Below are 56,118 nucleotides of genomic sequence, written 5' to 3'. Positions count from 1 at the left end.
ATTATGATACACCTATGCTATACTTTAAGAAATTAAGGAATTCCTAACTGCAATATGTCTGGCTCCTGTGCATAAAATAAAAAAAATATAGTATATTTATATACTGTAAATTATGCTAATTCTATTTATCAATTCTTTTATAAACCTCATCAATACTTTTTTGAAGATCAATAGTTTTTTCAATAACGCTAATAACTTTCTGTATATGCATGATGTCGTTAAGAGTGAGGGTTTCGCGAGCCTTTATATATTTTTCTATAGGCTTGTAACCGCCGATTGAATAATTGTATACTTCTTCTTTTACATTGTCGAAATATTGGGAAGAGTTTATTTTTATTTTATTATCTTCAAACTTGCAGAAATCAATATTGTCATCGCCTGAAACAGGGTAGGAAGAAGAAGGAGCAGGCACTTTTTTAAGCAAATGCAAATCTATGAGAGCAGAGCCTAAAGAGGAAAGAGAAGAAAATAGAGAGCTGTCATCAGTGAAAGGAATACGCGGATAATCATATTTTAAATCTTCTTTGTAGCGAGAGCGGTATGAAGGAGCATAAAGCACAGCGTAGATGTAGGAGAGTATTTTGTAAGGATAATCTTCGCTTTTGATTATAGAGCCGCCCAAATATTTTTTGAGGAAATCCAAGAAGGTAGCTTTAAAATTAGGCTTGCATTCTTCATCAAAATTGAAATCGGCAGAAGAATCAACCTCCTCATAAATATAAAGCGGAGCGAAGTAAGTTTGATATTTAGTAAAATTTATATCTATAATCTTATCAGAAATAAATATATTTTCAAAATCTATATCTGATATAATACCTCTAGTAAAAACTAAACCTATATTTCCTCTGTTAATAAAATGTTTCATTATATCGTATCTAGGATATGTTATAAATAAATTATATGATGAATAATAAGTATATCTAAAATCAAATGTTCTGTAATGTATTTGAGTAATTAATGAATAATTAAATTCATCAATCATATTTTCTAAATATTTTTTGGTGTTTGATATTTTCCAATCTCTTGAATCTTTTATATCATATTTTTTCTGTATATTTTTTTCATCTAAACTGATGAAGTCATTAATAACAGTTTTTAACTTTTCAATATCTGTATGAATAGTTATTTTATATTTTTCTGTTTTTATTCCGCTTCCGAATACTTCAAAAATCTCATTCAAACCTTTAAAATCATTCAAATATTTTTCATTGCTTTTTACTTCTGTAAACCAATGCCATTTTTCATCATCTTGTAATTTTTTCCATTTTTTATTTTCTATGTCTGTGTTTACAGATTTATCAATCAAATATTCTTTTTTATAATTTTGCTTTCCGTAAATTTCCTGAAAATATACGCCTTTGTTTTTGTTATTTTTTATTCCAGTTTTTACAAATAATGCTATGCATACTCCCACATCTTTTATATTAAAAATATTAAAATCCTGACTGCCGTCTGGACATTTTTCTTCCTTATTCATATTACCATGCAAATCAAAAATATATATTTCATCAAAGGTTTTCATTAGCTGATTACGCATTTCCCTATGACTAACACCGTTTATAAAAGAGTTATTTACTATTACGCCTATTATACCCTGTTTGCTTTTCTCCATTTTCCAATGTGCAAATCTTAAAAATTTCATATAATCATCATCTATTATTCTTTTTTCAGATCCTGTTAAATCTTTTTTATAGTCCTTTAATAAATCTATTATCCATTCTTTGCAGTTTATTTCTTCTGATTTTGAATTATAGGGAGGGTTGCCCATTATAACGAGTATAGGCTCTTCATTTTTTATTTTATAAGCCATATCAGCTTCTGCTTTCATATTTGGAAACATTGCCACATAACCGCCTGCACTGTTATCTAAAGTATTAGTTAAATATAATTGCAGTCTTTCCCTGCTCTTATAATCATAATTCAAATCTTTCAAATATTCATGTATTCTAAAGTGTGCCAAAACATAAGGTACTATTAAAAACTCAAAGCCGTAAAGTCTTTTCAATATAAACTCTGAAACTATTTTCTCCCATACGCCGCCTATACCGCTTGATTTTGCATTATTATATGCAAGCTCTATAGCTCCAAGCATAAATGTTCCAGTGCCTGCAGCAAAGTCAAGTATATGCACATTCTCTCCGTAAAGTCCCTCGCTTATATTGAGTTTGTCTTTCAAAAGTTCATCTATAGATTTTATAATATATCTTACCGCCTCTATAGGAGTATAAAACACCCCTCTGGCATTTCTTGTCTTCTCGTCAAACTCTTTTAAAAAATATTCATACATATATATAAATGGGTCTTCTTTATCATGATTTTCTTTATATGAAAGCTCTCCATAAAATATGTTTTCATTATAAGAATTAACCGCATTAATTATTGAAACTATAGAATAAAATATACCGTTGTTATTAAAATCGTTTATATCTATTTTCAAAAGAAACTCTTTAAATATTGGTATATAATCAGGCATATCTTTAAAACTGTTTAAATCAACATTTTTTCTTTTGCTTAGTCTGTAAAAAAGTAATGAAAAAGTGATAATCTGTGAGAAGGCATCAGCAAAATCTTTATCGCTCAAATCTTTAAATAAAGTGTTTTCAAATAATCCTTTTACATCTCTGCTTAAATATGAATCTTTATTTAATAATTCTAAATTTATAAAGTCTCTCAAAATTTTTGTTCTTCTTGCAAGAAGTGAAAGAAAATAATCTTTTTTATCAATTTCTTTTGCTTTACTTATAAAAAACATATCAAATATATCTATAAGTTTTTTATAATTTTCTTCTTCCTTATCTTTTTTATTTTCATAAATACAAATCTCATCTTTTACAATAATATTGCCGTCATCTTCTTTTGAAAGTAAAATAAAATTAATATAATCAGTAAATATCAAATTATTATGAATATACAAATATTTTATTAACTGTTCTTTATATTGTTTATAATTTCCTTTGCCGTTAATAGCTTTATTCAAATCAAAACCTACATCTTTACACTCAATAAATCCTATAAGCTGTTCATCTTCATTAACTATAGTAAAATCAGGAAATATTTTTTTATCATCTTCATCATCAATGCTTGATTCCTGAATTATTTTTATACTTTTATTAGGGTATAAATTAACAGCAAAAAATTTAAGCATATTTTCTAAAGAAGTTCTATAACTATGTTCATTAGAAGAGCCTTTTTCTTTGATTGAGTTTATTTCTTCAATATAATTTTTTACGGCTTTTATATATTCTTTATTCATAAATAACAACCTACTATTTTTATGTTTTTATTATAATTCATAAATAATTATAGTAAACAACTTATAAAGAAAATATTATTGAAATTATATAATTAACTTATGTACTTGTTCATTACTATTTTTCGGCCGTAGTCTTCAAAGTGAAAACTGTCTGTGTAGAGTGATATTAAAAGTATACCTCGTCCGTTTTTGCTATATATATCATCGTTAGTTTTTATTGATTTGTAATTAAAGCCCATGCCTTCGTCTTCTATGGTAATTTCAAGCATATTCTGTTTTATACTAAATGATATATTTACATTTTTATTATAATCATTATTGTTGCCGTGAACTATAGCATTGGTTAAAGCCTCTTCAAAAGCTATTTGCATGGCATCGGCATCTTTTATATTATGTGAATGCAAATACTGAATAAAGATTTCAGATATATTTGGTATTAATCTTTTATTACTTGGTATTTTCATAGTCAGCATATTATCGCATGTAGTATTTTCTATAACTTATAAATAAAGTATAGTTAAATAATATGCATTGTCAAGATTTTTACATATAAATTATTAAATAGCGTAAAGATTTTTTAAGCCAAAGGCTGTTATGTTCTCATTACTATTAATAGTTTTTAATTTGTTTATAGCTTCTTCAGTATTTAAGCTCATTATATTGTAAACACCCTCTTCTAATGAGCTGTAATTAGATGCTATAGCCTCACACATAGAATTAGTAGCAATGAAATAGTTATGATTTTTGTTTCTTCTAGAGCCTTCTATTGTAATGTAGTGTCCCCCTCCTGCACAAGCACAGTTTTCAAGAGCATATCCATTAACATGGTCTCTTGTTATTTGAGCAGCTTTGTTTTTGTCTATGCAAAACACTTTAGCGTCCCCCGCATGAAACACAAATACACCAGCAAACTTATGATATAACACACCAGCAATAGAAGCACCTGCCATAGATTTTTGAACATCATCAGCAGATTCTCTTGCAGCATTAACCTCTAATTTGATGAAATTATGCATTATCCAGTTTATTACTTCCTGTTCGCCCACAAGTTCTACTAAGTCTAAAAAGTTTTCGTTGTAAACATCAGCAGCAAGTTTTGAAGCAAAAGTGTCCCCTAATCCATCAGCAACTAATGCTATACAAGTGCCTTCTATTGAGTTTATAAAATGGCTGTAATTACTTTGTTCGTTTATTATTAATGGTCTTCCAAGTATTGCTTCGCTGTTAAAGAGTATAGTGTCAGTATTTGTTTTGTTGTTGTTAGATTTATTTGTAAAAGAGAAAATGTCCATAATTGTTTTAAATTCCTTAGTTTTTTAATTTTTATGTTTTTTATATTTTACAGACAAAAATATTTTTTTCAAGTTTGTTAGATTATACTATATTTAAGAATTATGTATTTTTAAAATAGCTGCTTTATATGAAAATTTGATATTTTTAATATGATATTAGTCTTGATTTTAAGATTATAATTTTATATAATATTATTATAGAAATTATTATAGAAAAATAAAAAATATTTAAGGAATGTTTTATGTCAAAAGGCTATTTAGCTTTAGTGCTTCATGCTCATCTCCCTTATGTTAGACACCCAGAGCATGAGGATTTTTTAGAAGAAGAGTGGTTATACGAGGCTATTACAGAAACATATATACCCCTTCTTGATGCTTATGATAGAATGGTTAATGATGGAATAAATTTCAAAATTACTATGAGCGTAACGCCTCCTCTTATGAATATGCTTGCAAATGAGCTTCTTCAAAATAGATACGTTAATTATATAGAAAAATTAATTAGATTAGCAGAGATGGAGGTTGAAAGGACTTCATTAGACCCTAATTTTCATCATACTGCTGAGTTTTACAGAGATAAGTTTAGAAAGATAAGAGATATATTTGTTTATAAATATAATAAGAATATATTAAATGGATTTAGATATTTTTTAGAGAGAGGAAATTTAGAGATAATTACTTGCGGAGCTACGCATGGATTTTTCCCATTTATGCAGGAATATCCTAAAGCAATAGAAGCACAGTTAAAAATGGCTGTAAAAACTCATGAGAAGCATTTAGGAAGAAAACCCACAGGCATATGGCTTGGAGAATGCGGATTTTTCCCTGGACTTGAAAAACATCTTGCAAACAATGGAATTAAATATTTCTTTGTTGATACGCATGGTATAATGTATGCTGATAGAGTGCCAAAATATGGAGTTTATGCTCCTTTATATTGTTCTAGAGAGAGCAGAGTTGCAGCTTTCGGACGAGATATTGAAAGTTCAAGAAGTGTTTGGAGTGCTGAAGTTGGTTATCCGGGTGATTCAAGATACAGAGAGTTTTACAGAGATATTGGATATGATTTGCCTTTTGAATATATAAAAGACTTTATACAGAGCAATGGTCTTAGAAAAAATACAGGTATAAAATATTATAGAATTACTGGTAAAGATTGTGCTAAAGAGCCTTATAATCCAGAATGGGCTATGGAAGCTGCTGGAGAGCATTCTGGTAATTTTATGTTTAATAGAGAAAAGCAAATAGAATATTTAGCTTCAGTGATGGACGACAGACCTCCTATAGTAGTATCTCCTTATGATGCTGAATTATTCGGACACTGGTGGTATGAAGGTCCTATGTTTATAGAGTTTTTAATGAGAAAGATTCATCATGACCAAAACACTATAGAAACAATCACACCAAAAGAATATTTAGAAAGACACCCAGTAAACCAAATATCTATGCCTTCAATGTCAAGTTGGGGAGCTAATGGTTATGGTGAAGTTTGGCTTAACGGCACTAACGGCTGGATTTACAGACATTTACACAAGGCTGCAGAACGTATGATAGAGCTTGCTCATGATTATTATAATGAGACAGGTCTTTATGAGAGGGCATTAAATCAGGCTGCACGCGAATTGTTGTTGGCACAAAGCAGCGACTGGGCTTTCATTATGCATACAGGCACTATGGTTGATTATGCTGTTAATACTACAAAATTATATGTGAAGAGATTTACTGACCTTTATTATGCTATCAAAAACAGAGATTTAAATGAAGAGTGGCTCAGTAAATTAGAATGGCGTGATGATATATTCCCAGAGATGGACTTTAGAATATATAGTTAAGAAAATTAGTTATGGAAATAATGAAAGGGGGTGTTAATAAACATTCCCTTTCTTATTATATTCAATTATGCACTATATAAAAGTTAATAATAATATTGATAAATATTCCTAATATATTAGTTATAATACTTGCACTTTTTGCAACTTTTTGCGGCGGGAAAAAGTTGATATAAAATAATTATTTTAATATGTTCTTAAAATTTTTAAGTATCTAAAAATTCAGTTCTTATGTTTTATTATTTTCGGGGACTAGCCCCCGTACCCCACTTCTTTTATTGGTATAAAAGAAGCAAAAGAACTGCATTTAATTAAATACATCTTTTTATGCATATACTAAAATATAGATATTATTTTAGATTTATATATTCACAAACTATAAAGCTGAAACACTTGCACTTTTTGCAACTTTTTGCGGCGGGAAAAAGTTGATAATATATTTAAAAAATATAAAGAATTATTTATTTTATATAAATATAATTAGTAAAATTAAATTTGCACTTTCGCGAAGCGTATCCGAAAATGTCAAAAACTTTGACGAAGTCCGCAGAGCGTAAGGCGGGAAAAAGAACAATAAAAAAGTTAATAAAATATAATTATTTTAATATGTTCTTAAAATTTTTAAGTCTGTAAAAATTTAGTTCTTATGTTTTATTGTTTTCGGGGACTAACCCACTTGTGAAACGTACCCGTAGGGTAGCACCTCCACTTCTTTTGCCGACGCTCTGCGTGCCGTAGGCAAGGCACCTACTTGATACGACCGTAGGGAGTGCACATATAGGAGAGTATTGGTACAGTTCGTACAAAATATAATTGTTTAGATTTAAAAAAATACAAAAAATAAATTTGCATTTTTTTTAGTGCTATGTTATAATACTTAGCAACTAGCTCGGATGATGGAATTGGTAGACATAGCAGATTTAAAATCTGCTGGTCCTTGCGACCGTGCCGGTTCGATTCCGGCTCCGAGCAAAATACCAAATAACTCGAGAAGCTCATTAATAATTTTTATGGTAAATAATCAAGATAAACTTTCTAAAAAAAATATTATTATATTAGTGATAGGTCTTATAATTTTCGCTTTTAGTTTCCTTTTAATCGCATTAGTAGGCAAAAATCCTGAAGGTATATTGGGTTTCCTCGCTCCTTTTACTATGCTCATAGGCATCATCACAATAGTAACAGGTTTTCTATATAAAGCTAATTCTTAAATTATAATTTTTTAATATATTCTTATGAAAAATAATGAAATAGAAATAAAAGCTTATGTTAGAGATTTTGAAAGCACTTTAAGTTTTCTCTATAAGAATGCAAAATTTAAAAAGAAATATTTTAAAAAAGATATATATTACGCCAAAAATGATGATATTTTAAGCGGTAACATAATATTAAAAAACTGCATTAGACTTAGAATAGAACATGGCGGCTATACTTTTTGTACTAAAGATAGAAAAATAGTAGACGGCGTAGAAGTTAATGATGAGATAGAATTAAAAGTAAGCAAGAAGAAAGCAAGATTTATACTTAATTTTTTATCATCACTTCAAGGCTACAGAGAGTATGTGAGAAAAGAGAAGAAGGGTTATGCTTTTATATATAAAAACTCATTAACAGAAGTATCAAAAATAAAAGGTTTAGGCGATTTTATAGAGATAGAGTTTTTAAATAGTGCAGACAGTGTAGAAAATCAGGTTTCTCAATTAAAAACAATATTACAAGAAATAGGTATAGATGAGAAAGATATAGAAACAAGACCTTATGTTGAAATGCTCAAAAAAAACTAAATAATTAGATTTTATTTTCGATAATAAGACATAATTTTTTTAAGTTTATAAATTAGACTTTGTTTTTATCTTAAAAAGTATTTAATATATACTTGACTTTTTTTAGAGTATATGTTAATATATTTAAGTCTTAAAACATAAGGGCGATTAGCTCAGCTGGGAGAGCGGGTGCCTTACAAGCACTAGGTCGGCGGTTCGAACCCGTCATCGCCCAAAGTCTTCTGAAATTGTTTACATTATTTTTTAGTATATGGCAGGTTTTGAATATCTTTTAATTATAGTAGCTATTCTTTTTCTATTAATTTTACTTACTTTTCTTATTAAAAAAATTACTAAACATATTTCTATATTATTTGCTGTTATTATTATAATGGTGCTTTCTGTAGCTTCGCTTGTAGGAATATATTTTAATTATACAACCAATATATCTGCAAACATGGAAAATTTTTCTATGGAGAAACAAAGAGCAGAAGAGAAAAAAAGGCTTATTGAGAATGTCAGCATGAGAGATGGGGTATTGGAAATCTTATCTCTGCATTTAGCTTATTCAAATAGAATATCTAAACCTATAATAAGAAATGGTGAAATTGGTTTTTATTTAGATGAGATTTGGTTTAATTGGGCTGACGGTAAGCTTTTAACAGATGAAGATATATCTAATGCTGATAATTATATAAGTTTTGGTTTTTATTCTTATCCTGTTAATGGGCTACCTGTTATACAAAAGGCTACTCCTGAGAGAACTTTAGAGCTTCAGGAATATTATAAAAGAAGAATTAACAATAAAAAAATTATTAATAATACATTTTTAAATACACTTTATGATGGTTCTTCTCCTAAGACTATGATGACGCATATAAAAACAGTCAGCATATTAGGCTATAGAACCAGCATACATGATTATATAGTAGAGCCTCTTTCTAACGCGAGTGTAGAAATTAAATCTATGGCTCAAACTAATGTTCAAGTAAAAAATTATTTAGCATCATTAAAAACAGTTAGCGGCTATGTATGGAAAATAATATCAAAAAGTGCGAGCAGAAGCTATCATAGTTATGGTGTTGCCATTGATACGCTTCCTAAGAGAAGTAACGGCAAGCAAATATATTGGGCTTGGACGAGGGTTAATAATAAAGAGTGGTATGCTGTTCCTTTTAATGATAGATGGAATCCGCCTAAAGAAGTTGTAAAAGTTTTGGAGAAATATGGGTTTATTTGGGGCGGTAAATGGCATAATTATGATACTGTGCATTTTGAATATAGACCAGAGCTTATAATATACAACAGAATAAAAGAAGATGAAGAAGAGCTTTATAGGCTCATAAAAGAATACGGTTTATATTAATTAATAGCATTAAAAAGCATATTTCTTAAATTATCTTTATTTTATTTTCATAAAAACTAAATATTATAAAATTTATAAAAGATTAGTTTTTTTAATTATTTGTAATTGATATTGTTTGTTAATAAATATAATAAAAGTATAAAGCTATAGTATTTGCACTTTTTGGTTCTTTTTGCTGCGGGAAAAAGAACAATAAAAAAATTAATAAAATATAGTTACTTTAATATATATGAAAAAATTTAAAGCCTATCAAAATATTTTTTAGTTTTTTTATTTGTGGTGGCTTTGTCCCCACTCCTCCAGTTCTTTTACGACCTAAGGAAGTGCCTGTGGTATTGGTATAAAAGAACCAAAAGAACTGCATTTTTTAAACTAAAATACAAATATTATTTTGTACTAATACATATTCAAAGATATAAATTGAACTTTTTTCAACTTTGACGAAGTCCGCACCACGAAAGCGGGAAAAAGTTGAACAAAACAAGAACTTGGTATGATAAAAAAATCACAACATATTCATAAAAATTGACAAACTCAGTAATTTTTAGTATTATATAAAATATTCTCAATATAAAAAATAAATATGACAAAATTAGATGATAATATAAATAATACTCTAAATAGATGGCGTCTTATACTCGGAGATTTCGCTGATAATAATATTGAATTGCAAGAAGGTTTATCAGACATTAATGAAACTTTAAATTTCTTGTATGACAGAGAATACTCAAAAGAAGACGGATATTATAATGATAATGACAATACAAAATTAAAAGGCGATAAGAGTAAAAGCAATTTAACTGTTCCAATGTGGGTTTCAAAGATAAGAAAACTCTTTCCAAAAGAAACCGTTCAGATTATGCAGACTCATGCTCTAAATAAATATAATTTAACTGAGATGATTACAGATGAGAATATTTTAAAGGAAATGGAGCCTAATATGGAGCTTCTTAAAAATATTCTAACATTTAGAGATATGATGGGTTCTAATGTAAAAAAGCTTGCTTATAGTATAGTGAGAGATATTGTAGAAAAATTAAAAAGAAAAATGGAGCAAGATATTAAGAAAGTTTTTTACGGCAAGAAGCTTCCTAATTCTTATACAACGCATAAAAAAATATTTAAAAATCTTGATGTAAAAAAAACAATTAGGCATAATTTAAAAAACTACAATACTCAAAATAATACAATATTTGTAGATAAACTATATTTTAATAACAATATAAGAAACTATAATCCTTGGCATATTATAATACTTATAGATGAAAGCGGTTCTATGCTTGATAGTGTAATATATTCTTCTATAATGGCATCAATATTTGCTAATCTGCCATATTTATCTGTGAAGCTTATTATATTTGACACTTCTATAGTTGATCTTACTGATTATATTAAAGACCCAGTGGACACTCTTTTAAAGGTTCAATTAGGAGGGGGGACTGATATTGTTAATGCTTTGGAGTATGCTAAAAAAATTACAGCATTTCCAGAAAAGACAATATATTTACTTATAAGCGATTTGGAAGACAGCAATGATTATAAATATATGCATAACAGTGTAAAAGGTATTATTGAAGCAAGAAGTAAAATTTTTATATTAACGGCATTAGATTATGATTGCAATGAATCGTATAATAAAAACGCTGCTCAAAAACTCTCTAAGCTTGGTGCTAAAGTGGCCGCCATTACTCCAAATAAATTAGCAGAATATGTAAACGACATTATAACGAAATGATTATTTTTTGTTTAAGATTATTTTTATTTAATTTTTTATAAGCATACTTTTTTATCTTAATTGTTTTATCAAACATTTTTTATAGCTTTCATAATTGCATGTTTTTTTACAAAAATATATAGATAATTATTTTTTAAAGCCGAAAATTAGTAATGTAATATTATAATCTTTTTTATAAAATGGTAGAAAAATGAAAATATTTATTAATGACAAAGAATTATCATTTACTTTAGAAAATGAGCAAAATGCTTATGATGTATTAAAAGGCGTAGAAGAGTGGTGCAACTCTAATAATTTTCTTATTAATAAAATAATAATAGATAATAATGAGCTTCACCCATATATAGACGAAGAATATGAGAAGATTCTTATAGAAAATATTGATACTATATATGTAGAAGCTCTTAGCAATAGCGAATATTATTTATCTAGCCTCAATTCTATAATGGATTATATTAAAAAGATTGCTGTTACAGATTCTGCTATTTTAAGTGAAAAAGATATGGAAGATTTAAAAGATGGATTTGCTTGGATATTGGACTCTATCCCTAGGGTGATATTTCTTTGCAATATGAGTTTGGAAAGTCATAATTCAATGCATTTACTAAAGATGCTTGAAGTAAAATTAGAGAGATTAACATCTTTAACAGAAAAAAATGAAGATATAGAAAAAATAAGAGATTATTTTAATGACGATGTTAAACCTTTTATCAATGATAAATTAATGCCTGCTATGGAACTTATTATGGAAGATGCTAAAATTAATACTATAATAATGTTCTCTAATAATATTAATTCTGATAATGCTTTATATAAAATCGGCACGCTTCCTAAGTTTTATGATTTTATAATAGAACTATTAGATAAGATTGTAAGCAAACTTCAAACAGGAAATGATAAAGAAGCATTTTTGTATGCAGAAAAATTTTCAAGAGTGGTAAGTTTCTCTTTTACAATACTTTCAAAAGTGGCAGATATATGCTCTATAGATTATAACAATATAAAAATAAATAAAATAAGTCTTTATGATTCTATAGAAGATTTTAACAGTATGATGAATAATGTTTTAGAAGCATTCTCTAACGAAGACTATATATCTATAGCAGACATATTAGAATATGAAATAAAATATAAATTAAAAGACATTATTAATTATATACCTGTTGTAGAGGAATACATTGAAAAGCTCAATGTTTGATTTTACAGAAGAAGACAACTCTTTTCTTCCAATGGCAGAGCGTATGCGTCCTACTTCTATAGAGGAAGTTTATGGGCAAAAGCATATACTCTCAGAAAATAAAACTCTAAGAAAAATGATTGATAAAGATAAAATCACTTCTATGGTTTTTTTTGGTCCTCCGGGAGTTGGAAAATCAACCGTTGCTTCTATAATTGCGAAAAAAACTAAAAGAGAATATATAAAATTAAATGCTGTACTTTCTAATGTGTCTGAAATTAGAGAGGCCATTAAAAAGGCAGAAAAAAATCTATCCAACGAAAAAAAGACAATACTCTTTATTGATGAGATACATAGATTTAATAAATCTCAGCAAGATGCTTTACTTCCTGCTGTAGAAAATGGAACTATTATTCTTATTGGAAGTACAACGCAGAATCCTTATTTTTATTTAACTAATGCACTTCTTTCACGCATAATGCTTTTTGAGTTTAAGAACCTTGAAGATGAAGATATTAGAGAGGCAGTTGTTAATGCCATAAAAGATAAAAGAGGTCTCGGCGAAGAAGATATTGATGTGGAAGAGAAAGCGATAGATTTGATAGTAAAGTTTTCGCATGGTGATGTGAGAAAGGCTTTAACATATCTTGAAACATCATACTTAGCTACACAAATAGATGAAACAAAAGAAAAACTCACAATCACAGAAGAGATAGTAAAAGACGTTACAACAAAACAAGCATTAAACTTTGATGAAGATGAACATTACAATACCATTAGTGCTTTTATAAAAAGTGTGAGAGGAAGCGACCCTAATGCAGCTATTTATTATTTGGCAAGAATGCTTGAAGCAGGAGAAGACCCAAGATATATAGCAAGACGTCTTTGTATATTAGCTTCTGAAGATATAGGATTAGCAGACCCTAATGCACTTAATATGGCTTCATCACTTCTTAATGTAGTGGAGTTTATAGGAATGCCGGAAGGAAGAATACCGCTTGCAGAGGTTACTATATATTTAGCACTTTGTCCGAAATCTAATTCTGCATATAACGCAATTAACAAAGCATTAAAAGACGTAAGAAACGGAGAGCTTTATTCTATACCGAATTACTTGAAAGATAACAATTCAGCATCATTCGACAGAAAAAGCAACGAAGATTATAAATATCCTCATGATTATCCTTATCATATAATAAAGCAGGACTACTTAGAAAAAGGTATTAGAAAGAATTATTATGAAGCGGTGGAAATTGGAGAAGAGAGAGAGCTTAAAAAAAGATATGAATGGATAATTAAGCATATATATGATTAGTAGTATTCAGTAAAGTTATTCTTCTTTCAATCTGATATTTAAAATGTTTTATCTATTATTTTATATATTTTATAGATATTCCAAACGTATAAAGCTAAAACACTCGCACTTTTTGGTTCTTTTTGCTGCGGGAAAAAGAACAATAAAAAATTATATAAAATAATTATTCCAATATATTCTAAAGATTTTTACTTTTTTATTTTGGTTAGTTGCAGGGCTTTGCCCCTGCGAAGCGTGCCCGTAGGGTAGCACCCCACTTCTTTTGCGACCAAAGGAAGTGCCGGAGGCGTGACCCAAAGAAGCAAAAGGACTGTAATTTTTTAGCTAAAATATTTGTATTATCTTATTATATATTCCTAAAATATTAGCTATAGTATTTGCACTTTTTGCAACTTTTTGCGGCGGGAAAAAGTTGAATAAAAAAACTTATTATATATTTGAAAACTTTTAATTTTATCAAATATATTTTTTAAGTTTTTTGTTTGTGGTTGCTTTGCCCACGTATCCCCAGTTCTTTTGCCGATAGGCACCTACTCGGTATTGGTATAAAAGAACCAAAAGAACTGCATTTTTACACAAATATACATGTACTATTTTATACTTTATAGATATTCCAAACGTATAAAGCTAAAACACTCGCACTTTTTGGTTCTTTTTGCTGCGGGAAAAAGAACAATAAAAAATTATATAAAATAATTATTCCAATATATTCTAAAGATTTTTACTTTTTTATTTTGGTTAGTTGCAGGGCTTTGCCCCTGCGAAGCGTGCCCGTAGGGTAGCACCCCACTTCTTTTGCGACCAAAGGAAGTGCCGGAGGTGTGACCCAAAGAAGCAAAAGGACTGCATTTTTTATACAAAGATACATCTACTATTTTATACTTTATAATATATAATAATCTAAACAAAAATATTAAGAAAAATACAATATGACTATAAGAAAAACAACTGCTAATGATATAAATAAACTCTTAGAAATATTTGATTATGCCAGAGAATATATGAAAGCAAATAATAATCCAAATCAATGGGTTAATGGATATCCATCAAGAGAAGATGTAGAAGAAGACATTCAAAAAAATGAAAGTTATGTGTGCTTAGATGATGATAATAATATCATAGCAACATTTTGTTTTTTTATAGGTATTGAAGAAGATTATAATGAAATATACGAAGGCAAGTGGCTTAATAACAATAAATACGGAGTTATACACAGAATAGCAACTCTAAAAAATCAAAAAGGAGTAGGCTCTTTTTGCATGAAATACTGTTTTGATATATGCAAAAATATGAGAGTAGATACACATAAAGATAATATACCAATGCAAAGGCTTTTAGAGAAAGAAGGTTTTACAAAATGCGGCATAATAAAATTAAGAAGAAACGGAGCAGAGAGAATAGCTTTCCAGAAAAGTGAATTATAAATTATTTTTTATAAGAATTGGAGATGGCGGGACTCGAACCCGCGTCCTACGAAGCGCCCCATATTCGTCTACATAGCATATCTTATCTTTGAAGTTTCACTTTACAGGTAAAAGACAAGCAGAAAAACTATAAAGCTAGTTTGAGTATACGTAATATTAGGCTCAAACGGCACCCAATACAAGTTCTATGTGTTTCGACACCGATAAAGCAACCCATAGACAAATCACTAAACCAGTGACAGCTTCAATTAAGCTGCAAGTGCGTATTCGTCTGCACTTATATTTTTAGTATGATATTTACGTGCATATACCAAGCACGGCTATGCAAAATATGACTCAACCATCGCAGTCGAAGCCGGAGCATCCCCTTTCAAAGAACATATATATTATTATAATATTTTTTTTTATATAGTCAACTCTTTTGTATGCTTTACTTTTATATTAATTTAAGTATAATTAAATAATTATGAAATATGTATTAACATTATTTATTATAATAAGCTTTCAATTATACCCATATGAATTAAGACTTCATTTTTCAGGTGCAAATATCTATAATAATACTTTATATGCCAATGTTTATGTTGGAAATGATATGAATTTTTATAGTAATATAAAAAAATATTTAGACAACGGCATTATCACAGTATTCAATTTTAGAGTTAATTTGTTTAAAAACAATTTACTGTTAGATGACAGCATAAAAGATGCTCATTTCTTTAGAAGAATATATTATGATTTTTTTACTAAAGAATATGTTATGTATAATTCTCAAACTATGGCTGAAACAAGAAATACTAACTTTTATGAATTAATTAGAAATACAAGCCAAATAAATAGAATAGAAATTATTAATACTAATAACCTAAATATAGACACTGAATATTATTTTAAAACAAGACTGTCAATACAATTTGAAAATGCTTATCCATATTTAAACGCCTTTTTTAATATGATTACCCCGTTACAATATAGAATTAAATGGTTAAAGTCTGATAATTTTTATTTAAATAAATTGTAATAATAATTTTTATATTTTCTTATATTATTTATAGGTAAAAATCCGATTTTGTATTAAATAAAGTACCTTGACTTTTTGTAAATATTTTATAAAATTATTTTTTAATTAGAGGAATTATGCATTTTTTTATTAGTATATTAATTGCTTTAATGTTTTCAAGCTATTCATTTGCACAAAATTATGGTTATGATAAGAATTATCAATCATATTTAGATGAAAATGGCGTAGAAATAGATGATAAACAAAAAAATAAAGTTAGAGAAGATATAAAGAAGTGGGCTAACTTTTATTTGCAAAAACACTATAAATATAATGAAAGAGTTGAATTAACTCATCCAACTACAAAAGAGAAGAAAAAATTCAATTTTGATTGTTCTGGTTTTGTAACCGCAGTTTATTGGAGTTCTAATATAGCAGTTTTTGAAAAGCAGGCGATAATGGATTCAAGCGGTGTAAAAACAATATATTCAACACTTTCAAAATATAAGAAGATATACAATAACGGCATGCCAAACATTGGCGATATAGTGATGTTTGATAGAACAACATCAGATACAAAAAAACTTACGCATGCTGGAATAGTTGTTGCTGTAGATAAAGAAGAAGGAACTGTAACTTATGTACATGCTTCTACAAGCAGAGGTCTTGTTGAAGGCTATATAAATTTAAAATATCCTGATTTAGCTAGAAAAGACGGAAAAGTTATCAATAGCTATCTTAGAAGAGGAGGAGGCGTAGATTCACTTGCATCAAAATGTTTTAATAGTTATGGTACTATTTTAGATATACCTTTAGAATAAATATTATAGATAAAGAGATTTTTTTGGAGAATATATGGCTAACAATAAAAAAAAGAATTCAAATAGAAGAAACAACATTCCTCAAAGCGGGGGCGGAAATCAGATTATTATAATACTGCTTCTTACTATGGTAGTAGTAATGGCAATAATGTATTTTCAGAAGACTCCTCAAGTTAAGGCTCAGGAATGGGATTATTCTACTGTTGTACAAAAAGTAAAAGATGGCGTTGTTAAAGAAGTTACTATAGTTGATCAATATATAAAAAATGGTAAGGCAGTGGAAACGCTTAACGGCAAAATTACAGAGATAGATTTTTATTCTTATATACCTTTTACTGCAAGCGGTTTTGCAGATTTCCTTATAGAAAATAATGTAAAGGTTCGAGGAGAAGCTGAAAAACCTAGTTATTTCAGCATAATACTTGTAAACTTACTTCCTATACTTGCTATAGGATTTTTACTTTGGTTTTTTATGTTCAGACAGGTTCAAGGTTCAAATAACAGAGCTATGAACTTTGGAAAGAGCAGAGCAAGACTATTAACAAAAGAAGATGTAAAAGTAACTTTCAAAGATGTTGAGGGCTGTAAAGAGGCTAAAGAAGAGCTTCAAGAGGTTGTACAATTTTTGAAAGACGCCAGCAAATTTACGAGGCTTGGTGCTAAGATACCAAAGGGAGTATTATTGGTAGGCCCTCCGGGTACTGGTAAAACTTTGCTTGCTAAGGCTGTTGCAGGAGAGGCTAATGTACCTTTCTTTAGTATGTCTGGTTCTGAGTTTGTTGAGATGTTTGTAGGTGTGGGTGCTTCAAGGGTAAGAGATTTATTTGAACAAGGTAAGAGGTCTGCCCCTTGTATTATATTTATAGATGAGCTTGATGCTGTGGGTAGAACAAGAGGAGCTGGATACGGCGGCGGTCATGATGAAAGAGAGCAAACTCTAAACCAAATGCTTGTTGAAATGGACGGCTTTAATACTGACACAAGAATAATTATATTTGCTGCTACCAACAGACCTGATGTACTTGACCCTGCATTGCTTCGTCCGGGTAGATTTGACAGACAGGTTGTTGTTGATTTGCCTGATGTTAAAGGAAGAGAGGGAATATTTAAAGTGCATGTTGCTAAAATACAGCATGACCCTTCTATAGATTTGTATCATCTTGCAAGGGCTACTCCTGGTTTTTCTGGTGCTGATATTGCTAATATGGTTAATGAGGCTGCTTTGATTGCTGCTAGAAACGATAAAGAGAGAGTAGAGCTTAAAGATTTTGAAGAAGCTCGCGATAAGGTTATGATGGGTCCTGAAAGAAGAAGTATTCTTATAAGCGAGAAAGAAAAACTTAATACTGCTTACCACGAGGCAGGTCATACTTTAATGGCAGTTCTCCTTCAAAATACCGATGCTTTACATAAGGTAACAATTGTACCTCGCGGAAGAAGTTTGGGTGCTACTTGGACGCTTCCTTCAGATGGAAGATACACTCTTCAAAGGAAAAAAGCTATTGATGAAATGTCTTTGCTTCTTGGAGGACGTGTTGCAGAAGAGTTTAAGTTTGGGGAAGATTCTGTTACTACCGGTGCTTCCAATGATATAGAAAGAGTTACAGAACTTGCAAGAAGAATGGTTTGTGAGTGGGGTATGAGCAGGCTTGGTCCTATTGCTTTCGGTCAAAAAGAACAGCCTATATTCTTGGGTAAAGAAATTGCACGTCATAAAGACTATAGTGAAGAAACTGCTCAAAAAATTGATGAGGAAGTGCATAAGTTTGTTATTAAGGCTTATGAAAGAACTAAAAAATTAATAGCTGAAAATGCTGATAAGTTTGAAGCATTGTCTAGAGAATTATTTGAAAAAGAATCTCTTGACATAGAAGATATTGAAAGAATATGCGAAGTTAAACTTGACAGAGTAAAAGACAAATTAGTTTATGCAGGTAAAGACCCTAAAAGAGGCACTGATGAACTCGAAGACCCTTCAGCATATCAAGACGGAGAAGTAAAGAGTGTTAAAGATGAAGTATTTTCTACACCTATAAAACCTCTTAAAGACGAAAAATCTTCTAAAAAAACTTCTTCTATTAATAAAAAAATATCTTCTCCTAATAGAAAAAAGAAAAATGAAGATTAATAAATTATAAAATAGCTGAATAAAACTACGGTATAGTTTTTATATCGTAGTTTTTTATTACTATTCATAATATGTAAAAAATGTATTACACATATAATAATATAAAAGCATAAAAACCTAAAAAAAAAATTTTAGTAAAATAATTAATTGATTGCATAAAAAAAATTTTCTATACTGTAGTCATAACACTTACTTATGGAGTTTTACAATGAAAAAAATTGGTTTGCTGCCTAGAATTATAATTGGTATAATTTTAGGTATTTTGGTTGGCATGTATCTTCCTAGTCCTGTGGTAAGAATATTTGTAACTTTCAGTTCTATATTTAGTTTATTTTTAAACTTTATTATACCTCTCATGATAGTTGCTTTTATAGGATATGGTATTGCCAGTCTTACAGAGGGTGCTTCAAAGCTTATTGGAATTACTGTAGCTATATCTTATGGTTCTACATTATTAGCTGGAAGTATTGCTTTTTTAGTAGCTTCAAATCTTTTTCCTACTCTTTTGGGTGCTGCTGCTTTAAGCAATGTAAAAATAGAATCTGGCTTAGACAGTTATTTTTCTATACCTCTTAAACCTTTATTTGACGTTACATCTGCTGTAGTATTTGCATTTATACTTGGTATTGGTATTACAATGCTAAGACCTAAGAAACAAGGTGAGGAATTATTTTCTATAGTAAGAGATTCTGAAGAGGTTATACAAGCTGTTCTTAAAAATATAATAATACCTTTATTGCCTATACACATTTTAGGTACTTTTGCTAATTTAGCTTATGCTGGTAGTATACAGCACATACTCGTAATATTTGGTAAAGTATTTGCAGTTGTTATTACTTTACATATACTTTATATCACTGCTTTATTTATAATATCTGGAATTATAGGGCATAAATCTCCTCTAATGCTCATTAAAAACCAAATACCGCCTTATTTCACTGCTGTAGGTACTCAAAGCAGTGCTGCTACTATACCTGTTAGCTTAATAGCTGCTGAAAGAAATGGTGTCAGCGAGCAGATTAGAAATTTTGTTATACCGCTTTGTGCTACTATACACTTAGCCGGTTCTATGATTACTTTAACTTGCTGTTCTACTGCTGTAATACTTATACTTGGACAAAACCCTACTTATGGTTCAATACTTCCTTTCATACTCATGTTAGGTATAGCTATGGTTGCTGCTCCCGGAGCACCTGGCGGAGCTGTTATGAGTGCTTTACCTTTCTTCTATATGATTGGTATTACTGGAGAAGAATTGCAAGGTTTGATGATTGCTTTATACTTAACTCAAGACTCTTTTGGTACTGCTGCTAATGTTTCTGGAGATAATGCTATTGCTGTATTTGTTGATTGGTTCTACAAGACTAAGATTAAAAAAGAGTCAGTTGCTTAAACAAAATTAATTATAATCAAATTAATTAATACGAAGGGTGGTTTCTAATGGAGCTGCCCTTTTTTATTTATATAATATTTAATATGTATTTAAGTCTATATTAACGCACGGTGAACAATCACTTGTATATTGTAAAAATTATATTGTTAATTTAATTATATTTGAAATTTTACTTACCGTGCGGTGTGTCAATTATAAATTTAAAAAACACTTGGGCGGGAGTGCTTTTTTAAATCAGTAACAAGATTAATAAAAACTAAATATTCTAAACAAAGCATATGAATATAGAGGGCGGGGTTTTATATAAAATTTTTAATACATAAAAAAGAGGCTCAAATATTCATTGTAATTTAAGCCTCTTTTTTGTGTTATAAATTAATAATTTAGCTATTCTTTCTAAATATTCCTTGAAGTATTAAAGCCAAAGCACCGTCTCCTGTAACATTACAAGCAGTACCAAAACTATCTTGTAAAGCAAATATAGCAAGTATTAAAGCAGTACCATCATCATTAAAGCCAAGTACAGATATAATAATACCCAAAGAAGCAACAACAGTACCTCCTGGAACACCTGGAGCACCTACAGCAAATATACCAAGCAATATTATAAATAAAATCATAGTTCCAACTGGAGGCAAACTTCCATACAATATTTTAGATATAGTCATAACAAAGAAAGTTTCAGTTAATACGGAACCGCATAAGTGTATAGTAGAGCCCATTGGTATAGCAAAGTCAACAATGTCTTTATCTAAAGCATCAGATTTTCCTGCACATTTTAATGCCACAGGCAAAGTAGCAGCAGATGACATAGTACCAACAGCAGTAAGATAAGCAGGTCCATAATGCTTAAATACCCTTACAGGATTTTTCTTTGATACAATACCAGCTATAGTATATAATAATGTAAGCCATATAAAGTGTCCTACTATTGCTATAAGTATGATTATTAAGAATATTGGTATACTTTTAATAACAGTACCCTCATAAGCTAAAGTGGCAAATGTGCTTCCAATATAAAATGGCAATATAGGCACTACTACGGTATTTACCAAAAATAGTATTATATTATTAAGTTCGTCCAATAGGTTTTCAAAATACTGTGATTTAGTTTTTACAACTGCCACACCTCCGCATATTGCTAAAAATAATGCAGTGATTACTGGAAATACAGGATTAATATCTAATTTAAATATTATCTCTGGCAACTCTTTTCCGCCTGCAACATTAGAAGCTATATTTAAATTAGGTATTATTGCATATCCTGCAATAGTAGAAAATAAAGCAGCACCCACAGAAGAGAAATAAGCTAAAGCAAGCATAACACCTAACATCTTATTAGCCTTGTTTCCCATTCTTGTTATAGCAGGGGCAATAAATCCTAACACTATTAAAGGAACCATAAATGATATTACTTGATTTAATACATATTTTATAGATTGTATTACATTAATGAGACCTTCATTTGAATATGTACCTATTAGAATTCCTACAACTATCCCTATAAAAAGTTTTATCAGCAAATAGTCTTTTTTTTCTTTTTTGATAGCTTCTTCCATAAAATATTCTCCTAAAATAATTTATACATATAAGTATAGTAATTTTTTCTTATATGTATATAAGATTTAATAAAAATTATTATCACATATATTTTGAGTTTTATATTGTATCTTACTAATATATAGTATATACTAAAATTATTATATTTAATTTTATTATCAGCAGAAAAATAATGAAGAAAAAGTTAGAATTACAAACAACAACTCTTTGGGATTATCCTTCTCAGCAATATTTAAAAAGTGAAGAGGAGAAGCATAAACATTATATAGGAGCAACGCCATCATATATAATATGGAATTTATTAAATAGATATACAAAAGAAAAAGATTTAGTAGTTGATCCTATGGCAGGAAGCGGCACAACTATTGATGTGGCAAGAGAGCTTAATAGACGTGCTTTAGGATATGATATCAATCCAAAGGCTTTAGAGAGAAAAGATATTTTTAGAGCCGATGCAAGAAAAATACCAATAGAAGATGAGAAAGTGGATTTTGTTTTTATTGACCCTCCATATAGTACGCATATAAATTATTCTAATGAAAAAAATTGTATAGGGAAATTGACTGCCAAAACTGATGAGTATTATGATGCTATGGAGAAAGTTATAACTGAAATATTTAGAATAATGAAAAAAGATAGATATATGGCTTTATATGTTTCAGATTCTTATGAGAAAGATTATCCATTTATGCCTATAGGTTTTAAGCTTTTTGAGATTATGAGTAAATATTTTATGCCTATAGATATAGTTTCGGTTGTGAGGCATAATAAAAGTTTGAGCAAGGGTAATTATCATTTATCTGCTATAGAGTATAATTATTATTTAAGAGGTTTTAATTATCTTTTTATAATGTATAAAAAAGGTAATAAAACCATAGATAAAAACGGTAAGGTGCATTTAAGGAATTTTTAATTAAATATATTTAAGTTTTTTATAAATATCTTTATATTTTTGCTTTTAAAAACTTAATAATCAAAAGCATCTTCATCTATTTCCATATAATAACTATTAGCCTTTTCTTTTATATATAATAAAGATTTTGGTATCTCCATTAAAAATGATGAAGGAGCTTGTTCCATAGTGCCTGAGCTTATTCTTCTTCTTTTGGCGTATGTGAGATAGAGTTTTTGTTTAGCTCTTGTAATTGCCACATAAAAAAGTCTTCTCTCTTCTTCTATGCCGTTTTCTTCTTCAAGTGAAAAATAATGAGGAAATACTCCATGTTCAAGTCCTGTTATAAACACCACTTCAAACTCTAAGCCTTTTGCATTGTGTGCTGTCATGAGCGTGATTGCATCTTCTTTATCTTCGTTGCTGTTGTCTTTATAGAGAGTTGTCTCTTCTAAAAATCCTCTTATGTTTAAACTGCTCTCTGGGTTTTCATAATTATAATTTAAATAACTGTAGTATGCATTAAAAAGCTCTTTTATATTATCTTCAGCCGTTGCTATTCTTATATTGCCGTCGCTTTTAAAAATTGAAAAATAATCTATTTCTTTTAAGAACTCAAAGAATATTGCCTCTATATGTTTAGAGTCATCATTTATTTTCTTTGAATATTTATCTAATATGTTTTTATATTCTTTAATGTTGTTAAGAGCTTTTTTTGAAATATTTGATTCTTCTATAATGTCTATTGCATCATAGAGTGTGAGATTTTTTTTATCTGCGAATGCTTCAAACTGAGCAAAAGTTTTTTCTCCTATTCCTCTTGTTGGAGTGTTTATAGTTCTTCTTATGCTAAAGTTATCATTAAAGCCTGTAAGAAGCCTTAAAAAAGAAATGCTGTCTTTAATCTCTGCTCTCTCATAAAACCCAACTCCTCCTACTATTTTATAATTAATAGAATGAGCCATAAGTTCTTTTTCATAAGCCCTTGATTGGCTGTTGGTTCTAAACAAAATAACTATATCTTTTGCATCAAAACCTTCATCAAACAATAACTCTATTTCATTAGCAACCGATTTTGCCTCTTCATAATCTGTATAGCATATCCAATTTTCTATTTTATAATCACTTTTTTTGTTTGAAAAAATATTTTTTGTGTGCCTATGGCTATTATTTTTTATTACATTCAAAGCTACTTCAACTACATTTTTCGGGCATCTATAATTTTCTTCAAGTCTAATTATTTTAGTGTTCTCAAAATCATTTTCAAAGTTTAATATATTAGATACATTTGCCCCCCTAAAGGCATATATACTCTGGTCATCATCACCTACAACAGTTAATTGATTATCTGGAGTTTGTTTATTATTTTTTTGAGCGAGCATTTTTATTAATTTGTATTGCTGCAAATTAGTATCTTGAAACTCATCAACTAAAATATATTTGAATCTTTTTTGATAATGTTCAAGTATGTTTTTTTCTTTTTCAAATAGTTTTATGGTGTTGAGTATTAAATCGTCAAAGTCCATTACATTTTCTTTAACTTCATATTCTTTATATTTATCGTATACTTTTTTATAATACTCCTCTTCAAAACCAATATCATATCTCATTTCATTTTTTTTGGCAGATATATATCTTGAAACATCTTTGGGCTTTATAGATTTTGGAGTGTTTTCTTCTTTCATTATTTTTTTTATAACACTTAATCTATCGCCCTCGTCTAAAATAAGAAAATCTTCTCTATAATTTAAACATTGAGCATTATCTTTTAATATTCTTAAGCAAGCAGAGTGAAATGTTCTTATAAATAGCCTAAATGGTTTTATTTCTGGAAGCATAGAGCATACTCTTTCTTTCATTTCATTGGCAGCCTTATTTGTAAAAGTTACACCCATTATATTTTCTGGTTTTATGTGTTTTTCTGTTATAAGGTATGCTATTTTTTTAGTAATAACTAAAGTTTTACCGCTTCCAGCACCAGCCAAGAGTAGAAGAGGGCTATCTATATGAAGCACACCTTCTCTTTGATTTTCGTTTAAACCATTAAGTAACTCATTTTGTTTATTATTATCCATAAATATAAAACTCTAATTTTTTTAATATATTATATTTTTATTTGTGGTGGCTTTCTCCCTGCGAAGCGTGCCCTTAGGGTACACGCCACCAGTTCTTTTACCGAGTAGGTACCTTTCGGTATTGGTATAAAAGAACCTTATATCCTTCGGATACGCTTCGCGAAGAACTGCATTTTTTAATCAAATTAATGATATTCTATTTTATGTATATTTTCATATATAAAAATAGAATACTTGCACTTTTTGCAACTTTTTGCGGCGGGAAAAAGTTGAATAAAATAAACTTATAAAATATAGTCGTTTGGCTATATAATAAAAGCTCTAATCTTTTTTGTAATATCTCTGCATTATATCGTCAAATATTTTTGCCGCTTCAAATATAATATAATCGCAGCCGTCTACAGGGTCTCTGTATTCTTCTTTCAAAGGAGTGCAATCTGTGTATGAAGTTAATTCTTTAAATCTACTAACAAACTCAAATTCCAACTCTTTTAAAAAAGTGCTTTCATGACCTCTCTCTATAATAAAAGCCTTAGAAAAAGCCATAATAGCCCCTGTTAATATTCCGCAAGTAAGTCCTAAACCCATACCGCCGCCAAAACCAGCAGCAAGCTTTAAATCACTTTTATCTATGCCTAAATTATAAACAGTATTAGCTCCATAAAGCATTTTTTCTGCACAATTTAAATCCTCTTTCTTTCCAAATCCATTATATAAATATTCGTATAAAGTCATAATAACAATTCACTTTTTAAAATTTTATTAAAGTGGAACCCCAAGTAAGCCCAGCACCAAAAGCAGTAAGTAAAACATAATCGCCCTTTTTAATAGCATTCTTTTCAAAAGCCTCTTTGAATGCTATTCCAACACTCGCAGCAGATGTGTTTCCGTATTTTTGTATATTCACATAAAACCTACTATCATCAAAACCTAATTTTTTAGCAACAGCATTCATTATTCTTGTATTAGCCTGATGTGTTATTATAAGCGATAAATCACTTAATTCTAAATTGGCACTTTTTACAGTCTTTCTTATAGTCTCATCAAAAGTAGTAACAGCCTTTTTAAAAACCTCTGTTCCTTCCATAGTTATGCTATTAAGTTTTTCATCAACATTTTTTTCTGTGATAGGCTTAGCACTTCCTCCGCCTTTAACTATCAATATCTCATCATTAGGCTCGCTTCCTATATCTGTAGCTATTATTACTCCGCTTTCATTTTCTTCTTTAGCTTCTATTAATGCCGCACTAACTCCGTCTCCAAAAAGTATTGCAGTAGACCTGTCTTCCCAATTTACTATATCACTGCATTTCTCTGCGGCCACAATTAAAACTTTTTTGCATTCTCCGCTCTCTATAAGCGAAGCAGCAGTATTGAGTGCATATATATATCCGGAACAAGCAGCAGATATATCAAAAGCAAGACATGAGTTCTTTATATTGAATTCTTTTTGTATAAGCCCAGCCGTAGAAGGAAATGTGTATGATTTTGTTGAAGTAGCCACTATTACAGCATCAGCATCATCTATTTTTTCGTTTTTTTCTATTAGTTTTTTTACAGCTTTTATAGCCATATTAGCAGAGCTTTCATTTTTGTCTGCTATTCTCCTTTCTTCTATGCCAGTCCTGCTTACTATCCAATCATTATTTGTATCTAATGTTTTTTCTAAATCATAATTGGTTAATACGTTTTCCGGCAAATATGATGATAAATTTTTTATACAAGCTTTCATAAGCGATTTAACCCTCTCATTCTTAATAAATTAATAATCAAAAATAGATTAAAAGATTATATATTAAAATAAAAATTAAAGATATAGTTTTATCTAATAAATAATTTACTATAAATGCACTCTAAATAATTTTTTACTATATATAAGTATACAAATTTACTAAAGTAATTGACTATTATATCGATAAGTTTTACTATAATATATATTAATAGTTTTATAATTATTATCTTGCAGAGGTGTTCTTGTGTATAATTCTATAGTAGGCTATGCTCTTAAAATTATTAAAGGTAATATCTTATTTTCTATTATCATATTTATAGCAATATCGCAGTTAATGACTATTACTTCTATTTTTGCTTTAATGTGGAAATATGAAATACTTCTAAACGAAAATATTCCGTTTTTTAGGGCTTTTTCAATATACTCGCTTCTCATTGTGTTATTTATTGTTGTTTTATTAATATCTATTATTACTATAACTCATATTTTTTCAAAAAACAGCCGTATGTTTTCTACTTTAAGAATATTTGGTGCTACTAAATTATCTTTAAAAAGACTTTCATTGGCTTTAAGTTTTTTATATCCTCTTATCTCTTATATTGTTTCAAGCATAGAGATAATTATAATTTATATTAGATACCGTTCTTATATATTAACTATTATAAACAGAACCGAAGTATTAAATAATGCTTTTACTATATTTTGTTCTAATGTTGTGTTATTTTTGATATTTATGTTTGGTGCTTTTATTACTAATTCTGTACTTCTAAAAAGAGACCCTTATGAAGATTTGAGAGGAACGCTATGAATATAAAAATTATTAATATTTCTAAAACATTTTCTTTAGGTGTAAACAAATTAGATGCTTGTAAGGATATTAGTTTAGATATTAACCAAGGCGATTTTATTAGCTTTGTAGGACATACCGGAAGTGGTAAAAGTACTCTCTTAAGCATAATAGGAGGCATATTGAAACCTACAAGCGGCTCTATATATTATGACTCCTACAAAATTGATAACCCTTCAGAAGAAGTATTATCAAGCTTTAGAAGAGAATATTTTTCTTATATATTTCAATACCCTGTTATTATACCTACAATTAATGTGTTAGATAATATTTTAATACCTTTAGCTTTCAAACATAAAATTACAGATGAAAAAATAAATCAAACAAAAGAAAACATAGAATTATTCGGATTAAAAGATAAAATGCACTTAAAAGCAGCACATCTTTCAGGCGGTGAAATGAAGAAGGTAGCTATATTAAGGGCTTTAGCTTATGGCTGTAAATGTTTAATAGCAGATGAGCCAACAAGCGATTTAGACCCAGAAACAACTACTTTGCTTATGGAAATATTAACAACTCTCAACAATCAAGGAACTACAATCATTATGGTTACGCATTCTCATAATATAGCAGCACATGCTAAAAATGTATATGAAATGTCTGACGGCAAGATTGTAAGATGTCTTAAATAACTATGTAATTTTAATTCAATATAAGCCAATTTTTAAAAAAAATATTACTTCTTATGATAATTTTATAGTTTTAATATCAAATTACTATTGATAATAATATTGTTTAGCTATATAATATTACTCAAAATTTAATAATAAAAAAGGAGATTGTGTTATGTCTTCAAAAGTAAAAGAGAGTATTGAGTCTATTTACAGTTCAATAGTTCAGAAGAATGCTGGAGAAAAAGAGTTTCACCAAGCAGTAAAAGAGATGTTAAGCACATTAGAAGTAGTATTAGATAAGCACCCAGAATATATAGAAAAGAAAGTGATTGAGAGAATATGCGAACCAGAAAGACAAATAATATTTAGAGTACCTTGGATGGACGACAAAGGAGAAATACAAATAAACAGAGGTTTTAGAGTACAATTCTCAAGTGTAATGGGTCCATACAAAGGAGGTCTTCGTTTTCACCCTTCTGTATATTTAGGTATTATCAAATTTTTAAGTTTTGAGCAAATATTTAAAAATGCACTTACAGGCCTATCAATAGGCGGAGGTAAAGGCGGTTCTGATTTTGACCCTAAAGGAAAGAGCGATAATGAAGTAATGCGTTTTTGTCAGAGTTTTATGACAGAGCTTCACAGACATATTGGTTATGATATTGATGTACCAGCAGGGGACATAGGAGTTGGCGGAAGAGAGATTGGATATTTATTTGGTCAATATAAAAGACTTAAAAATAGATTTGAGGCAGGTGTATTGACTGGTAAAGGCTTAGGTTACGGCGGTTCTTTAGTTCGTACTGAAGCTACTGGTTACGGACTTGTATATTTCACTGAACTTATGCTAAAAACAAAAAATGAAAGTTTTGAGGGTAAGAAAGTTATTGTATCTGGTTCTGGTAATGTTGCTATATATGCTATGGAAAAGGCTTCTCAGTTGGGAGCAAAAGTTATAGCTTGTTCAGATTCTAATGGCGTATTGTATGATGAAAACGGAATAAACTTAGATACTGTAAAACGTTTGAAAGAAGTAGAGAGAAAAAGAATAAAAGAATATGCTGATATACATAAAAGTGCTAAATATCAAGAAAATGGCTGCATATGGGATATTGCTTGCGATGTTGCTTTGCCTTGTGCTACACAAAACGAAATTAATGCTGATAATGCTAAAACACTTGTAAAAAACGGCTGTAAATGTGTGGCTGAGGGAGCTAATATGCCTGCTACACCAGAGGCTATAGATGTATTTTTGAATGCTAATATATTATATGCTCCTGGAAAGGCTACTAATGCTGGAGGAGTTGCTACTTCTGCTTTAGAGATGCAGCAAAATGCAAGCAGAGATAGTTGGGATTTTGAATATACAGATGGTAAACTAAAAAACATAATGACTAATATTCATAACACTTGCTATGCAACAGCAGAGGAATATGGATTTAAAGGCAATTATTTGAAAGGTGCTAATATAGCAGGATTTGTAAAAGTTGCTGAAACTATGATTCCTTTTGGGTTAATATAATTATTTAATAGTTAAACAAATAAGGGGCTTTAAAAGCCCCTTGTTTTTTATATAGTAAGTTTTTTATTCAACTTTTTCCCGCGTACGAGCTGTACCACTACTCGCCGTAGCGGCTTGCCGCACGACAATACTCTGTTTTAATCATAGCCCTTTAGGCGTGCGGGTGGTATTGCTTTTTTATTCACAATTATTTTTTTCTTTGAAGTATTCGCCATATGAGTTTTCCGCACGGTAATGCTATGCTTTAGTTATAACTTCTTAATCGTGCGGGGAAGTGCATTTTAATGTACAATTAAATTATAAAATTTATATTGTTCTTTTTCCCGCCGCAAAAAGAACCAAAAAGTGCAATTTATATGTTGGAATATGTATTAATATAAAATAATATATGATTTTGGATATGCTTAAAAGCTAGTTTTTTTTAATGCAGTTCTTTTGGTTCTTTTATACCAATAAAAGAACTGGGGGTGTGTACCCTAAGGGCACGCTTAGCAGGGGGCAAAGCCACCACAAATAAAAAAACATAAAAATTATATTGTTATTTTTTCCACCTTCGCACCCACAGGCACTTCCTTCGGTCCCCTGAAGGACTCCTTTCAGTCGCTGTGCGGACTTCGTCAAAGTTTTCGCCCTACGGGCACGTTTCGCAAAAGTACAAATATTTAAGTCTTATATGTAGTCAATATGTATTAAATAATATAAATCTTTATTTTGGCTAAAATATAGTTGTTTAGAATATACCAAAATTTATTATTTAGTAAGATGTATATATTCTCTATTCTTTTTAGTTACCCTTCCAACAATAGCCGCACAGTCTATGCCCTCACGCCATAAATCAGCAAGCATATTCTCAGCATTAGCCTTATCTACACATATAAATAATCCGCCAGCAGTCTGAGGGTCAAAAGTAAGCATCTTTAAGCTATAATACACATTCTCATCAACTAAAATATTCTCACCAACATAACGCATATTTGTAAAAGCAGCTCCAGGTATACAGCCCATATCCAATACCTCATAGCTCTTCTCAAACATAGGCAATGCTGATGTATTTATCTCTATAGTTACATCACTAGCTTTAGCCATTTTATAAGCATGACCAGCAAGTCCGAAACCTGTTATATCTGTAGCACATTTTGCCTTATATTTATTCATTACAGCACAAGCCTTTTTATTTAAAGTACTCATAGCATTAAATACATCTGTAATAGCACTTTCTTTTATCAACCCCTGCCTCATAGCAGCTAAACAAGCACCTGTACCAAGAGGCTTTGTAAGTATTATAATATCTCCATCTTTAGCAGCGGAGTTTGTAGTAATATTATTAGGATTAGCAAAACCAATAACAGCCATACCATATTTAATTGCTGTATCTGTGATAGTATGCCCGCCTACAACCAATACGCCTGCTTCTGTAGCTTTATCCTGTCCGCCTTTTAATATTGTAGCAAGAGTATTAAGAGAGTTTTCTTTTGGATACATTGTAATATTTAAAGCTAATTTCGGCTCGCCTCCCATAGCATATATATCGCTTATAGAGTTACAAGCAGCAATCTCTCCAAATAAATAAGGGTCTGCAACAACAGGAGGAAAAAAATCTACTGTAAATATAATAGCATTATCCTCTGAAATCTTATAAACTCCAGCATCATCTCCTATATCAACATCAGATAATAGATTAGAATCTACTTTTGTTTTTAATATAGGTGATAATGTCTTTTCAAGCAAATCAGGCGGAATTTTGGCAGAACAGCCGCCCTCTAAAGCACATGATAATAATTCAATTTTTTCTTCATTATTGTTTTCAATATCTTTCATAAATAATATTGTATCCTCTAAAAATAGTTAATTATTTATAATTATATTTAAACGATTAAAAATGTCAATTAAGGTTTTTTTAGTATATATATAAATTAATTCATAAAAAAAATTATTATATAAACTTATGCATAAATAAATTAATTAGAAAGCTAAAATTATTTTTAATACACAATAAAAATAATTTATTTTTTACCATCTTCTGGAAATATCATATAAATCTCCGATAATTTTGTTACTATCTTTTGAACTTCTGTTGGATTGTATACGGCAAATGCTGGAACATCTCCATTTATTAAATCAGATATAGCTAAAACAGAATGCGTAAAAAATATTCTATAATCTCTTCTTGCAGAGCCCGGACCGTTTCCTATATTATGGTCATTTAATATATAAGCTTTATATCCGACATCAGTTTTATAGTATCCCACCCTTACAGTTCTTGGTATATACTCTCCATAATTTGGAAAATAAGCTCTATATTCATTTAATAACTCTCTGTAATATTTTCCATTTTGAGGTATTAAAGAATCATATATGTATAATGCATAATCTTCTTCTTTGAATGAAGTAGGCGGATTATAAGTGCCATTTGTATAATCTTTATAATCTTTATAGTCTATAGTATCAGATATTTTATTTGCTTCAAATGTTTCTTTTATTTCTCAGCTTTGACTTATTTTTACGATAATTTTATCTTCACTTACATCAAAAACTATTTTAGCATTGTATATTTCTGCTTCATTTGATGCAGTATTTACTCCAAGCTCATAGCATAATATATTGCCGTTATTTAAATATAATTTACCGTATTTGCTTGAGTAGGTTCCTTTATAATTTGGGTTGTTTGGGGAGGAACAGGATGATGCTAAAAAGCATGTCAAAATTAATATTATATTTTTCATAAATTATTTTTTAAACTCTATATTTTTATAACCTTAAAAAATTGTTATAATAAAATATTGATATTTTTTAATTTAAAAGTTTACATTATTTAGATTTATAATATAATAGTAAAAAATAATTTGTATTGCGGGTATGTGTATGAAGGATCCTCACCATAATAAGTCAACTTCAAAAGTTAATAAAACTAAAAAGATATTAGAAGATGCTTTAGCTTCTTTGCTTGAAGAAAAACCTTTTGAAGAGATTAGAGTAATAGATATATGTCAAAAGGCAAAAATGCATAGAAGCACTTTTTATACTTATTTTAATGATAAATACGAACTTTTAAAATCAAAATTAGATGAGTATGAAGCAAAGTTTTTAGAAGATTTGCAAAGATACAAAATAGAAGATAAATTAAAAGACTTTCACATAGATATAATGATAAAAATTTTGCAGTATTTTTATTTTAATAGAAAATATTTAAAAATTATTTTTCAAAACAATAAAGATAATAGCATTACAAAAATATTGCAGAAGTATTTAGAAGATTATGTTATAGAGGGCGTAAAAGATATGAAGCTTGCAAAGCCTGATAAAGATTATTTATTTAATGTAATAGGAGCTTTTTATTCTGGTGCTTTTATTACTGTAATTAGCGAATGGATTTTGAATGATTGCAATATTAAGCCTCATGAACTTGCTGAATGTATATCTGATATTATTATGCAAAGAATATTTATATATTAATAATTCATATATTTTTTAATAAATAAACAAATAATTTACGATAATATTTACATAATATTTTTACTTTTATTAATTTTATTTATTTTTATTAGTATGAGTATATTATGGAGTATTGTTATGAGAAGAGTATTATTTTCTTTATTATTATCTATTAGTTTCTTTAGTTTATTGAATGCTCAAAATATTACTAAAGATAGTGAGTATTCACAAAACTGGATTAATTTTATTAACAGAAAAACTATAGATATGCAAGGGGCTTTATATGAGGGAATACCGGGCGGAAATTTAGTATTAGTTTCTGGAAGAAGTCCTTTTTTATTGATAAAAGAATATCACTTTTTGGGTGCTAGATCAGACTCTCAAGTTTATTATACACATCAGGTGCCTTTAAGTCATTTCTATCAAAGTGCTCCTAGTCTTGGAGTGGTATTAGTTGAAGGATATGCTTTAAATGGTTCTAAATTAACTAGATATTTAAATTACATAGATAGTTATAAAGCAAAATTAAAGAAATGGGAAGATAATAATATTACATTGAGCAATGATATGAAAGTTGCAAAACAAGATGCTAAATGGACAGAATACCCTATACCGCAGCCTGAAGATGTTAACTGGGCTGAAGGTTCTTATGCCGGAGAATTATATTAAGGTTTTAGCAGGGTGCAATATATATTTATTATAGCTGTAATAGTTGCTGTTATCGCTGTTCTATTTTTTATTACTAATAATAGAGTTATATCTTATGATGGAGATTGGATTAGGTCTGTTAAAAATAGAGTTGTAAATGCTGAAAAAAAATATGTTTTTCAGGAAGATGGTTCTATTGTTATAGATAATAAAAAAAAACTTGCTCTGATAAAAGCTAAAAATAATAAGATGGCTGTTTATAGTAATACTGATTTTATTAATAAATTTATGCTTGTATTTTCTGCTTATGGTTCTATCAAAGTTACTTTTATGGAAGGATATATTGTAGAGAATGATAAACTTTATTACACTTATGCTTATAAGGCATCATATTATAAAAAGCTTAATGATTGGATGAAGAATAATGGGGTTTTTGAATCTAAAGAAGTGTGGGCGGCAAATAAAAAAGTTAATTGGAAAACTTTTCCTGCTCCGAGAGAAAACGATATAAATTGGGAGAAAAAAGTTTTAATAGGGGATATTGTTAAAATATAAAAAAATAAAGTTTTTTTATTGTATTGCTATAGCATTATTGTTAATAGTATTGTATAATAAAAAAAATTTATTTATGGATTTAAATATGAAATTAAGATTATCTAAAAGAGCATTGCAAGAAGATTTTCAAGGCGATTTTGTTAAGATGATGTTAGAAGTTGCTGCGAAGGGTAATTTAATATCATTTGCAGGCGGACTTCCTAATCCTTCATCATTTCCAGTGGAGGCTGTAAAAGAGGCTTGTATTAAGGTTTTATCGAATAATGGAGCTGGTGCTTTACAGTATAACAGTGTTGATGGTTATTTGCCTTTGAGAGAGTTTATCGCCAACAGGTATAAAAAGAGAGGAGTTAATGTTGAGGCTAGTGATATTGTTATTACAAATGGTTCTCAGCAGGCTTTGGATATTATAGCTTCTGTATTAGTTGATGCAGGGGATAATATTATGCTTGAAGACCCTTCATATTTGGCAGCACTTCAAACTTTTCACTTATATAATGCAAATATTCAAACGGTAAATCTTAAAGAAGATGGGGCTGATGTTGAAGAGGTTAAAAATGTAATAGAAAAATATAACCCTAAATTCTTTTATTCTATTTCTACTTTTCAAAACCCAACAGGAATAACATATACTAATGAAGTTAGAGAAAAGATAGCTAATATAATAAAAAAGAGCGATACTTTCTTGGTAGAAGATAACCCTTATGGAGAGTTAAGATTTAAAGGCGAGCATCAAAATTCTTTCGGTAAATTATTAGGTGAACAGGCTATACTTCTTGGTACTTTCTCAAAAACAGTAGCACCTGGTTTAAGATTGGGCTGGATTGCTTCGCCTGTAAAAGAGCTTGTTACAAAAATGAAAGAGTATAAACAGCTTGTAGATATGCATACTAACATATTTTCTCAGATGGTTGTTGCTGAATATTTAAAAGATAATGATTATGATGAGCATATAAAAACTATTATAGATTTATACGGCAAGCAATGTAATTGTATGCTTGAATGCTTAGATAAATACATGCCTAAAGATATGCATTGGACTCACCCAGAAGGCGGTATGTTTATATGGGCTACATTGCCTAAAGGTTTAGATGCTATAGAATTGGGTAAAAGAGCGGCAGAGGCAGGAGTTGCAGTTACAGCCGGAGAACCTTTCTATGAGAGAAAAAGAGGAGAGGGTACTTTTAGATTGAATTATACTAACTCTTCTTTTGAGAATATAGATAAAGGTATATCAATACTTGCAAAAGTAATAGAAGACATGAAAAAATCTCAATAATTTTCCTTATTATTATAATATATTTAAAGGGCGGCGATGAAGCCGCCTGTTTTGTTTTAAAGTAAATGTAATATATATTAAAAAATTTTTAAGTCTGTCAAAAAATATTTTTATGTTTTTTATTCTCGGGGGCTAGCCCCCGTACCCCCACTTCTTTTGGTGGCCCAAAGAAGCAAAAGGACTGCATTTTTATGAAGTATAGCTTTTTATATATAACAAAATATAAATATTATTTTAGATTTATATATTCCAAACATATAAAGTTATAACATTTGCACTTTTTGCAACTTTTTGCGGCGGGAAAAAGTTGAATAAAATTAAAAATATTTTTAATTAAAATAATGCTAAAAAATTGCTAAAGCCTTTTTTTATTAAACCGAAACTTAACATAAGTATTATTTTATTAGGATTATAATTATGAGCATGTTTGCAGATACAACATATGCCAAAACTATGACTATTGCTAAAAAGCTGTTAAATGTTTATGGGCTTAGAGCAGAAGTGATAGCAGACAATATAGCCAATGTTTCTACACCAAATTTTAAAAGAAGCGATGTTACTTTTGAATATCAATTAGCAAGAGCTTTAGACAGCGAGAAATATGACGGCATGGAAGCAAAAAGAACAGACCCAAGACATTTTCCTTTTAATATGCCTATGGATTATAGCGAAGTATCTCCTACTATTACAGTAGATTATGATACAAACTACAGAAACGATAAAAACAATGTTGATATAGATAAAGAGATGGCTGAAGAGGCTAAAAACACTTTACGCTATCAAATGTTTTCACAAATAGTGAATGCTCAATATAGAGATATTAGAAGAATGATAGGCAATGCTTAAATATTGTTAGTCATTTTAAGGAGTGAGTAAATGGGAATATTTTCAATAATTAATACATCTGGAAGCGGTCTAACTGCACAAAGAACAAGACTTGATGTAATAGCAGACAACATAGCTAATGTTAATACAACACGCACTACAGAGGGCGGAGCTTTTAGAAGAAGCAGAGTAGTATTTAAGCCAAGAGATGACGGCAATAAATATAGAAGCCCTTTTTTACCAGAAGCTTTGCAGCCTAATGTTGGTACAGGTGTAAGAGTATTCAGCATAGAGAAAGATATGGAAACTGCTACAAGATTTGTTTATGACCCTTCACACCCAGATGCTATTAAGTATGGTGAGAAGGCTGGATATGTAGAGATGCCTAATGTTAATCCTGTTACAGAGATGGTTGATATGATGGAGGCTTCAAGGGCTTATGAGGCTAACTCTACTATGATTCAATCTGCTAAAACTATGTTTGGAAGTGCTTTGAATATTATTAGATATTAATTATATATAAGGATATTTTTATGGATATTAACAGCGTAATGAGTGCTTATTCTAAAACAGGTAATGTTGGTGATAATTATGGATTTGTATTAAAGACTACAGACCCTCGTCATTATGGACCAGCTCAGATGTTGAGAAGAGGTTCTAACAATGATTTGATAAGCAATTTTGGTACTATGCTTAGCGATGCAATAGAATCTGTTAATCAAAAGCAAGTTGAGAAAGATAATATTATAGTTCAAGCTGGAATTAGACCTGATCAGGTTGATGTTTCTGATGTAATAAACGCTATTGCTGAGGCTGAATTATCACTCAGTTTTACTAAAGCTGTAGTTGATAGAGCTGTAAGAGCTTATCAGGAAGTAACTTCATATAGATAATAAATAATTTTTTTAATTAAACAAATAATGGAAAAAAAGTTCTCCTTCAAAAAAGAGTTATTAAGGGCAAGCGTTTATGGTTTAATCGCCATAGCGTTTGCCAACTTAATATTCTTATCTATTTATAACAACAATAAAATATATATCACTGTAATTTTAATAGCATTAGAAATAATAACAATAATTTTTGCTTATTTATATATATCAAACATCAATAAGAGATATTTAAACTTTATTAGATACAATTCAATATTAGAACATAATATAAAAACAAATGTTACAAAAGAGCATATTATAGAAAGACTCAAATATTTTGGATATAGTATGTATTCTATAAACTCTTCGAGGGTTTTTATTAATATAGATGTTGTAAAAAATAAAAAATCTATAACAATATATGCCTACTATTTTTTACTTTTGGATATAGATAAAGATACAGAAGCAGTCCTTACAACTGTAAAAAACGAATTAAATGAAATATTAGATTTATATATAGATGATAATCAAAAATTATTTAAAACAGAAAATGAGAAACAAAAAATATTAAAAGCAAAGCTATATAATCATGCTGTATTTATTTTCTTTGGAGATAATATTTCTGAGAGAATAATTAATATATCAAAAGAAGGCTACACTAAAGAAAAGCTTCTTAACTCTAATGCACAAATATTTTCAGTTTCTTATATGCCTTCAGAAAATAAATTGTATTATGCAGAAAAAGTAGAAGATATTATAACAATTCAAAAGTTTCCAAAACAAGATTTTGTTTATATAATAAAAGATATATTTTCTTTATAATTTGGATAATATAATGAAAAATAAAAAGAAAGTTAAACGAAATAAAAAAACATACTATAATATTGGCTTTATAATTTTAATAGCTGTGTTATGTTATTTATTATTTATGTTTTATAATTTAAAAAAGTCTTCTTCTTTTGATATAAACAAAAAAGATAATGAAGGTCTTACAGTTTTGATGCATCTTTTATCTGATAATAATTCAAACAAAAACGAAATAAAAAAAATAATATTAGACAACAGAAAAAAAATTGATTATACATTAAAAGACAGTAACGGCAGAAACATTTTGATGTATGCTGTGTTTTATGGGGATAGTGATATTATAAAAGACATTGCAAAGCAAATTGATAATATTAACGAAAAAGACAATGACGGAAGAACAGCTTTGCATTTAGCAGCACAATATGGAAAGTATGAAGCTGTAGTATCGCTTGTAGAGTTAGGGGCGGATATTAACATTAAAGACAATCTTTCATTAAAACCAATAGACATAGCAGAGTTTGAGGGGTTTGAAGATATATACAATTATTTAGAAAGCAAAGCGGATTAGAGCTATTTTTTAATATATTAAAAAAACTATATTTTATTAATTTTTTGTTATTCTTTTCCCCACAGATTACACGGTGCGGATTTCGTCAAAAAGTTGCAAAAAGTACAATTTGTATGTTGGAATATGTATTGGTATAAAATAATATTTGTATTTTTGGATATGCTTAAAAGATAGTTTTTTTAATGCAATCCTTTTGCTTCTTTGTGGCAACAGAAGAACTAGTGGCGTGTACCATATGGGCACGTTTCGCAGGGGGCAATGCCGCCACAAATAAAAAACTTAAATATTTTAAAATAATTATATTTTTTATATGAGTTTTTTATTCAACTTTTTCCCGTAGCAAAAAGTTGCAAAAAGTACAATTTGTATGTTGGAATATGTATTGGTATAAAATAATATTTATATTTTTGGATATGCTTAAAAGCTAGTTTTTTTAATGCAGTCCTTTTGCTTCTTTGGGTCACCAAAAGAAGTAGGGGGGACTAGTCTCCACAAATAATAAAAAACTTAAAAATTTTTAGTCTGTATAAAACCAAATATCATACAAGTTTTTATATAGATTTATTATATATTCTATTATATAATAAACTAAATATAAAAATGGAAGTGCGGAATGTTGTTTGTTAATCCTCAATTTTTACTATTACTATTAATTGTACCTATTATCACTTTTATATATATAAAAACAAGAAAAAATCATCTCTATTCTGTAAAGCATCCGCGTGTAAGTATGGCTCATACTTTAAAATCAAAATATTATGCCAAAGATATACCGTTTATACTTTTAATGATAGGCTTAACTTTTTCAATAATAGGTTTAGCCCGTCCTGCTACGGTAGACAGCAGTGCTAATATTAACGGAGAGGGCATATATATATCTATGGTGGTTGATATATCTCCTTCTATGATGGCTGAGGATATGCTTCCTACAAGGCTTGAGGCTTCAAAAAAAACTATGTCTGATTTTATAAAAAAAAGAAATTTTGATAAAATTAGTTTGGTTGCTTTTGCTTTAAGGGCTTCTGTGCTTTCGCCTTCCACTTTTGATTATACTTCATTAGAAAAAGAGATTAATAATATAAAAATTGATGAAGAGGGTTCTACTTCTATTGGGCTTGGAATTGCTACTGCGGTTGATATGCTTAGGAGCGTAAAAGATGATGCTGAGAAAGTAATAATACTTCTTACAGACGGAGAAAATAATTCTGGTGAAATAGACCCTAAACTTGCTTCAGAAATAGCTTCCAACTTTAATATAAAAATTTACACGATAGGTATTGGAGATGCTGCTGGAAGTCATGCTTGGGTAACATATACAGACCCTAATTACGGTAAAAGAAGGATTAGAGCAGATTTTACACTCAATGAAAAAGCATTAATTGAAATAGCAAGCATAACAGGCGGGAAATATTTTAATGCTAAAACAAGCTCTGCATTAGATAATGTTTATAACACAATAGACAGATTAGAAAAAAAGCCAATCACAGATGACAACCTTATTCAATACAAAGAGTTATATAAGCCTTTTATTATAATAGCTTTAATATGTATTGCATTAAGCATTATATTATCTTCTACAAGATTTTTGATTATACCATAATGGATAAGTTTTTTAAATTTTGTATATTATTAATTTTAATATTCTGTGTCAATTTTAATAAAGAATTGGCAGTAGAAAATTTATGCTTATTTAGAGCAACTACCGGTTTCCCTTGTCCAAGCTGCGGCATGACAAGAGCTTATATACATGCACTTAATTTAGATTTTAAAAACGCTTTCAAATATCACCCTCTTTTTCCTCTGCCTTTATTCTTATTTGTTATAATAGCTTTTAGAAAAAAAGTAAAAATATTTGATAGTATATACAACAATAATTTTTTAATAATTTGTTTAATAATTATTTTTATAGGTGTGTATGTTTTTAGATTTATAAATAGTTTTCCGTATGAAGAGCCTTTTACATATAATTATAGTAGCCATGTTTACACTATATTGGAAATTTTGAATTTAGTAAAAAATAATTAGTGTATACCTAAACAATTATATTTTGTACGAGCTGTACCACCTTGCCGCACGACAATGTTCTGCTTTAATTATAACTTCCTAGGCGTGCGGGGGAGTGCTTTTTAACGTACAATTAAATTATCAGATTTATCATAAAAATGCAGCCTTTTTGCTTCTTTGTGTCACGCCTCAGGCACTCCCTTCGGTCGCCCTGAAGGACTCCTTTCAGTCGCAAAAGAAGTGGGGGTGCTACCCTAAGGGCACGCTTCGCAGGGGGGCAAAGCCACCGCAAATAAAAAACTTAAAAAATACTTAATCAAAATCTACTAACTGTTCTGTATTATTCGCTCTATCAATATTCCTATTAAAATTGTTATTACTCCAAGTATTATAAAAAATATCCAACTGTTCATAGATAAATAAAAATATTCAAAATATCTTATATACATATTAGCTAATATAAAAAATATAGAATATTTTATTATAGACATCTTTTTTATTTTTATACCCAAACTAAGCATTATAATATTTGTGATTAAAAATATAATGCTGTATGTTATAGTTTCTGCTTTGTTGTCTTTAAATAATATTACTGTGTCATAAGTTCCGAATATGCTCATAATTGCTAATACGATGTTTAAATATAATATTCCAATGGTGTAAAATATTTTTGAAAATAGATAATATTTATTTCCAAGTATTTTTACATTAGTATCTGTAATGCCTAATAAAAATACTGCAGCACTCATTAAAATAAGTCTTATATAATTATTGATATTAAATATATAAGAATCAATATAAGGAAAATCAAAGCCTTCAAAACCATACCATGTAATTGCTGATATTAATGCTATTGAAAGCACTATGTAATTTTTTTTAATATAGGCTATTATAAAAAATATTATTATAGTGATTAAAAATATTATTGTATAATTATTTTTGTTTTCAAAGATTATGTAATAAATTGTAAATATATCGCATGCCAAAAATATAGAAGATAATGCTACTATCACAGCAGAAGTTTTTGGAAGATTTATTTCTTTTTTTATCATTACTTCATTGATTATAAATCCTGAAATAAAAAGAAGCGTGAATAAAAATGCTATAAAATAAATTGAGAATATATAAAAACTAATAAAAGCTATAAAACCAATCATTACTAACACTATTCCTGTTATCATTATTGATTTTATTATAGGCTCCCAGTTTAGATATATGTTGTTACTATATTTTGAAGATAATGTTTTTAATTGCTCTTCAGATATGAGATTATCTTTATACCATTTTTTTATTTCTTTTAAAATAAATCTTTCTTTACTGCTCATTGGTAATAATATTTAGAATTATTTTTTTATAATATTAACATATTTCTTAATTTTTTAAATAAATAATTATTGCATATTGTTATTAAAAAATATATTGTAATATTATGATAATGATATAAAATTAGCTTTATAAAAATTTTACTGAAAACAATATATATTAAAAATAATTAAATTTGTCGCCGGATAAATTTATTTTAAACGTTTGTATTCATACCGTAGGCCTTAGAAAGTATGAACGCAAACGTTTTTTTTATTATAGGTATTTTTTTATGAATAATATATTTTATCTATTTATTAAGTATGTATCGCTTAATGTGCTTGGTATGATTGGCTTATCTTGCTATATACTTGCAGATACTTTTTTTGTGGCAAGGGGAATAGGCTCTGACGGACTTACTGCCTTGAACATCGCTATACCTATTTTTAATTTTGTTAATGGAATCGGATTAATGCTTGGTATGGGTTCTGCAACTAAATATGCTATATTAAAAGCACAAAATAAAAACGATGAAGCAAATATTGTATTTACTAACTCTTTAATTTATATATTGATAATATCCATTTTATTTATTGTTATAAGTATTTTATTCACATCTCATATAGCATATATTTTGGGTGCTAAAGAAAATATACATACTATGACTAATATTTACATAAAGATGATACTTTTATTTTCTCCTATGTTTATGCTTAATAATGTGCTTTTAGGTTTTGTACGCAATGATAATCACCCAAGACTTGCTATGATTGCTATGCTTATGGGAAGTTTATTTAATATTATTTTTGATTATATATTTATATTTCCTTTAAATATGGGTATATTCGGAGCTGTACTTGCAACAGTATTTTCTCCTGTTGTGAGTATACTAATATTATCAACATTGTTTATAAAAAAGAAAAATAGTTTTTTTATAGTTAAGCCTAATATTAGTTTTATAAAATTTTTTGAAGTATCTTCTATTGGGGTGTCTTTTTTAGTAACTGAAGTTTCATCAGGTTTTGTTATTTTAGCTTTTAATATAATAATATTAAATATTGCAGGAAATGTAGGAGTTGCAGCTTATGGAATTACTGCAAATATTGCATTAGTAATTATAGCGATATTTACAGGAATGGGGCAGGGTGTGCAGCCTATTATAAGTATCAATTACAACAATGAAGATAATATAAACAAAATATATAAATATGCTGTAATTTTATCAATTAGCATTTCTGTTTTTGTTTATATCATTACTTATTTATTTGCTAATGAAATAACTTCTGTTTTTAATAGAGATAATATTGAAGAACTTCAGAAAATATCGGTTAATGGACTTCGCATATATTTTACAGCATTTATATTTGTGGGATACAATATCATTACTTGCGTATATTTTTCTGCTAAAGACAAAGCAAAGCAGGCATTTATAATATCTATATTAAGAGGTTTTATATTTATAATGCCTTCTATATTTATTTTATCGAGTGTTTTTAATATGACAGGTGTATGGTTATCATTTCCAGTTGCAGAGATTTTAACAAGCATTTTTGCATTTATATTTTTTATTAATAGCAGAAATAAATTGATTAGTAATGTTAATAATTTAGTATAAAGAAAATAATTATATTTAATTAAATAATTTAAGCAATATAAAAGGGCTAAAACAATCTTTAACCCTTTATATTTTATGATATTAATTATAGATTACATTTCCACAACTAAAGCAGTACCCATACCGCCTCCTATACAAAGCGTAGCAAGACCTTTTTTAGAACCACGTTTTTTCATTTCGTATAAAAGTGTGGTGAGTATTCTCGCTCCTGATGCTCCTATTGGGTGCCCTATAGCAATAGCACCTCCATTAACATTAACTATATCCATATTGAATTTTAATTCACGAGCAACAGCAATAGATTGAGCAGCAAAAGCTTCGTTACTTTCTATTAAATCCATATCTTCAACAGTGAGATTAGCCATTTTCAAAGCCTTTCTGCTAGCCTCTATCGGTCCAATACCCATTATCCTCGGTTCAACACCATGTGTAGCATAGCCCAAAACTTTAGCCATAGGTTTAATTCCAAGTTCATCAGCCTTTTCTTTAGACATAAGCACCACAGCAGATGCAGCATCATTAATACCAGAAGCATTGCCGGCAGTAACAGTACCATCTTTTTTGAATGCAGGTTTTAATTTTGCTAAAGATTCCATAGTAGTACCGAATGTTGGGTGCTCATCAGTATCTACTACTGTTTCTCCTTTTTTAGTTTTAATTGTAACAGGCACTATCTCATCTTTAAATCTTCCGCTTTTTATGGCAGCTTCGGCTCTGTTTTGACTTCTGCAAGCAAACTCATCTTGTTCTTCTCTTGTTATTTTCCACTCTTCAGCAATATTTTCAGCAGTAACACCCATATGATAATGTTCAAAAGCACATATAAGAGCATCATTAAGCAAAGTGTCTTGCATTTTTGTTTCTCCCATTCTCGCCCCCATTCTCATAGCTGAAGAAGTATACGGAGCCATACTCATGTTTTCAGTGCCCCCAGCAACAACTATATCTGCATCTCCTGCTTTAATCATCTGTGCTGCCATTGATACAGCCCTAAGTCCTGAACCGCATAATATGTTTATAGTTAAAGCAGGTTTATCTACCGGTATCCCAGCATTAACAGAAACCTGTCTTGCAACATTTGGAAGAAGTGCTGATTGTATAACGCATCCAAAATAAGTCTCATCAACTTGCTCTGGTTTAATATTTGCTCTTTTTAAAGCCTCTTTTACTGCAATAGTGCCAAGCTCTACGGCTGAAGTATTTGCAAATGAGCCTAAAAACTTACCCACAGGCGTTCTAACAGCACTTGCTATTACTATTTCTCTCATAAACATAATCTCCTAATAAAAAAGTTATTGTGTATAGTATAGTCAATAAAAATATGTTTTACAACAGTTTTGTTTTTGATATGTTTTATAGTGTATAATAAAAAAATAATCTATAACTTTTTCAGCATTTAAACAATATTTTAAAATGAGTAAAAATCATTTTGTATTATAAAAAATAATAATAGACTTGTTTCAAAAGTGCTTGACAAAATCATTTAATTTTAAAAAGTATATAATTAATTATTTTAGTAATAAATATACATACTTTTTGTTTCTTTGCGGCAATACCGTAGGCACTACATTCGGTTGCAGCGAGTAGGTGCCTATTGGCAAAAGAACCGGGGGCTAGTCTACTCAAAACTTAAAAATTTTGTTATATAAGTTTTTTATTTTATTCAACTTTTTCCCGTGGCAAAAAGTTGCAAAAAACACAAGTAGTTAAATTTTATATCTAAGAAATTATATAAAATAATACTAATTATATCTTACATACTAAATATTAAATTAAAAACAATATAAATATTTATTAATTTAGTTTTGAAATAAGTCTAATATATTTATATTAATTTTTAAAATTAATATTTTTATAAAATGTTTTATTTAAAAAGAAAAAGGATAGCCTTAAAGCTATCCTTATATATTTTTTTGAAAAGGTTTTATTACCAAATCATTAAAGTAGAACCCCAAGTAAATCCGCCGCCGAATCCTGTAAGAAGAACTAAATCTCCGTCATTAATCTTGTTATTATCCAAAGCATCAGTTAAAGCTAAGCCTATACTTGTTGAAGAGCAGTTTCCGAATTTATTTAATACAACGCTTACTTTTTCCATAGGAAGACCTATTCTTTTAGCAACCGCCTGCATTATTCTTAAATTTGCCTGATGCGGTACAAAATATTTAACATCGCTTAATTGTTTGCCAGTAGATTCTAAAACTTTATCTATACTATTAGAAAACTCAGTAACAGCTCTCTTAAAAGTTTCAGAACCATCCATATGTATTTTAAACTCAGGAGCTTCCAAATCATCTGCTCTTATAGGGCAAACACTTCCGCCATTAAGAACTATGCTCATATCCGGCTCACTTTGCATATGCATGCCTATTATTCCTTTTCCATCTTCTCTTGTTGTGATTAATGAAGCAGTGGCAGCATCTCCAAAAAGAATCGCAGTTCCCCTATCTTTCCAGTTAACATCTTTAGTAAGTTTTTCACTGCAAACTATAAGTACATTTTTGCATTGACCGCTTTCTATTAAAGAAGTAGCTGTGTTTAATGCATATATATATCCAGAGCAAGCAGCAGATAAGTCTAAAGCAAAACAATGATTAAGCCCTAATGCTTTTTGTAATTGTCCTGCCATAGATGGAAATATATAATCTTTTGTTACAGTAGGCACTAATATAGCATCAACCTCTTTTAAATCTATTCCTTTTTTTTCTAAGTTTTTAACTGCATTAAATCCCATTTCAAATATGGTTTCATCAGCCCTTGCCATATGTCTTGTTTCTATACCTGTACGAGTTACTATCCATTCGTTATTGGTGTCTAATATGCTTTCAAAATATTTGTTGTCTAATATTTTTTCTGGTACATAATAGGCTATGTCTTTAATAAATGCTCTTTTCATTGTAAGCTCCAAATTAAATATACTTTCCTAAGTATAAAATATATTAGTTTTTTTAAAAAATGATATAGTTATTAGTAACTATTTTTCTTTTTTAGCTCTCTTTTGCCTCTCTTACCATATTGGGATAATATTTTTTTAATTCTAAAAATGCATTCTCTACTTTTTCTGGTATATCTATATGAATTAAAAAGTCTTTGCCTCTTGGTCCATAGCCTTCTTCATTATCTGTTAATCTTGGTATCTCCCCCATAAGAAGATTAATATATCTCTCTATGTTCCACATTCCAAGAGGGTAGTTGTCATAAATTAATTTTGAGTCTTCATTTATTACTTTTACTTTATATGCTGCATAGTTAATAACTTCTATACTTTTATCTATATACTTTTTTATAACTGCACTCATTCTTAGCTGCATAGCGGCATCTTGAATTAAGATTATATTATTAAAATCTAATTGTTCTTTTTTTATTATTTCTAATAGATTTGTAATATTGTTTCCGCAATTTGTAGAGCTGCATTCCAGAAAATCTGCTTCTGCATTATATTTGTTTTTTATATATTCATTAAATATTTCTGCTTCTGTTTTGTAATTTATATCTGGTATTATTTTTTTTATGTTATCTATTAATGAATCTGTTGTATGCCCGTATCCTCCAACTATTATATATTTTTTAGCAATTTTTTCTTTTATAGCCTGAGCAAATATATCTCCTCCAGCAATTATGCTTCCTCCAAATAATACTATAATATCTGCTTGATTTATATTGTATTTATTTTTTAATTCTTTTTTATTCAAAGAACTAATATCTCTCTTACCGCAAAAATCTGCTAATATGTTTATATATTCTGCTATTTTTTTGTAGCACATAAATTATTCCGTTATATTTTAATAAAACTATATAAATAAAAAAGCAAAAGTAAGCTGCATTAAAATATTACTTACTTTTGCATATTATATATTAAAAAATTATTGGGGGGATTATTCTAATACAACAATGGCTTCAGGTTCTTTTATCCTAGGCAAAACAGTTTCCATTATTCTAAAAGTATGATTAAGGTCTTTTTGCTCTAAATAAGCAGTAGACATATCAACCCCAACAGCCAAATCTATATATTGAGGCTCTACACATATAATAGCAGCTTTTTTGCCTTTTATTGTAGGTATATTGTATAGATTATGAATCATATTAGTTATTCTTTGAGCTTCAGTCATGCCAGTACCTTGCTGTATTCTCTGTAAGTCAAAAAATAATCCCTGACTTAGAGCTAATATTATTCTTCCAACTATTCCTTTTTCTCTAATCATATTAATACCTTTCACAATATCAATATAAGGATTTTCACCAGTAGACCAATCACTAATTTTTAATTTTTGTACGCCTTTAGTGTTTAGTATTCCAGTAACTCCTACAAACTCATTACCATAAAAAATTAATTCATCTTCTTTATTTGATAAAGTTTGTGCTGCAAATGATGTTACAGATAAATCTAAAGGCATTTTATTTTTTTCATTATTTTCTATATCTCTCCATAGAAGAGTAAAGTCTTGATATAACTGCGGAAGCTCCACAGAATGCCTTCCTGAAGTTTTTACTATACCGTCTTGAAAAACTTCTTCTCTGTCATTTCTATCATATTGCACGCTTATAGTACCAGAACCTAAAGGTCCGTATATACTTAAGAACCTTCTTCCTATCAAAGTTCTGCTTGCAGTTTCTATTACTGTTTTATCTATTTTGCTCCAAAAGTCGCTGTCAAAAGGCGAACCATCTCTTGCTAAAAAGTCCATATATTCTCCTTTTTAATTTAATTTTATACTATTTATTATAGTAATTATTATTCTTTTTTCAAACTTCCTACTGTGAGGCCTGATAAATCTGGTTCTTTTATTCCCAACTCTTCCATCATCTCTTTTACTTCCATCTCTCCAGAAGCAAAATGTTCAGCCTCTTTAGAGTCTAAATGTCTTAAAAGAGCCATAAGTTCGCCGACATGAGCCTTCTCTTCATCTCGAATATCAGCAAGCACAGCCTTAGCAACAGGGTCATCAGTAGCCATATAATGAGCATCATACAAATATATAGCCTCCAATTCCCCAGCTATATCTAATCTCACAGCCTGTATTAATTCTTCTTTACTTATTTTTCTTTCAACATTTGCATTAAACGGATTTGCAAAACTAGGCATACTTTCCTCCTTTGAAATACCTAATTATGTTAATACAATAAATTACTTATTAATATTAATTACTAATAATAAGTATAGTATAAAAAAATATAAAAGTCAACATATAAAACAAATATAAAAAGAAAAAATAATATATATTTACAAATATTTTTATATTGAGTATAATTTATTTAAGTTATTTAGTTAAAATTATTTTATTAAACTATTTTATGGAGTTTTTTATGACTATTCAAGAAGAGTATTTTAATAATTTGTCTAACATTTTAAAAACTAATTTTACTAAAAAAGGTTTTGCTTTTGATAGCTTTTCTAATAAAGAAGAAGCTAAAAAGTTTTTATTATCTCAAATAAAAAAAGATGATGTTATAACATTTGGCGGAAGTGCGAGTGTTAATCAGATGGGTATATTAGAAGATTTAAAAGATTATAAAAATTTTGTAGACAGAAACAATAAAGAATTAAAAGCGGAAGCAGAGATTAAGGCATTTACTGCTGATGTATATTTATGTTCTGCTAATGCTTTAAGTAAAAATGGAGATGTTATTGCTATAGATGGAAGCGGAAATAGAGTTTCTGCTATGATTTACGGACCAAAAAAAGTTTATTTAATTGTAGGAAGAAATAAGATTGCAAATACTCAAGATGATGCATTAAAGAGAGCTAAAGATTTTGCAGCTTCACAAAACTCTATAAGATTTAAAGTAAATAATCCTTGCAGTGTAGGGGATATGATTTGTAATGAGAATTGTAATATAGAAGATAGGTTATGTTCTTATACCGTAATTATAAATAAATGCCATATAAGAAATAGAATACATATATTATTTATAGATGAAGAATTAGGTTTTTAGTTTATATTAAAATAATTGTTTTCTATCAACTTTTTCCGCGTACGAGCTGTACCACCTTGCCGCATTACTCGCCTAGCTGTGCACTCCCTACGGTCGAGGGCTTACCGCACGGTAATGCTATGCTTTAATTATAACTTCTTAGTCGTGCGGGGGAGTGCATTTTAATGTACAATTAAATTATAAAATTTATAATAAAAATGCAGTCCTTTTGCTTCTTTGGGCCACGCCGCCGGCACTTCCTTCGGTCGCAAAAGAAGTGGGGGTGCTAGTACCCGAGAACAATAAAACTAAAAAAATATTCTTGGCAAAACCCTACGAATAATTAAAAAAACTTAAAAAGTTACTCCATATTATAAAGTAATTATGCTCTGAAAATTTTTACTTTTTTCATGAATTAGTATATTATTTTTTAATAATAATAAATAATAAAAAAATACATCTCTTGGATTTTGTTAGATGATAATTGATATACTTACACTTTTCCCTAACTTCTATGAAAGCCCTCTAAACAGCGGTGTTATATCTATGGCAAAAGAAAGCAATGCCGTTGATATTAATATTGTTAATATGCGTGAGTTTGGAGAGGGAAATTATAAAAAATGTGATGATTATACCTATGGCGGAGGACCGGGTATGATTATGACCTACACTATTTTTAAAAAATATTTTGAGAGTAACAACAAAGGACACACTATAATATTTTCTCCTTCCGGAAAAACATTGACTCAAGAAAAAATAAAAGAGCTGTCAAAAAAAGAACATATCACATTAATACTTGGGCACTATGAGGGCATAGATTATAGAGTTGAAAAAAAATATGCTGACGAAACTATAAGTATAGGTGATTATGTTTTAAGCGGCGGAGAGATACCAGCACTTTTGATTATAGATGCAATATGCAGATATAAGGGGGTGCTTAATAATAGCGAATCTGTGGTAAATGATACTTTTGAAGAGAATGCTAATGGGCTTTTAGAATACGAACAGTATACAAGACCTTATGAAATAGATAATATGAAAGTGCCTGATGTTTTAATTTCTGGTAATCATAAACTTATAGAAGAATATAGGAGAGAGAGAAGCATTATAAAAACTTTTATTAATCGTTCTGATATGTTTAAAAATATTGATTTATCAAAAAAAGACATAAAGACTATATTTAATTATTTAATAGATAAAACTAACAAAACATTATAATTTTTCTTTTTGACATTTATATTGTTTTTAATATATTATTATTAAGAAAATTTACTAAAAGAGAATTTAAAAATATAGAGAGAATATAATAAAAATGGTAAGTGAAATATTTGCTAATAGATTATCAATAGGAATAATATCATATGTTGTTTTTATAATATCAGCTAGTATGCATGAATATTCCCATGCGAGGGTTGCTTATTTTTTTGGAGATAATACTGCTAAAAGTTTAGGAAGATTGACATTGAACCCATTTGCTCATATAGATATACTTGGAAGTGTTGTATTGCCTTTGCTTGCTGCTGTTACTGGCATACCTGTTATAGGTTGGATGAAAGCTGTTCCTGTAGATTCAAGAAATTTTTCTAATTTTGAAAGAGACCAAGCTTTAGTGTCTTTTGCTGGACCCTTTGCTAATTTAATGCTTGCTACTGTTTCTTTTATTATAATAAAGATTTTAGCTTTTCCTGTGGACGGCACTTTTGTAATATACAAATTAATAATGGCATTACAAGCCAATTTAAATATACTTACTAATATATTTTTAAATGCATTGCCAATAGTAATTACAATGCTTATAATGTTCTATATGATTAATATAATGCTTATGTTTTTTAATTTGCTTCCTTTTCCTCCATTAGACGGCGGTTGGATATTAAGGTTTTTCTTATCAAACAAAGGCAAAAATACTTATGACAGAATATACCCTTATGGTTTTTTAATATTATATGCCTTACTTTTCTTTGGAATATTAAGAACTATACTTTCTTTTATACAAACCATAGCAACATATATATTGGGCAATTCTATTAATGCATTATTTTCTATATAATTAATATATCTATTTAATAATGTATTTAATTTTTAATTAATGCATTATTAAAACAATAATTTTCTATCAATTTTTTATTGTTCTTTTTCCCGCGTATGAGCTGTACCACTACTCGCCGTAGCGGCTTGCCGCACGACAATACTCTGTTTTAATCATAGCCCTTTAGGTGTGCGGGTGGTATTGCTTTTTTATTCACAATTATTTTTTTTTTTTGAAGTATTCGCCATATGAGTTTTCCGCACGGTAATGCTATGCTTTAATTATAACTTCTTAGTCGTGCGGGGGAGTGCATTTTAATGTACAATTAAATTATAAAATTTATAATAAAAATGCAGCCTTTTTGGTTCTTTGTGGCACGCCGCAAGGGCATTTCCTACGGTCGCCCTGAAGGACTCCCTTCGGTCGTACCGAGTAGGTGCCTATCGGCAAAAGAACTGGGGGTGCGGGGGCTAGCCCCCGAGAATAAAAAACATAAAAATATTTTCTGTCAACTTTTTCCCACAGCTACGCTCTGCGGACTTCGTCAAAGTTTTTACCCTTCGGGTACGCTTCGCAGGGGGCAAAGCCACCACTAACAAAACAGTGAAATATATTTTTTTAATAAACTTAAAAATTAGTAGCTATATTGTTTTCTTTTCTCTTTCGGTCTTCCCAAATACCACCAATCACCCGGTCCATAGAACATATATTCTATAGAAAAATCAACAGTTGATGTGTTTGGAACATTTCCTGTACCAAGTATAATTTTTCGGTATGTAATGGTCATATATAAAAAATCTGATATTGTAGCTTTAAACTTTACGAAAGGCTCTAAATAAGAATAATCTCTTTTTTTGGGCTGATACGGAAAAACGTAACTTACACCTGTATATAATGTCATAAAAGGAGATGTTATTAGCTCAATTCCTCCAATTATCTCACCCAACTCCAATATATCTCTTTGTAAATTATCTCTTGTATCAAACACATAAGCAAATAATATATTAAGCGGTATTACTTTAGGCACTATTCCAAGTAAAAAAGCCCCATTAAAATTAAAAGCATCTCTGTTTTCACCAAGAATACTTTGAGAAAAATTATAGCTCATTCCAACTTTAGCACCCAATGATAAATACCAATCCAAAAATGTTACTTTAGCTGTTGCATTTATAGCATCAAAATTAAAAGAATCAGTCATATTTGTAAGCCCTGTTAAATCTTGCCTTGTATCTTGCCTTTGATATATAAAACTTGCAGATACTCCTAATTCCAAAAAATTAATAGGTCTCACCATAAAATACGGCATAAATGTAAATGATAAATTTCTTTTACTAATATTTTGGTCGAGAGGGTCATTTATATATAATTTATAATCCTGAAACCAAGAGTTATATTCATAATATATGCCTCCTATGCCCACAGAAAACATTTTATTTTTTTCTATTAGAGGAGATATATCAAAATAAAAATCATTTCTTGAAGCATAAGATAGTCGGCTTACGGTAATTGATATTATTAATATAAATAAAACTCTTATTTTCATGAGTATATTTTATAGAGATAAATCTTTTTCTATACTGTAGCCATATCTTAACTGAGCAATTAATACTTGATATATTTGCTGAGTTTTAGCTTCTATTACTAAAGTCTCTAATGCTTTTTGAGCTTCTTGATATGGAAGAGAATCTATTTTATATATAGCTCCATATTGTTTATAAGCCTGATTAATTTCTTCTTCAGTAGGCTTAGGTATTTTAGCCCTTATAGTTTTATCTATATAGTTTGCAGTAACAGCATTTCTTGTTATTAGATTATCTAAAGATTTAGCCTCTGGTGTATCATAGAAACCTGTTTTTTTTGCATCATAAAGCATAACTTCCATAGCAGCAAAAGCATTAAACATACTATCACGTGCTTGTGCCTTTAATGCAGGCGGAATATTATCTCCAGCTTGCTTTAGATTTTCATTAAACATTTCATTAAATTTAGATAATGGAATAGTTGTTTCTTCTATTGTAATACAAGGGTCTTTAGCAGATGAATATTCAAATTTAGTGTAGTTAGTTTTAGCATTCTGCAATATTTTATTATATTCATTACGCATACGTTCTTGAATGATAGCATATTCTATTTGAAGAGATAACTGGTCAAAAGTAACATTTGGATGCAAACGGTTTTTATTTGTATTGTAAAAACTTCTCTTTTGAGCATCTGTTACAACACTAAAATCTTTAGGCACTTTTTTTTGCATATATAATTGCACTATTTGATTATCTCTTTCTTTTTCTATTCTCGCCATCAAATCACTATCTTTATCATAGCCCTCTTCTACAGCTTTAATATACAAAACCTCTTGCTCTATTATTTGATTAGCTATTTGCCATAACTGCAATTCATTTGTAATAATTATATTAATAGCCTCTTCATTACCGCCTCTTAATGTTATTAAATTTGTTACATCATTAAGAAACTCATTTTTAGTGATAAGTTTTTTTAAGTTTCCATCAGCATCTGTTATTTTTATGGCGAAATCTTCATTAGAATATAAAGAACATACAGAAACAAATAGTATAAAGCTTATTAATAATAATTTTTTTTTCATATATCTTTCCACAAATTAAAAATTAAATTCATCGTCATCAGTTTTGTTTTTTCTTTTAAATAAACCAACAATAGAGTTAATTATATTCATAAAATTGAAATTATCGGTAAAATCTCTAAGCGAGTTTGTAATACCATAAAAACTGCTGGTAACATTATCTAAAGCGTCATGCATATCTGACAAACTTTTTTTTGTTTTGTCAGCTTCAGATTCTACAAATACTGCTATATTATTAACTTTTTCGCTAATAGATTCTATATTATCTATTATCTTATCAAATCTGCTGCTAAATCTAAAATGTGTAGCAAGCAATACAAAAAACATAGCCAAAGTTAATATTAATATTGCTATAGCTATAAAAGCCAATGATATAGCAATAACGTTTAATTGAAAAGTAATATCACTCATATTTAAATAACTATCAAAAAATTAAGCATCAACTTCATCAGATTTCTTTTTTCTTTTATCTAAAAAATCTGAAGTTTTTTCTTTACCTTTTTCGTATAATTCAGAAGTCTTTTCTCTGCCTTTTTCATATAATTCAGAAGTCTTAATAACTCCTCTATGATACAAATCATCTACTTTATATTTAATATTATCCATAGTTTCTTTAATGTCTTCTCTAGTCTCTTCACCAGCTTTTGGAGCAAATAATAAACCTAATGCAACGCCGGCACTTACACCAAGTATAAAAGAAAATATTCCTTTAGTCATAAAAATATCCTCCTAATGTTATATAATTATCTTCTAAGATATTAAATGTAATTACTCTTTTTGTCAACATACTAATAAATATAAATTTAGCTTATTATATTTTCAATATCCTCTACTATTTTATCTATCTCTTCATTATATGATTTAAACCAGCCTGTTTTTGTTAATTTACTTATAGTGCTGAACTCTAAATCTTTTATTTCATTTTTTTCTTTATCAAATATTTTAGGATTAGAGAAATCTACTATAAACTTGTCATGCTGCAAATTAAAAGTAATGTCAAAACATAAAAACTTATTTTTATTATCATCTATATTTGATACATAAAAAAAATATATAAAACCATTATCTAATATTTTATAATTTTCTTCGTTTATTGAATTATTTTTCACCCAATTAATAATTTCTTTTCTCAAATCATCTCCTATTAAATTTGATGATAAAAATATTCTTTGTTCTGAAAATAAACTAATTTCAAATAAAAATAATAATATAAAAATATATTTTAATTTGTTTTTCATAGTGTTTATAATAATTATATTTCTTTTAAAGTAGATAATATATTTTTTATTTTACTATAATAATTTTTACCGCTCATAGAAGCTATCATAAATTGATGATAATAATTATTTGTTTCAAGCACATATATAGAATAATGCACATCAACATCTTTATAATTAGAATAAAACTCTGTAATATAAACATTCTTTTTATGTATAGCGATTTTATTAGAACTTAATATTATATTATTTTCTCTAATACCATTTACTGTATTTTGATTGTATTCTTCTAAAGTTATATTATTCACTTCAGTTTTATTTTTAGAGAACATTATAAAGCAAAGAGAATCTTTATTGTTAATTAGTTCAAGGTTTGAGTTTTCATTAAGCTCATTTTTTTCTTTTGATACATGCCATTTATTAGAAAACTTCATTTCAAATTTTTTGTCATAGCTTTTAATATAAAAATAAGATTTTTGTATTTGCTTAAAAACAAAATAAGAAACGCCGGCACCTGCAATTGCTGAGCTTAGAACTATTATTGGAATATTTTTTTTCATAGTGATATTCCTTTTTAAAATGTAATATTGATATTACGGTATAGCATTTTCATTAAAAAATCAAGAATATTTTATAATTAATTGTGTTTAGGAGCCATAGATATTGCACGTTTTTTAGTTAAAATAAAGTAGGTATTCCTTATAATATAAATAGCTAA

At 28.9% G+C, this 56,118-nt stretch carries 53 protein-coding genes, 2 tRNA genes and 1 other RNA gene; 33 read left to right on the top strand and 23 right to left on the bottom strand.

The genetic code is table 11. The features are described from left to right. Positions 1–121: 121 nt before the first annotated feature. From Q0H31_RS03330 to Q0H31_RS03320, 3 genes are all read right to left on the bottom strand, one after another. Complete coding sequence (locus Q0H31_RS03330) at positions 122–3,253, bottom strand: type ISP restriction/modification enzyme (RefSeq protein ID WP_295295766.1); 3,132 nt, start codon at positions 3,251–3,253, stop codon at positions 122–124. A 92-nt stretch (positions 3,254–3,345) separates the two neighbouring features. Next, a complete protein-coding gene (locus tag Q0H31_RS03325; protein WP_295295767.1) occupies positions 3,346–3,717 on the bottom strand; it encodes an ATP-binding protein in 372 nt (123 codons plus the stop codon). Between the two features lie 93 nt (positions 3,718–3,810). After that, positions 3,811–4,545, bottom strand: a complete 735-nt coding sequence (locus tag Q0H31_RS03320) for a serine/threonine protein phosphatase (RefSeq protein ID WP_295295765.1) — start codon at positions 4,543–4,545, stop codon at positions 3,811–3,813. A gap of 242 nt (positions 4,546–4,787) precedes the next feature. On the opposite strand from Q0H31_RS03320, the gene Q0H31_RS03315 reads away from it, so the two are divergent. The 10 genes from Q0H31_RS03315 to Q0H31_RS03270 all read left to right on the top strand — a co-directional run bounded on the left by Q0H31_RS03315 (position 4,788) and on the right by Q0H31_RS03270 (position 15,154). After that, entirely contained in the window at positions 4,788–6,377 is a 1,590-nt protein-coding gene (locus tag Q0H31_RS03315; RefSeq protein ID WP_295295764.1) for a 1,4-alpha-glucan branching protein domain-containing protein, read from the top strand. An 884-nt stretch (positions 6,378–7,261) separates the two neighbouring features. Further along, positions 7,262–7,346 (top strand) — tRNA-Leu (locus tag Q0H31_RS03310). 38 nt (positions 7,347–7,384) lie between these two features. Continuing rightward, the gene (locus tag Q0H31_RS03305) at positions 7,385–7,585 is read left to right on the top strand and encodes a hypothetical protein (RefSeq protein WP_041747917.1); all 201 of its coding nucleotides are present in this window, start codon (positions 7,385–7,387) and stop codon (positions 7,583–7,585) included. A 24-nt stretch (positions 7,586–7,609) separates the two neighbouring features. Continuing rightward, a complete protein-coding gene (gene cyaB, locus Q0H31_RS03300; RefSeq protein WP_295295763.1) occupies positions 7,610–8,158 on the top strand; it encodes a class IV adenylate cyclase in 549 nt (182 codons plus the stop codon). A 141-nt stretch (positions 8,159–8,299) separates the two neighbouring features. Next, positions 8,300–8,372: transfer RNA gene (locus tag Q0H31_RS03295), tRNA-Val, on the top strand. A 36-nt stretch (positions 8,373–8,408) separates the two neighbouring features. After that, positions 8,409–9,503 (top strand): M15 family metallopeptidase, encoded by a 1,095-nt coding sequence (locus Q0H31_RS03290; protein WP_295295762.1) that lies wholly within the window; start codon positions 8,409–8,411, stop codon positions 9,501–9,503. Between the two features lie 583 nt (positions 9,504–10,086). After that, positions 10,087–11,238 carry a VWA domain-containing protein gene (locus Q0H31_RS03285; protein ID WP_295295761.1) on the top strand — a complete coding sequence of 384 codons (1,152 nt, stop codon included), beginning with the start codon at positions 10,087–10,089 and terminating at the stop codon, positions 11,236–11,238. A gap of 190 nt (positions 11,239–11,428) precedes the next feature. Beyond that, positions 11,429–12,436 carry a hypothetical protein gene (locus tag Q0H31_RS03280; protein WP_295295760.1) on the top strand — a complete coding sequence of 336 codons (1,008 nt, stop codon included), beginning with the start codon at positions 11,429–11,431 and terminating at the stop codon, positions 12,434–12,436. Beyond that, positions 12,429–13,730, top strand: coding sequence for a replication-associated recombination protein A (locus Q0H31_RS03275; RefSeq protein ID WP_366938255.1), 1,302 nt, complete (start codon positions 12,429–12,431; stop codon positions 13,728–13,730). The genes Q0H31_RS03280 and Q0H31_RS03275 overlap by 8 nt, the downstream gene beginning before the upstream one ends. A 929-nt stretch (positions 13,731–14,659) precedes the next feature. Then, positions 14,660–15,154 (top strand): GNAT family N-acetyltransferase, encoded by a 495-nt coding sequence (locus tag Q0H31_RS03270; protein ID WP_295295758.1) that lies wholly within the window; start codon positions 14,660–14,662, stop codon positions 15,152–15,154. 15 nt (positions 15,155–15,169) lie between these two features. Here the strand turns inward: Q0H31_RS03270 and ssrA are convergent. Next, positions 15,170–15,522, bottom strand: a transfer-messenger RNA (tmRNA) gene (gene ssrA / locus Q0H31_RS03265). A gap of 98 nt (positions 15,523–15,620) precedes the next feature. Between ssrA and Q0H31_RS03260 the strand changes: the two genes are divergently transcribed. The 4 genes from Q0H31_RS03260 (at position 15,621) to Q0H31_RS03245 (ending at position 20,496) form a co-directional block, all read left to right on the top strand. Beyond that, the gene (locus Q0H31_RS03260) at positions 15,621–16,175 is read left to right on the top strand and encodes a DUF4390 domain-containing protein (protein ID WP_295295757.1); all 555 of its coding nucleotides are present in this window, start codon (positions 15,621–15,623) and stop codon (positions 16,173–16,175) included. A 116-nt stretch (positions 16,176–16,291) separates the two neighbouring features. Then, on the top strand, positions 16,292–16,975 hold the full coding sequence (locus Q0H31_RS03255) for an NlpC/P60 family protein (protein ID WP_295295756.1): 684 nt from the start codon (positions 16,292–16,294) through the stop codon (positions 16,973–16,975). A gap of 34 nt (positions 16,976–17,009) precedes the next feature. Continuing rightward, positions 17,010–19,103, top strand: coding sequence for an ATP-dependent zinc metalloprotease FtsH (gene ftsH / locus Q0H31_RS03250; protein ID WP_295295755.1), 2,094 nt, complete (start codon positions 17,010–17,012; stop codon positions 19,101–19,103). Positions 19,104–19,311: 208 nt separating this feature from the next. Continuing rightward, positions 19,312–20,496 (top strand): cation:dicarboxylase symporter family transporter, encoded by a 1,185-nt coding sequence (locus Q0H31_RS03245; protein WP_295295754.1) that lies wholly within the window; start codon positions 19,312–19,314, stop codon positions 20,494–20,496. A gap of 383 nt (positions 20,497–20,879) precedes the next feature. On the opposite strand, the gene Q0H31_RS03240 is transcribed toward Q0H31_RS03245, so the two are convergent. Then, entirely contained in the window at positions 20,880–22,055 is a 1,176-nt protein-coding gene (locus tag Q0H31_RS03240) for a dicarboxylate/amino acid:cation symporter (RefSeq protein WP_295295753.1), read from the bottom strand. Between the two features lie 173 nt (positions 22,056–22,228). Here Q0H31_RS03240 and Q0H31_RS03235 point away from each other — a divergent pair, with 173 nt between their 5' ends. Beyond that, entirely contained in the window at positions 22,229–22,969 is a 741-nt protein-coding gene (locus tag Q0H31_RS03235; RefSeq protein ID WP_295295752.1) for a DNA methyltransferase, read from the top strand. 53 nt (positions 22,970–23,022) lie between these two features. Here Q0H31_RS03235 and Q0H31_RS03230 read toward each other — a convergent pair whose 3' ends face one another. The 3 genes from Q0H31_RS03230 to Q0H31_RS03220 form a co-directional block, all read right to left on the bottom strand. After that, on the bottom strand, positions 23,023–25,023 hold the full coding sequence (locus tag Q0H31_RS03230; RefSeq protein ID WP_295295751.1) for an ATP-dependent helicase: 2,001 nt from the start codon (positions 25,021–25,023) through the stop codon (positions 23,023–23,025). A gap of 321 nt (positions 25,024–25,344) precedes the next feature. Then, positions 25,345–25,758 carry a C-GCAxxG-C-C family protein gene (locus Q0H31_RS03225; RefSeq protein WP_295295750.1) on the bottom strand — a complete coding sequence of 138 codons (414 nt, stop codon included), beginning with the start codon at positions 25,756–25,758 and terminating at the stop codon, positions 25,345–25,347. A gap of 16 nt (positions 25,759–25,774) precedes the next feature. Beyond that, a complete protein-coding gene (locus Q0H31_RS03220; protein WP_295295749.1) occupies positions 25,775–26,755 on the bottom strand; it encodes a beta-ketoacyl-ACP synthase III in 981 nt (326 codons plus the stop codon). Between the two features lie 244 nt (positions 26,756–26,999). On the opposite strand from Q0H31_RS03220, the gene Q0H31_RS03215 reads away from it, so the two are divergent. From Q0H31_RS03215 to gdhA, 3 genes are all read left to right on the top strand, one after another. Next, positions 27,000–27,563, top strand: a complete 564-nt coding sequence (locus Q0H31_RS03215) for a hypothetical protein (RefSeq protein WP_295295748.1) — start codon at positions 27,000–27,002, stop codon at positions 27,561–27,563. Beyond that, on the top strand, positions 27,560–28,234 hold the full coding sequence (locus tag Q0H31_RS03210) for an ABC transporter ATP-binding protein (protein ID WP_295295747.1): 675 nt from the start codon (positions 27,560–27,562) through the stop codon (positions 28,232–28,234). Before Q0H31_RS03215 ends, Q0H31_RS03210 begins: the two co-directional genes overlap by 4 nt. Positions 28,235–28,388: 154 nt before the next feature. Then, entirely contained in the window at positions 28,389–29,738 is a 1,350-nt protein-coding gene (gene gdhA / locus Q0H31_RS03205; protein WP_295295746.1) for an NADP-specific glutamate dehydrogenase, read from the top strand. Positions 29,739–30,488: 750 nt separating this feature from the next. On the opposite strand, the gene selD is transcribed toward gdhA, so the two are convergent. From selD to Q0H31_RS03190, 3 genes are all read right to left on the bottom strand, one after another. Beyond that, the gene (selD, locus tag Q0H31_RS03200) at positions 30,489–31,556 is read right to left on the bottom strand and encodes a selenide, water dikinase SelD (RefSeq protein ID WP_295295745.1); all 1,068 of its coding nucleotides are present in this window, start codon (positions 31,554–31,556) and stop codon (positions 30,489–30,491) included. Between the two features lie 185 nt (positions 31,557–31,741). Continuing rightward, entirely contained in the window at positions 31,742–31,987 is a 246-nt protein-coding gene (locus Q0H31_RS03195) for a hypothetical protein (protein WP_295295744.1), read from the bottom strand. A 234-nt stretch (positions 31,988–32,221) separates the two neighbouring features. After that, positions 32,222–32,461, bottom strand: a complete 240-nt coding sequence (locus Q0H31_RS03190; RefSeq protein ID WP_295295743.1) for a hypothetical protein — start codon at positions 32,459–32,461, stop codon at positions 32,222–32,224. Positions 32,462–32,600: 139 nt separating this feature from the next. Here Q0H31_RS03190 and Q0H31_RS03185 point away from each other — a divergent pair, with 139 nt between their 5' ends. From Q0H31_RS03185 to Q0H31_RS03135, 11 genes are all read left to right on the top strand, one after another. Then, positions 32,601–33,191 carry a TetR/AcrR family transcriptional regulator C-terminal domain-containing protein gene (locus Q0H31_RS03185; RefSeq protein WP_295295742.1) on the top strand — a complete coding sequence of 197 codons (591 nt, stop codon included), beginning with the start codon at positions 32,601–32,603 and terminating at the stop codon, positions 33,189–33,191. Positions 33,192–33,308: 117 nt separating this feature from the next. Continuing rightward, a complete protein-coding gene (locus Q0H31_RS03180; protein WP_295295741.1) occupies positions 33,309–33,839 on the top strand; it encodes a hypothetical protein in 531 nt (176 codons plus the stop codon). Positions 33,840–33,851: 12 nt separating this feature from the next. After that, positions 33,852–34,373, top strand: a complete 522-nt coding sequence (locus Q0H31_RS03175) for a hypothetical protein (protein WP_295295740.1) — start codon at positions 33,852–33,854, stop codon at positions 34,371–34,373. Between the two features lie 85 nt (positions 34,374–34,458). Beyond that, positions 34,459–35,652, top strand: coding sequence for a PLP-dependent aminotransferase family protein (locus tag Q0H31_RS03170; RefSeq protein WP_295295739.1), 1,194 nt, complete (start codon positions 34,459–34,461; stop codon positions 35,650–35,652). A gap of 417 nt (positions 35,653–36,069) precedes the next feature. After that, complete coding sequence (flgB, locus tag Q0H31_RS03165; RefSeq protein WP_295295738.1) at positions 36,070–36,498, top strand: flagellar basal body rod protein FlgB; 429 nt, start codon at positions 36,070–36,072, stop codon at positions 36,496–36,498. Between the two features lie 30 nt (positions 36,499–36,528). Then, entirely contained in the window at positions 36,529–36,990 is a 462-nt protein-coding gene (gene flgC, locus Q0H31_RS03160; protein ID WP_013244300.1) for a flagellar basal body rod protein FlgC, read from the top strand. 20 nt (positions 36,991–37,010) lie between these two features. Beyond that, positions 37,011–37,370, top strand: coding sequence for a flagellar hook-basal body complex protein FliE (fliE, locus tag Q0H31_RS03155; protein ID WP_295295737.1), 360 nt, complete (start codon positions 37,011–37,013; stop codon positions 37,368–37,370). A gap of 27 nt (positions 37,371–37,397) precedes the next feature. Next, on the top strand, positions 37,398–38,168 hold the full coding sequence (locus tag Q0H31_RS03150; RefSeq protein ID WP_295295736.1) for a hypothetical protein: 771 nt from the start codon (positions 37,398–37,400) through the stop codon (positions 38,166–38,168). Between the two features lie 13 nt (positions 38,169–38,181). Further along, on the top strand, positions 38,182–38,721 hold the full coding sequence (locus Q0H31_RS03145) for an ankyrin repeat domain-containing protein (RefSeq protein ID WP_295295735.1): 540 nt from the start codon (positions 38,182–38,184) through the stop codon (positions 38,719–38,721). Positions 38,722–39,334: 613 nt separating this feature from the next. Beyond that, on the top strand, positions 39,335–40,321 hold the full coding sequence (locus Q0H31_RS03140) for a VWA domain-containing protein (RefSeq protein ID WP_295295734.1): 987 nt from the start codon (positions 39,335–39,337) through the stop codon (positions 40,319–40,321). Beyond that, positions 40,321–40,746: a DUF2752 domain-containing protein gene (locus Q0H31_RS03135; RefSeq protein ID WP_295295733.1), complete on the top strand. Its 426-nt coding sequence runs from the start codon at positions 40,321–40,323 to the stop codon at positions 40,744–40,746. Before Q0H31_RS03140 ends, Q0H31_RS03135 begins: the two co-directional genes overlap by 1 nt. 305 nt (positions 40,747–41,051) lie before the next feature. On the opposite strand, the gene Q0H31_RS03130 is transcribed toward Q0H31_RS03135, so the two are convergent. After that, on the bottom strand, positions 41,052–42,050 hold the full coding sequence (locus Q0H31_RS03130) for a DUF2157 domain-containing protein (protein ID WP_295295732.1): 999 nt from the start codon (positions 42,048–42,050) through the stop codon (positions 41,052–41,054). Positions 42,051–42,319: 269 nt separating this feature from the next. On the opposite strand from Q0H31_RS03130, the gene Q0H31_RS03125 reads away from it, so the two are divergent. Beyond that, a complete protein-coding gene (locus Q0H31_RS03125) occupies positions 42,320–43,642 on the top strand; it encodes an MATE family efflux transporter (RefSeq protein WP_295295731.1) in 1,323 nt (440 codons plus the stop codon). A gap of 92 nt (positions 43,643–43,734) precedes the next feature. On the opposite strand, the gene Q0H31_RS03120 is transcribed toward Q0H31_RS03125, so the two are convergent. From Q0H31_RS03120 to Q0H31_RS03100, 5 genes are all read right to left on the bottom strand, one after another. Continuing rightward, on the bottom strand, positions 43,735–44,910 hold the full coding sequence (locus Q0H31_RS03120) for an acetyl-CoA C-acetyltransferase (RefSeq protein WP_295295730.1): 1,176 nt from the start codon (positions 44,908–44,910) through the stop codon (positions 43,735–43,737). Positions 44,911–45,569: 659 nt separating this feature from the next. After that, positions 45,570–46,538, bottom strand: coding sequence for a beta-ketoacyl-ACP synthase III (locus Q0H31_RS03115; RefSeq protein WP_295295729.1), 969 nt, complete (start codon positions 46,536–46,538; stop codon positions 45,570–45,572). 91 nt (positions 46,539–46,629) lie between these two features. After that, positions 46,630–47,406 carry a YdcF family protein gene (locus tag Q0H31_RS03110; RefSeq protein ID WP_295295728.1) on the bottom strand — a complete coding sequence of 259 codons (777 nt, stop codon included), beginning with the start codon at positions 47,404–47,406 and terminating at the stop codon, positions 46,630–46,632. Positions 47,407–47,517: 111 nt separating this feature from the next. Next, the gene (locus Q0H31_RS03105) at positions 47,518–48,327 is read right to left on the bottom strand and encodes a family 1 encapsulin nanocompartment shell protein (protein WP_295295727.1); all 810 of its coding nucleotides are present in this window, start codon (positions 48,325–48,327) and stop codon (positions 47,518–47,520) included. Positions 48,328–48,374: 47 nt separating this feature from the next. Next, the gene (locus Q0H31_RS03100) at positions 48,375–48,725 is read right to left on the bottom strand and encodes a demethoxyubiquinone hydroxylase family protein (protein ID WP_295295726.1); all 351 of its coding nucleotides are present in this window, start codon (positions 48,723–48,725) and stop codon (positions 48,375–48,377) included. Between the two features lie 221 nt (positions 48,726–48,946). Between Q0H31_RS03100 and Q0H31_RS03095 the strand changes: the two genes are divergently transcribed. From Q0H31_RS03095 to Q0H31_RS03085, 3 genes are all read left to right on the top strand, one after another. After that, positions 48,947–49,576, top strand: a complete 630-nt coding sequence (locus Q0H31_RS03095; RefSeq protein WP_295295725.1) for a lactate utilization protein — start codon at positions 48,947–48,949, stop codon at positions 49,574–49,576. A gap of 456 nt (positions 49,577–50,032) precedes the next feature. After that, entirely contained in the window at positions 50,033–50,773 is a 741-nt protein-coding gene (gene trmD / locus Q0H31_RS03090; RefSeq protein ID WP_295295724.1) for a tRNA (guanosine(37)-N1)-methyltransferase TrmD, read from the top strand. A gap of 94 nt (positions 50,774–50,867) precedes the next feature. Continuing rightward, positions 50,868–51,605 carry a site-2 protease family protein gene (locus tag Q0H31_RS03085; RefSeq protein WP_295295723.1) on the top strand — a complete coding sequence of 246 codons (738 nt, stop codon included), beginning with the start codon at positions 50,868–50,870 and terminating at the stop codon, positions 51,603–51,605. 613 nt (positions 51,606–52,218) lie between these two features. Here the strand turns inward: Q0H31_RS03085 and Q0H31_RS03080 are convergent. From Q0H31_RS03080 to Q0H31_RS03055, 6 genes are all read right to left on the bottom strand, one after another. Then, complete coding sequence (locus Q0H31_RS03080; protein WP_295295722.1) at positions 52,219–53,127, bottom strand: hypothetical protein; 909 nt, start codon at positions 53,125–53,127, stop codon at positions 52,219–52,221. A gap of 9 nt (positions 53,128–53,136) precedes the next feature. Then, positions 53,137–54,186 (bottom strand): peptidylprolyl isomerase, encoded by a 1,050-nt coding sequence (locus Q0H31_RS03075; RefSeq protein WP_295295721.1) that lies wholly within the window; start codon positions 54,184–54,186, stop codon positions 53,137–53,139. 15 nt (positions 54,187–54,201) lie between these two features. Then, positions 54,202–54,594 (bottom strand): DUF948 domain-containing protein, encoded by a 393-nt coding sequence (locus Q0H31_RS03070; RefSeq protein WP_295295720.1) that lies wholly within the window; start codon positions 54,592–54,594, stop codon positions 54,202–54,204. A gap of 21 nt (positions 54,595–54,615) precedes the next feature. Then, a complete protein-coding gene (locus tag Q0H31_RS03065; RefSeq protein ID WP_295295719.1) occupies positions 54,616–54,900 on the bottom strand; it encodes a YtxH domain-containing protein in 285 nt (94 codons plus the stop codon). An 86-nt stretch (positions 54,901–54,986) separates the two neighbouring features. Beyond that, complete coding sequence (locus tag Q0H31_RS03060) at positions 54,987–55,421, bottom strand: hypothetical protein (protein WP_295295718.1); 435 nt, start codon at positions 55,419–55,421, stop codon at positions 54,987–54,989. A gap of 14 nt (positions 55,422–55,435) precedes the next feature. After that, positions 55,436–55,960: a hypothetical protein gene (locus tag Q0H31_RS03055; protein ID WP_295295717.1), complete on the bottom strand. Its 525-nt coding sequence runs from the start codon at positions 55,958–55,960 to the stop codon at positions 55,436–55,438. Positions 55,961–56,118 lie beyond the last annotated feature (158 nt).

It is taken from the genome of uncultured Brachyspira sp. (assembly GCF_934747485.1).
Lineage (GTDB): Bacteria > Spirochaetota > Brachyspiria > Brachyspirales > Brachyspiraceae > Brachyspira.
The sequence above is the reverse complement of the archived record's forward strand: the minus strand, read 5'-3'. Positions and strand labels throughout refer to the sequence as shown.

Excerpts from the sequence above, each read along its gene's own strand:
- Q0H31_RS03055 (WP_295295717.1), bottom strand. The coding sequence starts at position 55,960 with ATGAAAAAAAATATTCCAATAATAGTTCTAAGCTCAGCAATTGCAGGT.
- Q0H31_RS03115 (WP_295295729.1), bottom strand. The coding sequence starts at position 46,538 with ATGAAAAGAGCATTTATTAAAGACATAGCCTATTATGTACCAGAAAAA.
- Q0H31_RS03245 (WP_295295754.1), top strand. The coding sequence starts at position 19,312 with ATGAAAAAAATTGGTTTGCTGCCTAGAATTATAATTGGTATAATTTTA.
- Q0H31_RS03235 (WP_295295752.1), top strand. The coding sequence starts at position 22,229 with ATGAAGAAAAAGTTAGAATTACAAACAACAACTCTTTGGGATTATCCT.
- flgB (WP_295295738.1), top strand. The coding sequence starts at position 36,070 with ATGAGCATGTTTGCAGATACAACATATGCCAAAACTATGACTATTGCT.
- Q0H31_RS03305 (WP_041747917.1), top strand. The coding sequence starts at position 7,385 with ATGGTAAATAATCAAGATAAACTTTCTAAAAAAAATATTATTATATTA.
- gdhA (WP_295295746.1), top strand. The coding sequence starts at position 28,389 with ATGTCTTCAAAAGTAAAAGAGAGTATTGAGTCTATTTACAGTTCAATA.
- Q0H31_RS03315 (WP_295295764.1), top strand. The coding sequence starts at position 4,788 with ATGTCAAAAGGCTATTTAGCTTTAGTGCTTCATGCTCATCTCCCTTAT.
- Q0H31_RS03145 (WP_295295735.1), top strand. The coding sequence starts at position 38,182 with ATGAAAAATAAAAAGAAAGTTAAACGAAATAAAAAAACATACTATAAT.
- Q0H31_RS03080 (WP_295295722.1), bottom strand. The coding sequence starts at position 53,127 with ATGAAAATAAGAGTTTTATTTATATTAATAATATCAATTACCGTAAGC.
- Q0H31_RS03320 (WP_295295765.1), bottom strand. The coding sequence starts at position 4,545 with ATGGACATTTTCTCTTTTACAAATAAATCTAACAACAACAAAACAAAT.
- Q0H31_RS03180 (WP_295295741.1), top strand. The coding sequence starts at position 33,309 with ATGAGAAGAGTATTATTTTCTTTATTATTATCTATTAGTTTCTTTAGT.
- Q0H31_RS03225 (WP_295295750.1), bottom strand. The coding sequence starts at position 25,758 with ATGACTTTATACGAATATTTATATAATGGATTTGGAAAGAAAGAGGAT.
- Q0H31_RS03150 (WP_295295736.1), top strand. The coding sequence starts at position 37,398 with ATGGAAAAAAAGTTCTCCTTCAAAAAAGAGTTATTAAGGGCAAGCGTT.
- Q0H31_RS03210 (WP_295295747.1), top strand. The coding sequence starts at position 27,560 with ATGAATATAAAAATTATTAATATTTCTAAAACATTTTCTTTAGGTGTA.
- Q0H31_RS03330 (WP_295295766.1), bottom strand. The coding sequence starts at position 3,253 with ATGAATAAAGAATATATAAAAGCCGTAAAAAATTATATTGAAGAAATA.
- Q0H31_RS03285 (WP_295295761.1), top strand. The coding sequence starts at position 10,087 with ATGACAAAATTAGATGATAATATAAATAATACTCTAAATAGATGGCGT.
- Q0H31_RS03275 (WP_366938255.1), top strand. The coding sequence starts at position 12,429 with ATGTTTGATTTTACAGAAGAAGACAACTCTTTTCTTCCAATGGCAGAG.
- Q0H31_RS03240 (WP_295295753.1), bottom strand. The coding sequence starts at position 22,055 with ATGGAAGAAGCTATCAAAAAAGAAAAAAAAGACTATTTGCTGATAAAA.
- Q0H31_RS03325 (WP_295295767.1), bottom strand. The coding sequence starts at position 3,717 with ATGAAAATACCAAGTAATAAAAGATTAATACCAAATATATCTGAAATC.
- Q0H31_RS03125 (WP_295295731.1), top strand. The coding sequence starts at position 42,320 with ATGAATAATATATTTTATCTATTTATTAAGTATGTATCGCTTAATGTG.
- Q0H31_RS03170 (WP_295295739.1), top strand. The coding sequence starts at position 34,459 with ATGAAATTAAGATTATCTAAAAGAGCATTGCAAGAAGATTTTCAAGGC.
- Q0H31_RS03140 (WP_295295734.1), top strand. The coding sequence starts at position 39,335 with ATGTTGTTTGTTAATCCTCAATTTTTACTATTACTATTAATTGTACCT.
- Q0H31_RS03255 (WP_295295756.1), top strand. The coding sequence starts at position 16,292 with ATGCATTTTTTTATTAGTATATTAATTGCTTTAATGTTTTCAAGCTAT.
- Q0H31_RS03070 (WP_295295720.1), bottom strand. The coding sequence starts at position 54,594 with ATGAGTGATATTACTTTTCAATTAAACGTTATTGCTATATCATTGGCT.
- trmD (WP_295295724.1), top strand. The coding sequence starts at position 50,033 with ATGATAATTGATATACTTACACTTTTCCCTAACTTCTATGAAAGCCCT.
- Q0H31_RS03185 (WP_295295742.1), top strand. The coding sequence starts at position 32,601 with ATGAAGGATCCTCACCATAATAAGTCAACTTCAAAAGTTAATAAAACT.
- Q0H31_RS03220 (WP_295295749.1), bottom strand. The coding sequence starts at position 26,755 with ATGAAAGCTTGTATAAAAAATTTATCATCATATTTGCCGGAAAACGTA.
- Q0H31_RS03095 (WP_295295725.1), top strand. The coding sequence starts at position 48,947 with ATGACTATTCAAGAAGAGTATTTTAATAATTTGTCTAACATTTTAAAA.
- Q0H31_RS03060 (WP_295295718.1), bottom strand. The coding sequence starts at position 55,421 with ATGAAAAACAAATTAAAATATATTTTTATATTATTATTTTTATTTGAA.
- Q0H31_RS03280 (WP_295295760.1), top strand. The coding sequence starts at position 11,429 with ATGAAAATATTTATTAATGACAAAGAATTATCATTTACTTTAGAAAAT.
- Q0H31_RS03075 (WP_295295721.1), bottom strand. The coding sequence starts at position 54,186 with ATGAAAAAAAAATTATTATTAATAAGCTTTATACTATTTGTTTCTGTA.
- Q0H31_RS03260 (WP_295295757.1), top strand. The coding sequence starts at position 15,621 with ATGAAATATGTATTAACATTATTTATTATAATAAGCTTTCAATTATAC.
- selD (WP_295295745.1), bottom strand. The coding sequence starts at position 31,556 with ATGAAAGATATTGAAAACAATAATGAAGAAAAAATTGAATTATTATCA.
- Q0H31_RS03110 (WP_295295728.1), bottom strand. The coding sequence starts at position 47,406 with ATGTGCTACAAAAAAATAGCAGAATATATAAACATATTAGCAGATTTT.
- Q0H31_RS03190 (WP_295295743.1), bottom strand. The coding sequence starts at position 32,461 with ATGAAAAATATAATATTAATTTTGACATGCTTTTTAGCATCATCCTGT.
- fliE (WP_295295737.1), top strand. The coding sequence starts at position 37,011 with ATGGATATTAACAGCGTAATGAGTGCTTATTCTAAAACAGGTAATGTT.
- Q0H31_RS03130 (WP_295295732.1), bottom strand. The coding sequence starts at position 42,050 with ATGAGCAGTAAAGAAAGATTTATTTTAAAAGAAATAAAAAAATGGTAT.
- Q0H31_RS03120 (WP_295295730.1), bottom strand. The coding sequence starts at position 44,910 with ATGAGAGAAATAGTAATAGCAAGTGCTGTTAGAACGCCTGTGGGTAAG.
- Q0H31_RS03100 (WP_295295726.1), bottom strand. The coding sequence starts at position 48,725 with ATGCCTAGTTTTGCAAATCCGTTTAATGCAAATGTTGAAAGAAAAATA.
- ftsH (WP_295295755.1), top strand. The coding sequence starts at position 17,010 with ATGGCTAACAATAAAAAAAAGAATTCAAATAGAAGAAACAACATTCCT.
- Q0H31_RS03290 (WP_295295762.1), top strand. The coding sequence starts at position 8,409 with ATGGCAGGTTTTGAATATCTTTTAATTATAGTAGCTATTCTTTTTCTA.
- Q0H31_RS03085 (WP_295295723.1), top strand. The coding sequence starts at position 50,868 with ATGGTAAGTGAAATATTTGCTAATAGATTATCAATAGGAATAATATCA.
- Q0H31_RS03230 (WP_295295751.1), bottom strand. The coding sequence starts at position 25,023 with ATGGATAATAATAAACAAAATGAGTTACTTAATGGTTTAAACGAAAAT.
- cyaB (WP_295295763.1), top strand. The coding sequence starts at position 7,610 with ATGAAAAATAATGAAATAGAAATAAAAGCTTATGTTAGAGATTTTGAA.
- Q0H31_RS03065 (WP_295295719.1), bottom strand. The coding sequence starts at position 54,900 with ATGACTAAAGGAATATTTTCTTTTATACTTGGTGTAAGTGCCGGCGTT.
- flgC (WP_013244300.1), top strand. The coding sequence starts at position 36,529 with ATGGGAATATTTTCAATAATTAATACATCTGGAAGCGGTCTAACTGCA.
- Q0H31_RS03270 (WP_295295758.1), top strand. The coding sequence starts at position 14,660 with ATGACTATAAGAAAAACAACTGCTAATGATATAAATAAACTCTTAGAA.
- Q0H31_RS03105 (WP_295295727.1), bottom strand. The coding sequence starts at position 48,327 with ATGGACTTTTTAGCAAGAGATGGTTCGCCTTTTGACAGCGACTTTTGG.
- Q0H31_RS03135 (WP_295295733.1), top strand. The coding sequence starts at position 40,321 with ATGGATAAGTTTTTTAAATTTTGTATATTATTAATTTTAATATTCTGT.